At 68.2% G+C, this 57,214-nt stretch carries 53 protein-coding genes (2 of these 53 cut by a window edge); 33 read left to right on the top strand and 20 right to left on the bottom strand.

The window, feature by feature from the left end:
• Positions 1–1,306, bottom strand: the 5' portion of a protein-coding gene (locus HII28_RS12295) for an MATE family efflux transporter (protein ID WP_170025649.1). The gene continues 17 nt to the left of window position 1, outside the view; 1,306 of the gene's 1,323 nt are visible here — the first part of the coding sequence; the start codon lies at positions 1,304–1,306; its stop codon lies off the left edge, out of view.
• Positions 1,307–1,675: 369 nt separating this feature from the next.
• On the opposite strand from HII28_RS12295, the gene HII28_RS12300 reads away from it, so the two are divergent.
• The 10 genes from HII28_RS12300 to HII28_RS12345 all read left to right on the top strand — a co-directional run bounded on the left by HII28_RS12300 (position 1,676) and on the right by HII28_RS12345 (position 14,094).
• Positions 1,676–2,617, top strand: coding sequence for an ABC transporter ATP-binding protein (locus HII28_RS12300; protein ID WP_170025650.1), 942 nt, complete (start codon positions 1,676–1,678; stop codon positions 2,615–2,617).
• Complete coding sequence (locus HII28_RS12305; RefSeq protein ID WP_170025651.1) at positions 2,617–4,233, top strand: hypothetical protein; 1,617 nt, start codon at positions 2,617–2,619, stop codon at positions 4,231–4,233. Before HII28_RS12300 ends, HII28_RS12305 begins: the two co-directional genes overlap by 1 nt.
• 169 nt (positions 4,234–4,402) lie before the next feature.
• Positions 4,403–4,888: a helix-turn-helix domain-containing protein gene (locus HII28_RS12310; RefSeq protein WP_170025652.1), complete on the top strand. Its 486-nt coding sequence runs from the start codon at positions 4,403–4,405 to the stop codon at positions 4,886–4,888.
• A 28-nt stretch (positions 4,889–4,916) separates the two neighbouring features.
• The gene (locus HII28_RS12315; protein WP_170025653.1) at positions 4,917–6,938 is read left to right on the top strand and encodes a M13-type metalloendopeptidase; all 2,022 of its coding nucleotides are present in this window, start codon (positions 4,917–4,919) and stop codon (positions 6,936–6,938) included.
• A 132-nt stretch (positions 6,939–7,070) separates the two neighbouring features.
• Complete coding sequence (locus HII28_RS12320) at positions 7,071–7,979, top strand: serine hydrolase (protein WP_170025654.1); 909 nt, start codon at positions 7,071–7,073, stop codon at positions 7,977–7,979.
• Between the two features lie 678 nt (positions 7,980–8,657).
• On the top strand, positions 8,658–9,878 hold the full coding sequence (locus tag HII28_RS12325; protein ID WP_170025655.1) for a branched-chain amino acid ABC transporter substrate-binding protein: 1,221 nt from the start codon (positions 8,658–8,660) through the stop codon (positions 9,876–9,878).
• A gap of 125 nt (positions 9,879–10,003) precedes the next feature.
• Positions 10,004–11,032, top strand: coding sequence for a branched-chain amino acid ABC transporter permease (locus HII28_RS12330; protein WP_170025656.1), 1,029 nt, complete (start codon positions 10,004–10,006; stop codon positions 11,030–11,032).
• On the top strand, positions 11,029–12,351 hold the full coding sequence (locus tag HII28_RS12335; protein WP_170025657.1) for a branched-chain amino acid ABC transporter permease: 1,323 nt from the start codon (positions 11,029–11,031) through the stop codon (positions 12,349–12,351). The genes HII28_RS12330 and HII28_RS12335 overlap by 4 nt, the downstream gene beginning before the upstream one ends.
• A gap of 191 nt (positions 12,352–12,542) precedes the next feature.
• The gene (locus tag HII28_RS12340; RefSeq protein WP_346769331.1) at positions 12,543–13,394 is read left to right on the top strand and encodes an ABC transporter ATP-binding protein; all 852 of its coding nucleotides are present in this window, start codon (positions 12,543–12,545) and stop codon (positions 13,392–13,394) included.
• The gene (locus HII28_RS12345; RefSeq protein ID WP_170025658.1) at positions 13,378–14,094 is read left to right on the top strand and encodes an ABC transporter ATP-binding protein; all 717 of its coding nucleotides are present in this window, start codon (positions 13,378–13,380) and stop codon (positions 14,092–14,094) included. Before HII28_RS12340 ends, HII28_RS12345 begins: the two co-directional genes overlap by 17 nt.
• A 105-nt stretch (positions 14,095–14,199) precedes the next feature.
• On the opposite strand, the gene HII28_RS12350 is transcribed toward HII28_RS12345, so the two are convergent.
• From HII28_RS12350 to HII28_RS12360, 3 genes are all read right to left on the bottom strand, one after another.
• Entirely contained in the window at positions 14,200–15,255 is a 1,056-nt protein-coding gene (locus HII28_RS12350) for an NAD-dependent epimerase/dehydratase family protein (RefSeq protein ID WP_170025659.1), read from the bottom strand.
• A 142-nt stretch (positions 15,256–15,397) separates the two neighbouring features.
• The gene (locus HII28_RS12355) at positions 15,398–16,132 is read right to left on the bottom strand and encodes a DUF4232 domain-containing protein (RefSeq protein ID WP_170025660.1); all 735 of its coding nucleotides are present in this window, start codon (positions 16,130–16,132) and stop codon (positions 15,398–15,400) included.
• Positions 16,133–16,442: 310 nt separating this feature from the next.
• A complete protein-coding gene (locus tag HII28_RS12360; protein WP_170025661.1) occupies positions 16,443–17,387 on the bottom strand; it encodes an FAD-dependent monooxygenase in 945 nt (314 codons plus the stop codon).
• Positions 17,388–17,452: 65 nt separating this feature from the next.
• Here HII28_RS12360 and HII28_RS12365 point away from each other — a divergent pair, with 65 nt between their 5' ends.
• Positions 17,453–18,022 (top strand): PadR family transcriptional regulator, encoded by a 570-nt coding sequence (locus HII28_RS12365; protein ID WP_170025662.1) that lies wholly within the window; start codon positions 17,453–17,455, stop codon positions 18,020–18,022.
• Between the two features lie 59 nt (positions 18,023–18,081).
• On the opposite strand, the gene HII28_RS12370 is transcribed toward HII28_RS12365, so the two are convergent.
• Together HII28_RS12370 and HII28_RS12375 are read right to left on the bottom strand one after the other, a co-directional pair.
• Positions 18,082–18,705, bottom strand: a complete 624-nt coding sequence (locus HII28_RS12370) for a GNAT family protein (protein ID WP_170025663.1) — start codon at positions 18,703–18,705, stop codon at positions 18,082–18,084.
• An 88-nt stretch (positions 18,706–18,793) separates the two neighbouring features.
• The gene (locus HII28_RS12375) at positions 18,794–20,080 is read right to left on the bottom strand and encodes a glutamyl-tRNA reductase (protein ID WP_170025664.1); all 1,287 of its coding nucleotides are present in this window, start codon (positions 20,078–20,080) and stop codon (positions 18,794–18,796) included.
• Between the two features lie 369 nt (positions 20,081–20,449).
• On the opposite strand from HII28_RS12375, the gene HII28_RS12380 reads away from it, so the two are divergent.
• The 6 genes from HII28_RS12380 to HII28_RS12405 all read left to right on the top strand — a co-directional run bounded on the left by HII28_RS12380 (position 20,450) and on the right by HII28_RS12405 (position 27,153).
• The gene (locus HII28_RS12380; RefSeq protein WP_170025665.1) at positions 20,450–22,957 is read left to right on the top strand and encodes a hypothetical protein; all 2,508 of its coding nucleotides are present in this window, start codon (positions 20,450–20,452) and stop codon (positions 22,955–22,957) included.
• 114 nt (positions 22,958–23,071) lie between these two features.
• The gene (gene hemE, locus HII28_RS12385) at positions 23,072–24,232 is read left to right on the top strand and encodes a uroporphyrinogen decarboxylase (RefSeq protein WP_170026124.1); all 1,161 of its coding nucleotides are present in this window, start codon (positions 23,072–23,074) and stop codon (positions 24,230–24,232) included.
• Positions 24,229–25,890 carry an FAD-dependent oxidoreductase gene (locus HII28_RS12390; RefSeq protein ID WP_170025666.1) on the top strand — a complete coding sequence of 554 codons (1,662 nt, stop codon included), beginning with the start codon at positions 24,229–24,231 and terminating at the stop codon, positions 25,888–25,890. The genes hemE and HII28_RS12390 overlap by 4 nt, the downstream gene beginning before the upstream one ends.
• Before the next feature lie 51 nt (positions 25,891–25,941).
• The gene (locus HII28_RS12395; RefSeq protein WP_170025667.1) at positions 25,942–26,415 is read left to right on the top strand and encodes a YtxH domain-containing protein; all 474 of its coding nucleotides are present in this window, start codon (positions 25,942–25,944) and stop codon (positions 26,413–26,415) included.
• Positions 26,415–26,843: a phage holin family protein gene (locus HII28_RS12400; RefSeq protein ID WP_170025668.1), complete on the top strand. Its 429-nt coding sequence runs from the start codon at positions 26,415–26,417 to the stop codon at positions 26,841–26,843. The genes HII28_RS12395 and HII28_RS12400 overlap by 1 nt, the downstream gene beginning before the upstream one ends.
• A complete protein-coding gene (locus HII28_RS12405) occupies positions 26,833–27,153 on the top strand; it encodes a DUF3618 domain-containing protein (RefSeq protein WP_170025669.1) in 321 nt (106 codons plus the stop codon). Before HII28_RS12400 ends, HII28_RS12405 begins: the two co-directional genes overlap by 11 nt.
• Before the next feature lie 20 nt (positions 27,154–27,173).
• Here the strand turns inward: HII28_RS12405 and HII28_RS12410 are convergent, their stop codons facing one another.
• Entirely contained in the window at positions 27,174–27,743 is a 570-nt protein-coding gene (locus tag HII28_RS12410) for a septum formation family protein (protein ID WP_170025670.1), read from the bottom strand.
• Between the two features lie 185 nt (positions 27,744–27,928).
• Positions 27,929–28,201, bottom strand: a complete 273-nt coding sequence (locus HII28_RS12415) for a hypothetical protein (RefSeq protein ID WP_170025671.1) — start codon at positions 28,199–28,201, stop codon at positions 27,929–27,931.
• A 179-nt stretch (positions 28,202–28,380) separates the two neighbouring features.
• Here HII28_RS12415 and hemQ point away from each other — a divergent pair, with 179 nt between their 5' ends.
• From hemQ to idi, 5 genes are read left to right on the top strand one after another with little or no spacing between them, the layout of a single operon-like run.
• Positions 28,381–29,148 (top strand): hydrogen peroxide-dependent heme synthase, encoded by a 768-nt coding sequence (gene hemQ, locus HII28_RS12420; RefSeq protein ID WP_170025672.1) that lies wholly within the window; start codon positions 28,381–28,383, stop codon positions 29,146–29,148.
• On the top strand, positions 29,145–30,224 hold the full coding sequence (locus tag HII28_RS12425) for a ferrochelatase (protein ID WP_170025673.1): 1,080 nt from the start codon (positions 29,145–29,147) through the stop codon (positions 30,222–30,224). Before hemQ ends, HII28_RS12425 begins: the two co-directional genes overlap by 4 nt.
• Positions 30,221–31,213, top strand: a complete 993-nt coding sequence (gene hemC / locus HII28_RS12430) for a hydroxymethylbilane synthase (RefSeq protein ID WP_170025674.1) — start codon at positions 30,221–30,223, stop codon at positions 31,211–31,213. Before HII28_RS12425 ends, hemC begins: the two co-directional genes overlap by 4 nt.
• Positions 31,210–32,016, top strand: coding sequence for a uroporphyrinogen-III synthase (locus tag HII28_RS12435; RefSeq protein ID WP_170025675.1), 807 nt, complete (start codon positions 31,210–31,212; stop codon positions 32,014–32,016). The genes hemC and HII28_RS12435 overlap by 4 nt, the downstream gene beginning before the upstream one ends.
• Before the next feature lie 43 nt (positions 32,017–32,059).
• Positions 32,060–32,617 carry an isopentenyl-diphosphate Delta-isomerase gene (gene idi, locus HII28_RS12440; protein WP_170025676.1) on the top strand — a complete coding sequence of 186 codons (558 nt, stop codon included), beginning with the start codon at positions 32,060–32,062 and terminating at the stop codon, positions 32,615–32,617.
• Here idi and HII28_RS12445 read toward each other — a convergent pair.
• Both HII28_RS12445 and HII28_RS12450 read right to left on the bottom strand, forming a co-directional pair.
• Positions 32,614–33,654: a DUF4037 domain-containing protein gene (locus HII28_RS12445; protein ID WP_170025677.1), complete on the bottom strand. Its 1,041-nt coding sequence runs from the start codon at positions 33,652–33,654 to the stop codon at positions 32,614–32,616. The genes idi and HII28_RS12445 overlap by 4 nt on opposite strands.
• 89 nt (positions 33,655–33,743) lie before the next feature.
• Positions 33,744–34,292, bottom strand: a complete 549-nt coding sequence (locus HII28_RS12450) for a MarR family transcriptional regulator (protein WP_170025678.1) — start codon at positions 34,290–34,292, stop codon at positions 33,744–33,746.
• 81 nt (positions 34,293–34,373) lie between these two features.
• Between HII28_RS12450 and HII28_RS12455 the strand changes: the two genes are divergently transcribed.
• The 6 genes from HII28_RS12455 to HII28_RS12480 are packed head-to-tail and all read left to right on the top strand — an operon-like array spanning position 34,374 to position 39,747.
• Complete coding sequence (locus tag HII28_RS12455) at positions 34,374–35,396, top strand: polyprenyl synthetase family protein (protein ID WP_170025679.1); 1,023 nt, start codon at positions 34,374–34,376, stop codon at positions 35,394–35,396.
• Positions 35,393–36,406, top strand: coding sequence for a squalene/phytoene synthase family protein (locus HII28_RS12460; protein ID WP_170025680.1), 1,014 nt, complete (start codon positions 35,393–35,395; stop codon positions 36,404–36,406). Before HII28_RS12455 ends, HII28_RS12460 begins: the two co-directional genes overlap by 4 nt.
• Positions 36,403–38,043, top strand: a complete 1,641-nt coding sequence (gene crtI, locus HII28_RS12465; protein ID WP_170025681.1) for a phytoene desaturase family protein — start codon at positions 36,403–36,405, stop codon at positions 38,041–38,043. Before HII28_RS12460 ends, crtI begins: the two co-directional genes overlap by 4 nt.
• Complete coding sequence (locus HII28_RS12470) at positions 38,040–38,378, top strand: lycopene cyclase domain-containing protein (protein WP_170025682.1); 339 nt, start codon at positions 38,040–38,042, stop codon at positions 38,376–38,378. The genes crtI and HII28_RS12470 overlap by 4 nt, the downstream gene beginning before the upstream one ends.
• Positions 38,375–38,857, top strand: a complete 483-nt coding sequence (locus tag HII28_RS12475) for a lycopene cyclase domain-containing protein (protein ID WP_240977343.1) — start codon at positions 38,375–38,377, stop codon at positions 38,855–38,857. Before HII28_RS12470 ends, HII28_RS12475 begins: the two co-directional genes overlap by 4 nt.
• Positions 38,854–39,747 carry a prenyltransferase gene (locus tag HII28_RS12480; protein WP_170025683.1) on the top strand — a complete coding sequence of 298 codons (894 nt, stop codon included), beginning with the start codon at positions 38,854–38,856 and terminating at the stop codon, positions 39,745–39,747. The genes HII28_RS12475 and HII28_RS12480 overlap by 4 nt, the downstream gene beginning before the upstream one ends.
• A 61-nt stretch (positions 39,748–39,808) precedes the next feature.
• Here HII28_RS12480 and rimK read toward each other — a convergent pair whose 3' ends face one another.
• Complete coding sequence (gene rimK, locus HII28_RS12485; protein ID WP_170025684.1) at positions 39,809–41,002, bottom strand: 30S ribosomal protein S6--L-glutamate ligase; 1,194 nt, start codon at positions 41,000–41,002, stop codon at positions 39,809–39,811.
• Positions 41,003–41,126: 124 nt separating this feature from the next.
• On the opposite strand from rimK, the gene HII28_RS12490 reads away from it, so the two are divergent.
• The gene (locus HII28_RS12490) at positions 41,127–41,573 is read left to right on the top strand and encodes a RimK/LysX family protein (RefSeq protein ID WP_346769290.1); all 447 of its coding nucleotides are present in this window, start codon (positions 41,127–41,129) and stop codon (positions 41,571–41,573) included.
• Between the two features lie 13 nt (positions 41,574–41,586).
• Here the strand turns inward: HII28_RS12490 and HII28_RS12495 are convergent, their stop codons facing one another.
• On the bottom strand, positions 41,587–43,026 hold the full coding sequence (locus HII28_RS12495; protein WP_346769291.1) for an MFS transporter: 1,440 nt from the start codon (positions 43,024–43,026) through the stop codon (positions 41,587–41,589).
• A 191-nt stretch (positions 43,027–43,217) separates the two neighbouring features.
• Here HII28_RS12495 and hemB point away from each other — a divergent pair, with 191 nt between their 5' ends.
• The gene (hemB, locus tag HII28_RS12500; protein ID WP_240977895.1) at positions 43,218–44,144 is read left to right on the top strand and encodes a porphobilinogen synthase; all 927 of its coding nucleotides are present in this window, start codon (positions 43,218–43,220) and stop codon (positions 44,142–44,144) included.
• Between the two features lie 5 nt (positions 44,145–44,149).
• Complete coding sequence (locus HII28_RS12505) at positions 44,150–45,547, top strand: glutamate-1-semialdehyde 2,1-aminomutase (RefSeq protein ID WP_170026127.1); 1,398 nt, start codon at positions 44,150–44,152, stop codon at positions 45,545–45,547.
• Positions 45,548–45,748: 201 nt separating this feature from the next.
• Here HII28_RS12505 and HII28_RS12510 read toward each other — a convergent pair whose 3' ends face one another.
• The 7 genes from HII28_RS12510 to HII28_RS12540 form a co-directional block, all read right to left on the bottom strand.
• On the bottom strand, positions 45,749–46,849 hold the full coding sequence (locus tag HII28_RS12510) for a sugar-binding protein (protein ID WP_170025687.1): 1,101 nt from the start codon (positions 46,847–46,849) through the stop codon (positions 45,749–45,751).
• 128 nt (positions 46,850–46,977) lie between these two features.
• A complete protein-coding gene (mmsB, locus tag HII28_RS12515; protein WP_240977345.1) occupies positions 46,978–48,294 on the bottom strand; it encodes a multiple monosaccharide ABC transporter permease in 1,317 nt (438 codons plus the stop codon).
• Positions 48,291–49,814, bottom strand: a complete 1,524-nt coding sequence (gene mmsA, locus HII28_RS12520; protein WP_170026129.1) for a multiple monosaccharide ABC transporter ATP-binding protein — start codon at positions 49,812–49,814, stop codon at positions 48,291–48,293. Before mmsA ends, mmsB begins: the two co-directional genes overlap by 4 nt.
• A 271-nt stretch (positions 49,815–50,085) precedes the next feature.
• Entirely contained in the window at positions 50,086–51,366 is a 1,281-nt protein-coding gene (locus HII28_RS12525; RefSeq protein ID WP_170025688.1) for a sugar ABC transporter permease, read from the bottom strand.
• Positions 51,363–52,250, bottom strand: a complete 888-nt coding sequence (locus HII28_RS12530; protein ID WP_170025689.1) for an ATP-binding cassette domain-containing protein — start codon at positions 52,248–52,250, stop codon at positions 51,363–51,365. The genes HII28_RS12525 and HII28_RS12530 overlap by 4 nt, the downstream gene beginning before the upstream one ends.
• Positions 52,247–53,344, bottom strand: coding sequence for a substrate-binding domain-containing protein (locus HII28_RS12535; RefSeq protein WP_170025690.1), 1,098 nt, complete (start codon positions 53,342–53,344; stop codon positions 52,247–52,249). The genes HII28_RS12530 and HII28_RS12535 overlap by 4 nt, the downstream gene beginning before the upstream one ends.
• Positions 53,341–54,540 carry an ROK family transcriptional regulator gene (locus HII28_RS12540; RefSeq protein WP_170025691.1) on the bottom strand — a complete coding sequence of 400 codons (1,200 nt, stop codon included), beginning with the start codon at positions 54,538–54,540 and terminating at the stop codon, positions 53,341–53,343. Before HII28_RS12540 ends, HII28_RS12535 begins: the two co-directional genes overlap by 4 nt.
• Positions 54,541–54,809: 269 nt before the next feature.
• Between HII28_RS12540 and HII28_RS20270 the strand changes: the two genes are divergently transcribed.
• Positions 54,810–55,475 carry a hypothetical protein gene (locus HII28_RS20270; RefSeq protein ID WP_240977346.1) on the top strand — a complete coding sequence of 222 codons (666 nt, stop codon included), beginning with the start codon at positions 54,810–54,812 and terminating at the stop codon, positions 55,473–55,475.
• Positions 55,476–55,477: 2 nt separating this feature from the next.
• On the top strand, positions 55,478–56,851 hold the full coding sequence (locus HII28_RS12550) for an FAD-dependent oxidoreductase (RefSeq protein ID WP_170025692.1): 1,374 nt from the start codon (positions 55,478–55,480) through the stop codon (positions 56,849–56,851).
• Between the two features lie 42 nt (positions 56,852–56,893).
• Here HII28_RS12550 and HII28_RS12555 read toward each other — a convergent pair whose 3' ends face one another.
• Positions 56,894–57,214: the 3' portion of a DUF1304 domain-containing protein gene (locus HII28_RS12555; protein WP_170025693.1), read on the bottom strand. The gene runs 75 nt beyond the window's last position; the window shows 321 of its 396 coding nt (coding positions 76–396); the start codon falls outside the window, past its right edge; its stop codon occupies positions 56,894–56,896.

A 57,214-nucleotide genomic window follows, 5' to 3' on the forward strand; every position in this document is an offset into this window, starting at 1 on the left:
CCGTGACCACCCAACGGCTGCCATGGGCCCGCACGCCGAGGGTGACGGCGCGAGCCCCGAGGTATCCGAGCGCGAATGCCAGTGTCAGCCACGAAAGCGCGTGGCTACCGCCGAACGCGACCGCCAGCCACGCCAACGGCACGAAGACCGCGAGGTTCGCTAGGCCCGTCGCGGCGAGGTAGCGGGCGTCCCCGGCCCCGATGAGCACGCCGTCGAGCACGAACACGTAGCCGCCCAGCGGCGTCGTGGCGCCGAGGATCGCCAGCGGTACGGGGAGCAGAGCCAGCACGTCCGGGTCGGTCGTGAAGACCCATCCGAACACCGGACTGATGGCGATCAGCAGCACGCCGACGACCGTGCCGCCGCCGACGCCCCACCACAGACACCGTCGGAGCACCGCGCGAACGGACTCGAGATCCCCGCGGCCGAGATCCCGTCCGATGAGAGCCTGAGCAGCGATCGCCAGCGCGTCGAGCGCCAGCGCCACAGCGTTGTAGACGGCCATTGTCACCTGCCAGGCGGCGAGGGCATCAGACGAGATATCCGTCGCGAGGAAGACGGCGAGCACGATCGCGGCCCTCAGGCTCGCGGTGCGCAAGAACAGCCACCAGCCCGTTCCGGAGAGTCCACGGATCCCGGCCATCCGTGCGCGCAGCGACGCGCCGACGCGTCGCGCGTGCCGCACGGCGACGCCGAGGTAAACGGCGGCCATGCCCCACTGCGCGATCACGGTTCCGACCGCCGATCCCTCGACGCCGAGTCCGACTCCGTAGATGAAGACGCCGTTCAGCGCGATGTTCGCCGCGAAGCCGCCGGATGCCACCCACAGCGGTGTGCGCGTGTCCTGCAGTCCGCGCAGCAGACCGGCAGCCGCATACACGATGAGCATCGCCGGCAACCCGGCCATGGACACCGTGAGATAGACGGATGCCGGCTCCGCGACATCCTGCTGCGCCCCGAACAGGCCGACCAGGGTCGGGGCCAGCGCCGCGCCGACGACCGCGAGCACGACTCCGATGCCTGCCGCGAGCCACATCCCGTCGATGCCCGCTTCGACGGCCTCGCGCTCGCTACCCGCGCCGAGACGCCGCGCAACCGTGGGCGTCGTGCCGTAGGCGAGGAACACCATGAGCCCGACGATCGTCTGCAAAATGGCGCCCGCGATGCCCAGGGCTGCCAGCGGAGCGGATCCGAGGTGGCCGACCATGGCGGAGTCGGCCAGCAGGAAGAGGGGCTCCGCCACCAGAGCGCCGAATGCCGGGATCGTCAGCCGCATGATCTCGCGGTCGATGGCGCGGCGGGGCATCCCACGACTGTATCCGCGGCCGGGAGGACGCGAGTCCTACGCACGAGACCAGACGCGGCGAGCAGGGTTTCGCACTTTGGGGCGTAGGTACGGGCACTGTGGGGCGTAGGTACGGGCACTGTGGGGCGTAGGTACGGGCACTTTGGGGCGGAGGGACGCACACCCTGGGGAGGAGAAACGGGCACTTTCGGAAGGAGGAACGGGCACTTTCGGGAGGAGGAACGGGCACTTTGGGGAGGAGGGACGCGCACCCTCGGGAGAGGGCGTTGCGGACGGCGGGGGAGAAGAGGAATATCGGCGTTCGGTACGGCCGTTAGCGTTCCGTTAGGAAGATTCACAATTTTGTGAAACGAGCGTAATGTCACGCTCATGACCTCAGTGATAGAGACCCGGGGACTGCTCAAGCGGTTCGGACGGGTCCACGCTCTCGACGGACTCGACCTCACGGTGGGGGAAGGCGAAGTACACGGCTTCCTCGGGCCGAACGGCGCAGGCAAGTCCACCACCATCCGCGTGCTGCTCGGGCTGATCCGGCCATCGGGCGGTGAGGCGAAGGTCTTCGGCGAAGACCCGTGGGGCAAGGCCAGCCGTCTGCACGAGCGGATCGCCTACGTCCCGGGCGACGTCGCGCTCTGGCCGAACCTGACCGGCGGCGAGACCATCGATTTCATGGCTCGGCTGCGCGGCGCGGACACGCGCTCGTCCGACTACAAGCAGCGTCGCGCCCGCCTCGTGGAGGCATTCCAGTTCGACCCGCGCAAGAAGGCGGGCACGTACTCCAAGGGCAACCGGCAGAAGGTGTCCCTCATCGCGGCATTCGCGGTGCCCGCGAGCCTGTACATCCTCGACGAACCCACCAGCGGCCTCGACCCCGTGATGGAGGCCGTGTTCTCGGAGGAGGTCGAGAGCATCAAGAGGAACGACGGCGCGAGCATCCTGCTCTCCAGCCACATCCTCTCCGAGGTGGAGGCGCTCTGCGATCGGGTGACCATCATCCGCGCGGGAGCCGCCGTCGAGTCCGGCAGCCTCGCAGACCTGCGCCACCTGACCCGCACCGAGGTGTCGTTCCTCGCCGAAGGCGTCGAGCTCGCCTCGGTCGAGGCCATCCCCGGAGCGCACGACGTTACCGTCGAATCCGACCGCATCCACTTCACCGTCGACAGCTCGGAGGTCGCCGCAATGCTCCCGTCGCTCGGCGCACTGCACGTGCAGGCGCTGACCGTGACGCCTCCGTCACTGGAAGAGCTGTTCCTGCGGCACTACGGCGACGAGATCACGGCTGCGGACAACTCGCTGGAACGGGTCTCGTGATGAGTGCGACAGCAGTACTCCTCCGGTTCCGGTTGCGCCGCGACCGAATACTCGTCCCGGTCTGGGTCGTCGTCATGGCGTTCAGCGTGCTGTTCGTCGCAGCGGCGCTCGCCTCCACGTACAACACCGAGTCGTTGCGGGTGGCCGTCATCAGGCTGGCCAGCGTCGATCCGACGCTGCTTGCGCTGCGCGGGGACCCCGACGGGCCGTCGGCCGGCTCGTTCTTCGTGATGGAGATCGGCGCCTACCTCCTCATCCTCGTCGGCTTCATGAACACGTTCCTCGCCGTGCGGCACACGCGTGCCGACGAGCAGGCCGGACGCGCCGAGCTCGTCCTCGCCACGCGGGCGTCGCGTCCGTCGATGACCGCTTCCACGCTCATGCTCGCGGTCATCGCCAACGTGGGCGTCGGACTGTTCGGCGCGCTCGCCGCGATGGCGACCGGATACGACGTCCCTGGCTCCATCGTGCTCGGCTGGGCGCTCGCCACGACGGGCATGGCGTTCTTCGGCATCGGGCTCCTGTTCGGCCAGATCTTCTCCACCTCGCGTGCGGCGAACGGATGGGGCTCAGCGGCCGTCGCGTTCTTCTGGGTCGTTGCCGCAGCCGGGAACGCTGCAGGCAAAGTCTCCAGCGACGGATTGCACGTGACGCCCGGTGCCGCCATCTGGTTCACGCCCATCGGATGGGGTCTGCGCACCCTCCCGTACACGCAGAATCTGTGGTGGCCGGGTCTGCTGAGCCTGGCGCTCGCCGCCGTGCTCATCGTCGTGTCGGTGCTCCTGCAGGGTGTGCGCGACACCGGCGCGGGACTCGTCGCGGCGCGGCTCGGGCGAGGAACGGCATCCGCCGTGCTGCGTGGCCCGATCGGACTGGCATGGCGGCTGCAGCGCGGATCGATCATCGGCTGGGGCATCGGCGCGGTGCTCGGCGGCGCCGCCATCGGAGGCCTTGGCAAGACGCTCAACGACAGCATCAGCCAGAACAAGGACCTGTCGAAGGCGATCGACGAGATGGGCACAGGACACGGCACCGTGTTCGAGGTGTTCATCGGCGTGATGATCGCGCTGATCGGACTGGTGGTGGCCGGTGCCGCCATCCAGACGGCCATGCGGATGCGTCAGGAGGAGGCCGCGACGACCGCGGAGCTCGTGCTGGCCACGCCCGTGTCGCGACTGCGCTGGTTCCTGTCGTACGTGATCGTCGGGCTGGTGGCATCCGCCGTCATCCTCACGGTGGCCGGGATCGTCGCGGGAAGCGCCCTGGCGACCATCGATCAGAGCCTCGTCGGACAGACGATCCTGCTCTCGATCGCCCAGCTGCCTGCCGTTGCCGTGTACATGGGGGTCACCGCCCTCGTGTTCGCCGTGATCCCGAAGCTCACGATCGCCGCCGGATGGATCGTGTTCGGCGTCGGCGTCGTGCTCGGCGAGTTCGGCAGCCTGCTGAACCTGCCTGACTGGGTGCGACAGGTGGCGCCGACCGCACACACGGCCGTTCCGCCGATGTCGTCCGCCGACTGGAGCGGAACCTGGTGGCTCATCGGGATCGCCGTGGTCGCCTTCGCCCTCGCGGCGATCGTGTTCACGAGGCGGGGGTTGGTATCGCAGTCCTGACGCACTGTCGGCGATGAAGGTCGAGCCGCACGGTGATTCCGCATTCCGGCGGAAGACCGTGCGGCGGACCGGCAGAATCTAGGGTGGGCTGCCGAATCCATGGTCGGGTGAGGATGCAAAGGCGCCGCAGCCCAGCAGGAATTCGTAGCAGCCCTGAGGGGGAGGTGTCGTGGCACACGACGATGACAAGTTGCGCGAGTACGCCGAGCACGCCTCGGCGCTTCTGAATGGGGCAGGATTCCCGCGGATGCCCTCGAGAGTCCTGCTCGCACTCACCGTGGCCGACGGCGGTCTCACCGCTGCGGAGATCGCCGATCGACTGGATGTGAGCGCAGCTGCCGTCTCGGGTGCCGTCCGCTATCTGCAGACGCTCACCATGGTGCGCCGCGTCTCGCAGCCTGGCAGCCGGCGGGATGTCTACGAGCTGCCGAACAACTCCTGGTACGCCGCGAGCATGTCGGAGACCCGTATCTTCGACGCGATGATCACGCTGACCGCCGGCGTGCTGCCGTCCGTGGGCGAAGAACACGGCGAGGTGGTGCAGCGCCTCGAGGAGATGCTCGGATTCTTCACCTTCATCCGGGGTCGGCTCCCGGATCTCCTGCAGGAATGGGACACGATGCGCAGGCAGGAGCACGAAGCGCCCGCCACGTAGGGTCCGTTGAATCCGTAGGCTGGAGCGCATGACTGACGCGGCGCAGAAGCCAGCAGAGACCGGTACCGACTCCGTGCTCGATTCGGGCATCCTGCTCGACGAGCTCGACCCGGGCATCCGTCCCCAGGACGATCTCTTCCGGCACGTGAACGGCAAGTGGATCAACCGCACCGACATACCGGCGGACAAGGCCAGGTGGGGGTCGTTCATGATCCTGGCCGAAGAGTCGGAGAAGGCCGTGCGCGAGATCATCGACGCCGCCCAGGATGCGCAGGAGGGCACAGAGGCGCGCAAGTTCGGTGACCTCTACTCAAGTTTCATGGACACGGAGCGCATCGAGCAACTCGGCGTCAGTCCTGTCGAGTCCCGTCTCGCCCTCGCGGGCAATGTCGCCTCGATCGACGACCTGCTCGAGACCATCGGACACCTGGAGAAGAGCGGACTGAGCGGCTTCTACCAGCTCTTCGTCGACAACGATCCCGGCAACCCCGAGCGCTACCTCGTGTTCGTCGAGCAGGGCGGCATCTCGCTTCCCGACGAGAGCTACTACCGCGAGGAGCAGTTCGCGCCCATCCGTGCAGCGTTCGTCGCGCACGTGCAGCGCATGTTCGAGCTCGCCGGATTCCAGGATGCCCCGCGTCGCGCGCAGAACGTCTTCGACCTCGAGACGGCCATCGCGAAGCATCACTGGGACAACGTCGCCAGCCGCGACAGCGAGAAGACCTACAACCTCTTCAGCTGGACGGATGCCGCATCCCTCGCCCCCGAGGTGGCCCTCGGCGTGTGGCGGAACGCGCTCGGCGCCCCCGACGGATCCCTCGACGAACTCGTGCTCCGACAGCCGAGCTTCACGACCGGTCTCGCCTCGCTCCTCACCGCGAACCGTCTCACCCAGTGGACGGACTGGCTGAGCTGGCGGGTGCTGCACGACGCGGCGCCGTACCTCAGCGGCGACTTCGTCGACGCGAACTTCGACTTCTACGGCCGCACCCTCACCGGCACCCCGCAGATCCGCGAGCGGTGGAAGCGCGGCGTCTCGCTCGTCGAGGGTGCGATGGGGGAGGCCGTCGGTCGCGTCTACGTGGAGGAGCACTTCCCGCCTGAGTCGAAGCGGCGCATGGACATCCTCGTCGGCAACCTCATCACCGCGTACGAGAAGTCCATCCGCACGCTGGACTGGATGGGCGAGGACACCCGCAACCGTGCGCTCGACAAGCTCGCCAAGTTCACGCCCAAGATCGGCTACCCGGTGAAGTGGCGCGACTACTCGAGCCTGCTCGTCGATCCGACGGATCTCATCGGCAACGTCCGTCGCTCAGCCGAGTTCGAGTTCCACCGCGAGCTGGGCAAGATCGGCAAGCCGCTCGACCGCGACGAGTGGTTCATGACGCCGCAGACCATCAACGCCTACTACAACCCGGGGTTCAACGAGATCGTGTTCCCTGCGGCCATCCTGCAGTTCCCGTTCTTCGAGCCGAATCGGGATGACGCGGCCAACTACGGCGCGATCGGCGCGGTCATCGGGCACGAGATCGGGCACGGCTTCGACGACCAAGGCTCCAAGTTCGACGGCGACGGCAAGCTCGATGACTGGTGGACCGGAGCGGATCGCGCTGCGTTCGAGAAGCGCACGCACGCGCTGATCGCGCAGTACGACGCGCTCGCCCCGGCCCAGGTGCCGGAGAACCACGTCAACGGAGCCCTCACGATCGGCGAGAACATCGGCGACCTCGGCGGGCTCGGCATCGCCTGGAAGGCGTACCTGCTCTCGTTGAACCCGTCGACGGGCGCTGGACACAAGGCCGAGGAGCCTCCGGTGATCGACGGCCTGACCGGCGCACAGCGGTTCTTCCTCTCGTGGGCCCAGGCGTGGCAGCAGAAGGGTCGCGACGCTGAGGTCGTGCGACTGCTGGCCATCGATCCGCATTCGCCGAACGAGTTCCGCTGCAATCAGATCGTGCGCAACATCGACGCGTTCTACGACGCGTTCGACGTGCAGGGGACGGATGTCGCGTGGCTCGATCCCGAGGCTCGCGTAAGCATCTGGTGATTCGGCTCCGACGGCCGACCGCGGCAGATCCGCCCGGTCGGTCGTCGTGGTTTGATGGAGGGAATCGGGATGCCGCGACGGGGGGAGCAGCATCCGTCTTACGTCCGCACGTCGATGAGGAATGACCAGATCGTGAGCGCTCCCGTCCAGGGTTCTGAACGTCGAGCCAGGCACAACGGGGGCCGCCGCGGCAAGCACCGCGGCCACGAGCCGGGCGAGAGTTTCAGCCGCGGATTCGCAGCGCTCGGCGAACTCGCACTGGCGGGAGTGCAGGTCTCGGCGCGCGCCGTCGACCTCGCCACCGGAGCCGTGCTGTTCTCCGTCGACGACCACGTGGTCATGCCGACGGCGTCGATCGGCAAGGTGCTGCTGCTCATCGAGCTGGCGGCACGTCTGGAGTCCCGCGAGACGAGCTCGCTCAGCCTGGTCGATCGCACCCAGTCGGATGCCGTGGCCGACTCGGGCATCTGGCAGCACCTCGCTGCTCCCTCCCTTCCGCTCGCCGACCTCGCGGCGCTGGTCGGTGCGACCAGCGACAACCTCGCCACCAATGTGCTGCTGCGTCGCATCGGACTCGCCTCCGTGCGCGTTCGCACCGAGCAACTCGGCCTGAAGCACACGGCGATGCTGGATCTCGTGCGCGACCATCGCGGACCGGATGACGCACCGCAGCTCTCGGTAGGAAGCGCCAAGGAGCTCACCTGGCTGTTCTCCGCACTGGCAAGGGGAGAGGTGGTCGACGCCGCAACGAGCAAACGGGTCATCGGCTGGCTCTCGCTCGGTCACGACCTCTCGATGGTGGCCAGCGCGTTCGGACTGGATCCGCTTGCGCACCGCGCACCCGATCACGGATTGCTGCTCGTCAACAAGACCGGCACGGATTCCGGCGTGCGCGGCGAGGTCGGCGTTCTCCGAGGTCCGCGCGCGGGCGTGGCGTACACGGTGTGCACGGCGTTCGACGACACGGATCTGTCCGCGCGGCTCGCTGTGCTGGACGGCATGCGGGCGGTCGGCCGCGACCTGCTCGACTACGTGCACTGACGACTGAGGCGAGAGCCGAGCGAGCTTGCTCGCTCGGCCGAGTCGATGGAGTCAGTCGAGCGCTGTACCGCGACTACTGACGACTGAGGCGAGAGCCGAGCGAGCTTGCTCGCTCGGCCGAGTCGATGGAGTCAGTCGAGCGCTGTACCGCGACTACTGACGACTGAGGTGAGCGTCGAGCGAGCTTGCTTGCTCGGCCGAGTCGATGGAGTCAGTCGAGCGGCGCACCGCGACTACTGACGGGGCTGCGCCGACCGCTTCAGGCCCGATCGGGCGCGGCGGTCCGGTTGGTGTCGATAGTGCAGAGTGCCTTAGCGTCCGGGCATATGCCCGAGCCGGAATACTCGGCGACCCGACCGCCGTCGACCGGCCTCGGACGGACGGACCCGGGGTCCTGGACGATGTTTTCGGCACGCGCTTTTCCGGGTGTCCGACGCGGCCCGACGCTCCCGGATCCCGCTCGCCGTCTACTGACTCGGAGTCAACACGACCCGGACGAAGACGGCCGGATCTGCACGGAACGTGGCCGTGCGACCGTGTAATCACTTTGTAAAGATTTGGCACAATGCCTGCCCGATCCGTTGCGGCGCGTGAGAACACTCGTCTACGGTTCTTGAACATTGCAACCGTGTAATACGGGGCCCGACACCCCGGCACAGACGCGTGAAAGGCATTTTCATGGCATCCAAGAGGATCATCGGGGCGCTCGCCGCAGCAGCAGCGGTGGCGCTCCTGACGGCTGGTTGTGTGAACCAGGCGTCGACCGGAGGCTCGACCTCCGCAACGAGCAAAGTCGACCTTCCGGTCCAGACGACGATCGACGTCCCGAAGGACGCCGTCCTGCCTGCCGGTGATGGCAAGGCGACGTGCGACAGCAACCTGACCCTCGCCTACATCGGTGCGGAGACGGGCCCGAATGCTCAGCTGGGCATCAACATCTACAACGGCGTACAGCTCGCGATCGACCAGCACAACAAGGCAAACCCGGGCTGCCAGGTTCAGTTCAAGAAGTTCGACACAGAGGGCGACCCGACCAAGGCGACCGGCCCTGTGACGCAGGCCGTCAACGAGCCGGACATCATCGGCGTCGTCGGCCTTCCGTTCTCCGGTGAGTCGCAGGCGACCGGTGGCATCTTCGAGCAGGCCGGCCTCGTTCACATCACGGCGTCGGCCACCAACCCTGGCCTGACCAAGAACGGTTGGACGACGTTCTTCCGTGCCCTCGGCAACGACAACGTGCAGGGACCGGCAGCAGCGACCTTCATCACCAAGGAGCTGAAGCTCCCGAAGGTGTACGTCGTTCAGGACGACTCCGACTACGGCATCGGCCTCTCCACCGCCATCCAGAAGGCGCTCGGTTCGAAGGTCGACGGCACCGACAAGGTGACGACCGGCCAGAAGGACTTCTCCGCGACGGTCAGCAAGATCATCAACGCGAAGCCCGACGCGGTGTTCTACTCCGGCTACTACGCGGAGGGCGCGCCGTTCGACCAGCAGCTGGTCAACAAGGGTTACAAGGGCGTGTTCGTCGGTCCCGACGGCGTGAAGGACGACCAGTTCATCAAGCTGGCCGGCAACGCATCCGACAACGCGTACTTCACCTGCCCCTGCATCCCGGGCGAGCTGATCAAGTCGTTCTCCGACCAGTACCAGGCGGCGTTCAACGCGGCTCCTGGCACGTACTCGATCGAGGGCTACGACTCGGCGACCATCCTGCTTGCCGGTATCGACAAGGGGAACACCGACCGGGCCAAGCTCAAGGACTGGGTCAAGAACTACAACGCCGATGGCCTGAGCAAGCACTACCAGTGGGACTCCACAGGTGAGCTCGCGAAGTCGACGGTGTACGGCTACAAGGTCGACAGCGGCAAGATCGTGTCGGTGGGAGCCATCGGATAGCTGAAGCGCGAGATATCGGCCGCGCCGTGGGGCGTCACGATGAAGCCCCACGGCGCGGCCATGCTTGACCCGAACACCCGATCCCGACGACGAAGTCGGGATGGACACGGCACCGGAAGAACCACATGCTCGCAACCCTCCTTTCCCTGCCGGCTGCACTGCCGGCATCCGTCGCCACCGACAACAGCTGGATCAGCTTCGACGTCAACTCACTGATTCAGAACTTCTGGCCCGCCACTTTCGACGGACTGACCTTCGGCGCCATCTATGCATTGATCGCACTGGGTTACACGCTCGTCTACGGCGTGCTCAACCTCATCAACTTCGCGCACTCCGAGGTGTTCATCATGGGGTGCTACGGGGTGGTGGCGACGCTGACCACCCTCGGATTCGGTCCCAGCGCGCCGAACCTCTCCATCTGGGCCATCGTGCTGAACCTGACGCTGGCGATGATCGTCGGCATGGTGTTCTCGGTCGTCACCGCGTTCATCGTCGAGCGGGTCGCCTACCGTCCGCTTCGGCGCCGTGGTGCGTCGCGGCTGGCGTTCCTCATCACTGCCATCGGTGCGTCGTTCACCATCCAGTACACGATCTTCCTGATCAGGGGCGGCAATGCCGAGCCGGCAGTGACGATGTTCATTCCGACCCCGGTGTTCCAGGTGTTCGGTGCGATCATCGACAGTCAGCAGCTGACCATCGTGATCGCGGCGATCGTGTTGATGATCGCGACGGATCAGTACATCCGTCGCACCCGAGTGGGACGAGGCATCCGCGCCGTCGCCCAGGATCCCGACACAGCCACTCTCATGGGCGTGAACAAGGACCGGATCATCGTCACCACCTTCGTCATCGGCGGCATCCTCGCGGGTGCCGCCGCTTTGTTCTACGTGATGAAGGTGCCGAGCGGTGTCATCTACAACGGCGGATTCGTGCTCGGCATCAAGGCGTTCGCGGCAGCCGTGCTCGGCGGTATCGGCAACGTCAGGGGCGCGCTCCTCGGCGGTCTGTTGATCGGCGTCATCGGCAACTACGGGCAGCTGCTGCTCGGCGACTCGCAATGGACCGACGTCGTCGCCTTCATCGTGCTCGTGCTGGTGCTTCTGGTGCGGCCGTCCGGATTGCTCGGACAGACCCTCGGAAGGAGCCGCGCATGAGCGCCATCGGAGGCGGCACCCCGATGCCTACCGCCCGCACCACCCAGTTGCTCGACAAGAACGAGTCGGTCGGAGGTCGCAGGCAGTTCCTCGGCGGATGGCGGCGCCGCTGGAATCGCATGGCGCGCTGGCAGCAGTGGCTGTTCCTGCTCATCGTGCTGGCCGCTGTCTACTACCTGCCGGTCGCCAACCCATGGCTCATCACGACCGAACCTGGCAACGACTTCCCGATCGCGTGCTTCCAGATGGCGGTCTACGCGCTCGTCGCCGTCGGCCTGAACGTGGTGGTCGGCTTCGCGGGCCTGCTCGACTTGGGATACATCGCGTTCTTCGCGATCGGCTCGTACACGGCGGCGTTCTTCACCTCGCCCGACTCGACGCTCATCCACCTGCCCTACCTGTGGACGCTGCCCCTTGCGCTCGGAATCGCGATGGTGTTCGGCGTTGCGCTGGGACTCCCGACGCTCCGTCTGCGCGGCGACTACCTGGCGATCGTGACGCTCGGCTTCGGTGAGATCATCCGCATTCTGGCGACGATCATTCCGGCGGCAAGAGGCCAGGTCGGATTCAAGGAAGTCGGGCATCCGCCGGGGACGGATGCCCAGGGTCACCCGATCTTCTCCGTCTCGAACGGCACCCCGTGGTACTGGCTGGCCGTCACGATCGTCGTGGTGATCCTGCTGCTCGTCGGCAACCTCGAGCGCAGCCGCGTGGGCCGCGCCTGGATAGCGATCCGCGAAGACGAGGACGCCGCGGAGATCATGGGTGTGCCCACCTTCAAGTTCAAGCTGTGGGCCTTCGCGATCGGTGCCGGGATCGGCGGGCTCTCCGGCGCATTGTTCGCCGGTCAGGTCGGCTTCGTGAACAATCAGAAGTTCGACGTCGCCACGTCGATGCTGTTCGTCGCGGCCGTCGTGCTCGGCGGATCGGGCAACAAGGTCGGTGCCATCCTGGGTGGCGCGATCGTGGCGTACATCCCATTGCGGTTCACGGCGATCGCCGACTACAAATACCTGCTCTTCGGCGTGATCCTCATCATCCTGATGATCTTCCGCCCACAGGGGCTCATCGCGGCGAAGGCCCACCTGCTGACGTACTCGAGGGTGATCGGCGACAAGATCAGGGAGTTGAGGGACGCGCGGGCGAAACCAGGCGATCCCGTGCCGGCTGCTGGGACCGCATCCGTCACTGCGACGGACACCGCGGACGCCCGTGCTGACGGCGGTGCCCTTCGCAGCGATGCCGGCTCCGGCGCGGGCAGCGTTGGGAACGGCCCTGTTCAGGACACCGCCGACGGCGCGAAGGGAGGCGCGGAGTGAGCGAGCCACGCGACGGCATCCCAGAGGGCGAACGTCCCGAGCAGGTGCCGGTCGAGAACGACCCGAACATCGGCGCCATTCCGGAGCCGGTCCCGAACCGGGGGCCTGAGGATGCCGACCTGACCGACATCGGGCCGGATCCGTCGCCGGCCGCCGACGCCGACGTGCCCGACGAAGCCGAGAATGCGGCGATACTCGCCGAGGCCGGCGTCGACGAGGAGCTCGCGGAGGCGGCGGCATCCGAACGCGACATCGCCGTCGAAGTGGGAGAGAAACTCGTCGAGGTGAAGGCCGTCACGGTGAAGTTCGGCGGCCTCACGGCCCTCGACGACGTGACGTTCCACATCAACCGCGGCGAGATCCTCGGTTTGATCGGGCCCAATGGCGCGGGCAAAACGACGGCGTTCAACGCGATGACAGGCGTCTACAAGCCGACCAACGGCGACGTGCTCATGGAGGGCGCGTCGATCAAGGGCAAGAAGCAGCACAAGATCACGCGCGCCGGCCTCGCGCGCACGTTCCAGAACATCCGTCTCTTCGGTGAGATGACGGCGCTGGAGAACGTCGTCGTGGGCCTGGACGCCCGTCACAAGACGAGCGTGCCCGGCGCCCTGGTGCGCAGCCCACGTCACTATCGGGAGGAGAAGTCCTCGATCGAGCGCGGCATGGCGCTCCTGGAGTTCGTCGGCATCGCGGACTCCGCCGACACGCTGTCCAGGCACCTGCCGTACGGCAGCCAGCGTCGTCTCGAGATCGCGCGTGCGCTGGCGACGGATCCGAAGGTGCTCTGCCTCGACGAACCGGCGGCCGGATTCAATCCGGCGGAGAAGGATCAGCTGATGGACCTGATCCGCACGATCCGCGCCGACGGATACACCGTGCTGCTCATCGAGCACGACATGCGGCTCGTGATGGGCGTCTGCGACAGGATCGTCGTGCTGGAGTTCGGAAAGAAGATCGCGGACGGATCCCCCACCGAGGTGCGCAACGACCCTCGTGTGATCTCCGCCTACCTGGGAGAGCCCGATGACGACGCTGCTTGAACTGAAGGACGTCGTGGTCGGCTACGGCCGGATCGAGGCGCTGCACGGCCTGTCGTTCACCGTTCAGGAGGGCGAGATCGTCTCTCTGATCGGGGCGAACGGCGCCGGCAAGACCACGACGATGAAGGCGATCTCTGGACTGCTCAACCTGACCAAGGGCTCGATCACCTTCGACGGTCAGGACATCAGCAAGACGAAGGCGCACGTGCGGGTCGTCAGGGGGATATCGCAGGCACCGGAGGGCCGCGGGATCTTCCCAGGCATGACGGTGCTCGAGAACCTCGACATGGGGACGTACGGACGCAAGGATCGCACGGGAGTCAAGGAGGACCTGGACCGGGTGTTCGGCCTGTTCCCGCGACTCATGGAGCGCAAAACGCAGCTCGGCGGCACGATGTCCGGCGGCGAGCAGCAGATGCTCGCGATCGGCAGGGCGCTCATGGGCCGCCCGCGGCTGTTGCTGCTGGACGAGCCGTCGATGGGTCTCGCGCCCCAGTTCATCAAGCAGATCTTCCGCATCATCTCCGAGATCAACGAGCAGGGCACCACGATCCTGCTCGTCGAGCAGAACGCGAACCAGGCGCTGGCTCGCGCGGACCGCGCCTTCGTGCTGGAGACCGGCACGATCACACACAGTGGGACGGGCAAGGAACTGCTGGCGAACACCGCCATCAAGGAGGCGTACCTGGGCGTCGCGTGACGCCGGGCATCCTTCTTCGGGTGTCGTCGGTCGGGCTCGTCGAAACCAGGGCGCAGGCGCTGTGTGTGCCAGCGGGGTTCCGGCAAGCTCGACCGGTGGCGGGGATCAGCGATGCGCGAGGAACTCGTCTTCCGCTTCGTAGTCGAACCAGGCATCCGCACCGTATCGCCGCACGAGATGTGGAAAGAGCGCGCGCCAGGATGTCTGGCGCCGGTTCGCCCCGTTGACGACGTCGACGATCCATTCGACGTCGTCGTGCACCGCCGTACGGTACGGCGCGGGAGCCGTGTACCCGAGCTCGTCCTCGGCGCGGCGCGTGCTCAGCACGATCGGATGCGGCGTCGACCACGGCGTGCTGCCCACGCCGCGCGCCGGAGCGCCTGGAACGGGGACGAGTTCCACGCTGTGTCCCATCGCGTCGAACACGGCATTCGCGATGTCCGCCACCGTCACGTCGTCGTCGGCCACGTTGAGCACGCGTTTGGCGGGAACCTCTGCGCACAGCCGCGCGAGCTCCGCGATCGCGGCCGTCGAGGTCGGGCTGAACCGGCTCGTGCCGTCGTAGGCGAGCACCGCTTGCTCGCGATGGTCGCGTGCCCGCTTCACGAAGTACCACTCGCGCAGCGCGACGCTGAACGGTCCGTGCACCGCGCCCGGCCGCAGGATGCTCACCGGCAGCTCGTCCGCATCGAGGAGCGTCCGTTCCAGCCGCGCCTTGAGCACGCCGTACGTCGGGGCGCCTTCCGTGACGGTGGGCTGCGATTCGTCGATGGGGTCGGGGAAGCGCGGCATGGCATCCTCGCTGGTCGCCGTGTCGAGGCTGCGTCCGTCGGCATCCTGGTAGACGGCGCCGGTAGAGATGACGACGAGGGATCCGACCAGCCCGGCCAGCTGCGCGAGCTGCTGAGCGTGCCGCGGTTCGTAGGCCACGGCATCCAGCACGAGGTCGTGGCCGTCGGCGAGCGGGATGAGCGTCTCCGTGTCATTGCGGTCGAGGCGCACGGTGGTCACGTCGAGGTCGGTCAGCATCGAATCACCCTCGTGAGCGCCGCGATGGGCGATCATCACCGACCAGCCGTGCTCGGCGAGCCGGCGAGCCGTTGCGGCCCCGATCTGTCCGGTGCCGCCGATGATGAAAGCCGTCTTGACCCCGCCCGCCATACGACAACGCTAGTCGTGGCGGGAATGACGGGGGTATGCCGGTTCGTCGGCCGAAATGGTCACCCAGCGGCTTCGTGGACACCGTCGAGCGGCGGTTCCTCGTCGTGGTCGGGCGGCGGTCCGCACGGCTTCCGCGCTACGTCTACTGCGGGGGAGCGACCGGAGAAATGACCGTGAGCAGATGCACGTTCGCGTTCTGGCAGGCGGTCAGGTTCGACGCCTTCACGAACACGGCTTTCGTGGAGTGCGGCGGATAGATGCGCAGCCCGTCGGCCGCGAGGGGCTGGCATTCGCTCGGGTCGTAGTTGCCCGCTTGCGCGATCTTGAGGTTCGACACCACGACGGTTCCCGGCTGGAGCGTGTTCTGCACGATGGTCTGCGACGTGTCCCAGTCGGCCGGCGCGCCGAGCTGCGTGCCGTTCCCGTTGCCGACGAACGAGACGCCGGGGAACCCGTGCAACTCGCACGCCTTCGAGGACGTGTTGGTGAAGTCGATCGGCAGGTACTCGCTGCCGGCCGCGCCGCTCGGGGTTCCGAGCGTAACGGACAGGTCGTCCACCGAGCACGTGGGCGTCGCACCCGAGGTGGCCGTTGAGGTGGGAGTCGCCGTACTCGTCTGCGTCGGGCTCGCGGTGGGCGTGACCGTCGGGCTCGACGTCGGCGATCCCTTGCTCCCGTTCGCGAACGCCATGACGGCGATCAGTACGAGCAGGGCGACCACAACGACCGCCAGGACGATGATCGCGATCGTGCGACCGCGGATGCCCTTGCGCGCCGTGTCCGGATCTTCCGAACCATCCGGTCCGCCTGATCCGTCATCACCGCCGGTTCCGCCCCCGTCGCCGAGCGGTTCGGGGAATCCCTGCTGATCGCTCATTGCCCCATCGTGCACCGGATCCGTGAAGCAGCCCCGGCGAATCGCCCCGCTGGTTCATAGGCGATACCGAAGTCGGTGCCGCCGCGAACATCGCGTCGGATCGTCATCCGCTCGTCATCCCGCCTGACGCGCGCTTCCCTGTGCCACCGATTCTTCGAACTCGATGCGATGGTCGGAGGGATCGAAGGTGACGACCGGTGCCTCCGAGGTCTTGCCGGCCTTGTTTCGGTTCGCTGCTGCGGCCATCTCGGCGACCGCTTCGACGCGAGGACGTCGAAGGTCTTCGTAGGTGCTGATGGCCAGGCCGATGTCAGGCAGGTCCCGAAGACACCTGGCGAGCTCGAGCGCACTCTCCAGCGCCAGCGATGCCCCTTGTCCAGAGGTGGAGGACGGCGCATGAGCGGAATCGCCGACGAGCACCATGCCAGTGCGGAACCGGTGGCATGCGCAGCATGGGACCCGTGGTGACCAGGTCGTCCGGCGTGGACAGGGCGAGCAGGTCCTCTGCCGGGTAGAGGCCGGCGTACTCGGCACGCAGCCGAGCGAGCCACGACGAGCTCGGCGTCCCCTCGATCTGCCGCCAGGAGGTCTCCTCCGCACGGGGAAGTGCCGCATACCAGCAGATGCGTCCGTCCGGCAGTCTCCAGTAGCCGAGGAACCGCCGGCCGAAGGCGAAGTTCATGACCCCTGGGTCGGCAGACGTGGCGCCCGCGTCCGTGATCCCACCGAAACCGAGGACGCCCTCGTAGACGGGATCGGGGGCGTCCGGATCGATGATGCCGCGCACGGTGGAATGGATGCCGTCCGCGCCCACGACGAGGTCCGTCGCGAGCTCGGCGCCGTCCTCGAAATGGGCGACGACCCCGTCGGACGCAGCCTCGGCACCGACGAGCCGACGACCGTATTCGACGCGGGATCCGGCCCGAGCGGCATGGTCGGCGAGTATGCCGGACAGTGCGTCTCGTGCCATGACGAAACCGCTGCTCGGATACCGGGCGAAGGTCTGCCCGCCCGCATCGGACATGTGAACCTCGAAGGTCCGCTGTGCTTCGGCATCCACGGACGAGGCCACCCCGAGGGTTCGCAGTACGTCGTAGCCGTTGGACGCGAGCGTGATGACGGCACCGACGCCGTCGGCGGGCCCTGGATGCGATTCGACGATCGTGGAACGGATGCCGACCTTCGCGAGAGCGAGAGCAGCTGCCGGGCCGGCGACACCGGCGCCGACGATGAGAGCTGACCGAACGGAACTCATGATGCACGCTCCTATAGTTGATTTCAACTAATCGAATTCAACTATAACTCTGATACCCTCGGATGGTGTCCCGACGACAACTGCGCACGCCGCTCGCCGTCGTCGTGCTCGGCATGCTGACCGAGGAGCCGCTCCACGGATACGCCATGCGCCGCCGTATCGAGGAACGTGCGTACGACCGGCTGCCCGGCGTGAAGACGTCGTCGCTGTACGACGCGATCCGTCGCCTCGACGCGGCGGGTCTCATCGACAGCGGCGGGACCGACCGAGACGGCAACCGTCCGGACCGCACGCGCTTCGCGATCACGCCTCAGGGGGCTGCCGCTCTGACCGCGTGGCTGCAGGAAACCCTCTCCGACGACTCCGACGCCGACGGATTGCCCGCGGCACTGAGCTTCATGTATCCGCTGGGCCGGGAGCAGACGATCGAACTCCTCGGCGGTCGTCTCGAACGGATGTCCGCAACCTTGGAAGCGGACGAGACCGCGCTCCGGAACGCGAATGCCGAGGCGACGAACCCGATCTTCCTGTCGGAGCACGAGTACCAGCTGGCGCGGCGCCGCGCCGAGCGCGCATGGCTCGCGGACTTGCTCACGTCGCTGGAGAGCGGCGCGCTCGTCTGGCCCGTCCGCTGAGTTATCTAGCCGGGCGACGGGAGGGCGTGCACCAGGTGCAGGGTCACCGGGCCCTCTCCCTAGCTCTGCTGTGCCGCCGTGAACTCCGACTCGAGAAGGCCGAAGATGGCGACATCGTGCCACTCGCCCTCGATGTTGTCGCGCTCCCGCAGCAGTGCCTCGCGCGTCATGCCGAGGATCTCGCACAGGCGGGCGGACGCCTCGTTCGCGGCATCCAGTTCCGCGTAGACGCGATGTGCCCCGAGCTCGCCGAAGGCGATACCGAGCAGGGCCGTTGTGGCCTCGGTGGCGAAGCCGCGACCGTGGACGGCCGGATGGAACACCCATCCGATCTCCATCTGGGCGTCCTTCGCGCTCTTGACGGAAATGCTGACGTCGCCGATCACGCGGTGGTCGGTCGAGCCGTCGGTCGCGCTGAGCTCGACCGCGAAGATGAGGCCGTCGCCGTCGCGCGACAGGCGCTCCAGCGCGATGCGCTTCTCGAGGTTCTTGGCCGGCTCGTCGTGGTCGTGCGCCTCCCAGCGGAGGTAGCGGACGACATCCGTGCGCTTCTGGTAGTTCTCGCTGCGGTGCTCGAGGTCCGCCTTGGTGAGCGGGCGCAGTCGCAGTCGCTCGGTGGCGATCTCGCGAGTCTCGAAGGGAAGTGCCAGCAATCCGGCCCCGATCGTCGTCTCGGATGTCATGGTCTGGTCCGTCCCCTCGTCGATGCTCCCGACGGGTCGCACAGTCTCGCTCGCACGTCGTCGGGAAGCTTCTACGGCATCCGCCCGATCAGGATGCCGTGCCTTCGTCAGCAACGATACGCAGGGTGGGCCGTGCTTCCGAATCGAGGCCGAACACGGCGTTCACACCGGCGATGAACGCCTCCGCCTCGCCGTCCCTTGCGAGCTCGCGGGCGCGTGATGACGGCGTGTGGAGGAGCACTCCGACGAGGTGGCGCAAGGCGGCCTCTGCCTGGCCTTCCGGATCCCCGCGGCGCTTGGCACGCTCGATCTCCGCGTCGAGAAGCTCGAACACGTGGGACCTCAGCGCGACGACCGCGGGCTCTGCTGTGAACTCGTCGCCCTTCGCGGCGAACTCGGCGGCCGCGTCGCTCACGATCTCGCGCGCGCGGTCGGTGGCGGTGAAGTCTTCGAGCGGTGCGTGAAGGCCGATGGTCTCAAGGTCTAGCAGCTCGGTGCCGGAGACCCAGGCGACCTCGCGGTCGACGTTGCGCGGAAGGCCGAGATCGACGATGAGCCGGTGCACGACGGCATCCGGCAGGTGGCTCGCCTTCTCCACGAGCTCGCGGTCGAGCAGCACGGTCGGGGCCACGCTGCACGTGACGACGAGATCGGATGCCGCGACGGCCTCTACGAGTCCGTCGCGATCCACCGCGGTGATCTCGTGCTTCAGGGCGAATGCCTGCGCTCGTCCGGTGCGCGACCAGACGCGCACGTCCTCTGCACCGCGATCGCGAAGCGCTTTGAGGCTCGCGGCCGCGTAGTTGCCTGTGCCGACGAGCAGGATGCGGGCGGTGGACCAGTCGGCGATGCGGCTTTCGGCGAGTTCCAGGGCGAGGCGGACGATCGAACGTCCGGCCGACCCGACCTTCGTGCCGTTCTTGACGTCGCGCGAGACACGCGATGCGTTCTGGAACAGGCGCTCGAGTTCACGGGTCGAGCTGCCATGGTGTCGCGCATTCTCGAGGGCGCGCCGCACCTGTCCGGCGATCTCGCCCTCACCCACGACGAGAGACTCGAGACCGCTGGCCACGGAGAAGAGATGGTCGGCGACGGCGCGGTGGTGAACCACGGCTGTGGATGCGCGCAGCTCATCGGACGCGACGCCGGTGGCGTCGCTGACGGCGGCGAGGGCGAGGTCGGCGGCATTCGCTGCGGTGGCATCCGTCACCTCGAGGTAGGCCTCGAAGCGGTTGCAGGTGGCCAGCACGACGGAGCCCGCGAAGGCATCCGTGCGCGCTCGCAGTGCAGCGTCGACGTCACCCGCGTGCCGTTCGAGCCGCTCGAGGAGTTCGAAGTCAGCCGTGCGGTGGCTCGCGGTGAAGCAGAGAAGCACGGGTTAGATGGTACGCCGCGAAAACTGTGCGTTTCACCGTCATGACGCTGATGGTCGGGTGGGTCCGGGGCGGATCCCGGCGTGCGGTATCCGATCGGCCACCCCCGGACGGGTGATATCCGACAGGTGTCCCCGATCTTAAAATGCGAGGAACTCTCACGTTTGGGTGCCTTTCGGCGATCGGAGGATGCCGTGGCCCGGCTCCCTGCCCAACGGCGCCGCCCGTCCCCGGATGCGGAACGCCACGTCCTGACCTCGCCCGGGCAGCTCGCGCCGGATGTGACGCCTCCGACTCCGACCGGCTTGCGGCCGACGCACGGCACGAACCCGGCGCGCATGAGGGGGCGAACGGGAAGAGGTCGGATCCTCGTGGCCGCGCTGATCGGAGCGCTGCTCTGCGCTCCTGCTCTCCTCGCGGGCATCGCCCCCGCTTCGGCCCACGACGGATCCGGAGACGGAGATCACCTGGTTCCCGTCGTCATCACCTCGCCGGCGGACGGATCGACGGTGCCTGGACCCGTTTCCACCATCGCCGGACAGGGCGGACCGGCCACCGCACTGGTGGTCTTCGTCGACTGGCGTCCCTGGTGCGCGACGCCGACCGCCGGGCGTTCCTGGTCGTGCTCCGGATCCGCGATCACCGCGCCGGGCCTCCACCACGTCGAGGTCTTCCGCCGCGCCGACGACGATCACCGCGACGGTGGGAACGAAGGCGACGACAACGACTGGTGGAACCACGACGGTGGCCGGCTGGGATTCTCCACCTTCACCATCGCGACGCCGCCTCCGGCCCCCCTGGCACCCGGCATCCGCTCCATCGCGAACGTGTCGGGCGGGGTGATGCGCGTTGCGGCGTCGGCCGCGGCGTCAGGGATCACGATCAGCGGAACGGCCGTGTACGACCCGCACTATGCGGCATCCGTCGCTGTCTCGGGCGCCGGCAGTTGTTCGGCCGGCGTCGCCGCCAATGGAACGTTCTCGTGCACGCTGCCCGGGACGGGCCCCGGCTCGTATCCGGTCACGGTGCGCGAGACGATCGCGGGGGCATGCGCCTCCGCAGGCTTCACCCTGAGCGTGCGCGACGACACGCCTGCACCGACGCCCGAAAAGCCCGATGTGCTGAGCGTCACGGGTGCGCACGCCGGGGTGGAGTCCATTTCCGCGTCGTCGGAGGCGACTGGTCTGGTCGTTTCCGGCAGCGCGGTGTACGACCCGCATTACCCGGCGACCGTCACTGTCGCGCTCACGGATGCCGGCACCGGCTGCACCGCGTCCGTCGCGCCCAACGGCACCTTCTCGTGCACCCTGCCGCCGGCCGCTGTCGGAGTGCACACCCTGACCGTGACGGAGACGATCGCCGGAGTCTCGGACACCGAGTCCGTTTCGCTCACGGTCAGCGATGACTCGGCGCACCCTGCCGGGCTGCTGACGTTCGGATCCTGGAGCCTCACCGTCACGGATCGCTTCGGCGCGGCGCTCGGATCCCGCACCGTCGCACCGGGCGGCACCATCATCGTGAACGGATACGGCGTGGCAGCCTCCGCGTCCATCACCATCGAGCTGCACTCGACGCCGGTCGTGCTCGCCCGCCTGCAGTCGGGATCCGCAGGCACATTCCGGCAGACGAGCATCGTCCCGGCCGACACGCCCGCCGGCGACCACACCGTGGTCGTACGGCTGAGCGCTCCCGGATACGCCGACGACGAACGCGACTTCCCGCTCACGGTGACCTCGCCGGCTGCGGCGGTTGCCCCGATCGCGCCAGCGGAGACGGCCAAGCAGGTGGCGGCGGCACCTCCGAGCGAGCCGTCGCCGTCGGCATCCCCGCAGGCGGATGCCCCGAAGACGTACGAGGTGCACAACACGGCGAAGCACGATCCGGGGGAGCGCACGATCCTCTCGCAGCTGCCGACGCTGAGCCAGATCCAGCTCGGGCCTCCACAGGCCGCGGCCGCTGGCGGGATCGTCGTCGGGCTGATCTTCCTCATCGCCCTTCCCGCCGTGCTGCTGGAAGCGACCCTCCGTGAGAACTACGAGCGCATTTTCCGGTTCGCCGAACCGGTGCGCCGCGTCATGCGGCCGCTCGGCACGCGCATCACAGGGCACCGCAGCGGATTCTGGGCCTGGGTCGCGCTCTACACCGTGATCGTGGGATTCATCCTGTCGTTCGCGGATCCCAACGCCGGGATCGACGCCGTCGGACTCCGGCTCGTGCTGGCGCTCGTGACGGCGCAGGTCGTGCACGACCTCGTGCTGGTGCTGATCACGAGCAGGCTGGCGCGATCCTCGCTGCGTGTGACGGTGACGCCGGTGCTGCGGCCGGGCGGGATCCTGTTCGTCGTCGGAGGCGTCATCCTGACCCGCGCGCTCGGCCTCGAGCCCGGCGTGCTGTTCGGCGCGTGGCTGGTGCTGATGGCGCTCAGCAGCACCGGGCGCGAACGCGGACATCTGGCCCTGACCAGGTGCATCGTGCTCCTCACCGTGGGTGTCGCAGCGTGGATCTGGTACAGCATCCTCTCCGCACCGTACGAGACGTACTGGCAGCTGCTGGGAACCGAGTCGCTCTCCGCGGTGATGGTCGGGGCGATGAGCGAGCTCGTTGTGGTCATGCTCCCGATGCACTTCCTGGAGGGTCACGAGATCTGGGAGTGGTCGAAGAAGGCGTGGTTCGCCATCTACGCGGTCGTTGCGGTGATCTTCGCTGTCGTCGTGCTGCCGCAGCCCGAGTCGTGGATCGATCTCACCGGCCCGGCCATCGCCCTCGGCGCCGTGTTCGGCTCGTTCGGCGTGCTCTGCATCGGGGTGTGGGCGTACTTCCGATTCACGACGTCGAAGGACGCGATGGAACGCGAAGAGGAGCGCGACGTCGCCGGCTGATCCGCGTTCCTCGTACGCAGACATGAAGGCTGTGCCGGATTCCGGCCGCGCGACGGCCGTCCAGGTGCGGGTGTGAGAATCGAGTACGTGACTTTCGCCGATGCGCAGCCCGGGATCGACCGCACCACAGCCCAGCGCGGGCCGTCAGGAGGTCTCGGCGCCGAGCATCCGCTCGTGAAGGGGCTCACCTCGCGGTCCCGCCTGATCACCGCGTACTCCGGCCGTCGGCCCGACGTGCTGCCCGTGTGGTTCATGCGCCAGGCGGGGCGGTCGCTGCCCGAGTACCGCGAACTGCGCATCAGCACCGGCATGCTGAACGCCTGCCTCGATCCAGCGCTGGCCAGCGAGATCACGATGCAGCCGGTGCGCAGGCATGGCGTTGACGCCGGAATCTTCTTCAGCGACATCGTGGTGCCGCTGAAGCTCGCGGGGGTCGACGTCGACATCGTTCCCGGCAAGGGGCCCGTGCTCGGCAAGCCAGTGCGGACGGCGGCGGATGTCGCAGCCCTGCCTCCTGTCCTCCCCGAGGCCCTCGCCCCCGTCGCTGACGGCGTGCGCGCGACGGTCGCCGAGCTGACCGAGCGGGGGGACACCCCGTTGATCGGATTCGCGGGAGCGCCGTTCACTCTCGCCGCATATCTGGTCGAGGGTGGACCGTCGAAGGATCACATCCGCGCCCGCACCCTGATGCACGCGGATCCGGAGACCTGGCACGCCCTCATGGCGTGGGCCGCCGATGTCACGGGAACGTTCCTGCGCGCCCAGGTATTGGCCGGCGCGAGCGCCGCGCAGCTGTTCGACTCGTGGGCCGGCGCTCTGTCGCTGGAGGATTACACACGGCATGTGGCGCCGGCATCCGCTCGCGCGCTGTCGTTCGTGCGCGACCTGTCGTATCCCGACCCGGAACACGCCGCGGATGCCGTGTCGGCGCGCGCTGTGGAGCGGAACGTGCCGATCGTGCACTTCGGAGTCGGCACGAGCGAGCTGCTGCGCGCCATGCACGACATCGGCACCGACGTGATCGGCGTCGACTACCGGGTGCCGCTCGACGAGGCGAGTCGCAGACTCGGCAACATCGTTCCGCTGCAGGGCAACATCGACCCCGCCTATCTGGATGCCCCGTGGCCGGTTCTCGAGGCGCACGTGCGCGACGTCGTGGAGCGCGGTCGAAGCGCGCCGTCGCACGTGCTGAACCTGGGTCACGGTGTTCCGCCCGAGACGGATCCGACGGTGCTCACCCGCATCGTCGAGCTCGTGCACGGACTCGGGGAATGAGCGACACCGCAGGAGGTGCCGCGCACGAAGCGGCACGCGACGCCTTCGAGCACGCCATCACGGATCCGCCGACGCGCGTCGTCGTCATCGGCGGCGGAGCTGCGGGGCTCGTCGCCGCGCGGGAGATCGCGCGTCCCGGATTCGACGTCACCGTTCTGGAAGAGCGGCCGACGCTCGGCGGCAGCGTCGCTCGCCACGAGGTCGCAGGCATCACCCTCGACGCCGGAGCAGAGAGCTTCGCCACCCGCGGCGGACATGTCGCGGCCCTCATCGACGACCTAGGCCTGACCGAGGCTGTGGTGACCCCGCTCGCAGCGGGCGCCTGGCTGCAACTGCCGGGGCGCGCCGTCCCGACGCCCAAGGCGGGAATGCTCGGCATACCGAGCTCGCCGCTCGCGTCCGACGTGATCGCCGCGATCGGCTGGGGCGGAGCCTTGCGCGCGTATCTCGATCGGCTCATGCCCGTGCTGAAGATCGGCGAAGAGCGCAATCTCGGCCGGCTCGTACGTCGCCGCATGGGCGCCGCAGTGCTCGACGAGCTCGTCGCCCCGGTCACGACGGGCGTCTACTCCGCGTCGCCGTACGACCTCGACGTCGCTGTCGCCGCCCCCGGCCTGAACCAAGCGCTGACACGCACGGGCTCGCTGTCCGGCGCAGTGGCCGCGCTGCGCGAGTCGGCCAAGGCCGGCTCAGCCGTCGGCGGACTGATCGGCGGCATGGCCCGCCTCATCGACGTGCTCGCCGCGGATGCCACCGCTCGCGGTGCCCTGCTCCGCACCGGTGTCGACGTGGTCGGGTTGGCGCCGTCGGATACCGCGGGCGATGTGCTCGCCGCATCGGTCGACCAGGTCTTCGGCGACCCAGCGCCGGATGACGCGGCGCCCGACGGCGGCGAGAAGCCGGCTCGATCTGAGGTGGAATCCGCCCGTCCCGCCCCCTGGCGCGTGACGCTCGCCGACGGCGAGTCGATCGACGCGGATGCGGTGCTGCTCGCCGTGCCGTCGGATGCCGCTCTGCGTCTGCTGGGACAGGCATCCGCAACACTCGAACCGCTCGCCGGCCTCGGCTGGCCCGCTGCCTCGACGGTGGACATCGTCACTCTCGTGATCGACGATGCACGGCTCGACACTGCCCCGCGCGGCACAGGGATGCTCGTGGCCGAGACCGTGCCGGCCTCGGAGGTCTCAGCGAAAGCGATGACGCACGTCACCGCGAAATGGCCGTGGGTCGCGCAGCAGCTCCCCGCCGGCCGGCACGTGCTCCGGCTCTCGTACGGACGAGCAGGATCGCCCAGCCCGCTGGAAGGCCTCGACGGCCCGGCCGTCCGCTTGCGCGCCGTGGCCGATGCGTCAACCCTCTTGAATATTCCGCTAGCGGAATCTAATGTCGTCGCATCGGACGTGGTGCGCTGGACCAACGCACTCCCGGTCGCCGCAGAGGGGGAGCGGGAGCGCATCGGTGCGGTGCGCGACGCGGTCGACCGCGTGGACGGACTCGAGGTGACCGGCTCCTGGCTGACCGGGACGGGACTCGCCTCGGTGGTGCCGGACGCGCGCAAGGCGGCCGAACGCGTCCGCGCACTACGCTGGAAGACGCTGACCGACACAGCCGGGACCGACGCAGACGGGCCCGGTGAAGACGCAACCGACAAGAACTGACCGCGCGGCCCGGTCCGACACAGGGCCGAACGCGGCAAGGGTGGGGGCACCATGAAGGGCAAGGTTCTCTTCGTCGTCGGGCTGGGGGTCGGGTACGTTCTCGGCACCCGCGCCGGACGAGAGCGGTACGAGCAGATCAAGTCAGCTGCGCAGCGGGTGTGGGAATCTCCGACCGTGCAGAAGCAGGTGCACACGGTTCAGAACTACGCGGCCGATCGCATCGGCGACCTGGGCACGGTCGTGACGGACGGCCTCAAGCGGGTCGTGACCAATTCGGACGGATCGCGGAGCAGCGCTGCCAGGTCGTCCGCATCCGGCACGCGGTCCGGGTCGGCACGGTCCGGGTCGTCCAGGTCCGGTTCTTCCGCCTCGAAGTCGGGTAGCGCCAAGGCGAGCGGATCGGGCTCGAGCGGATCCAAGAGCTCGGGCGGAAAGTCGTCGGGCGCCAAGTCGGGCGGAGGCTCCGCGTCGAAGTCGAGTGGATCCGGGAGCGGTTCGAGCGGATCGGACGGGCAGGCGTCCTGATGTCAGAGAGCACTCGGCCGTTCGGCTCGGGAACGCGCGACAAGCGCTCGCTCATCCAGCTGATCAAGGAGCTGCCCGGCCTGGTGGTGGCGCTGCTCAAGGCGGAGCTGGCGCAACTGAAGGCGGAGCTCGTCCGCAAGGCGATCAGCGCCGGTATCGGAATCGGGCTGTTCCTCGTCGCGGGCGCCGTGCTGTTCTTCATGCTCGGCACGCTCGTGGCAGCTGCCATCCTCGGCATCGCCGTTGCACTGCCCCCATGGCTGGCGGCGCTCATCGTGGCGGGTGGCCTGCTCGTGATCGCGGCGGTGCTGATCCTCATCGGAGTCGCCGTGCTGAAACGGGGCATGCCGCCCGCGCCGACCGAGACGATCGAGAGCGTGAAGCAAGACGTCAACGCGGTGAAGGGGCTGGGCGACTATGACCGCTGAACCGAGGAGCACGGGCCCGGGGACGACCGGGCAGGGGTCTAGCCCTCAGAACGCGTCCCGCGGTGTCCGGCGAGATGCCGCCGCGGGTGCCGCGAAGGGCAAGGGATCCGATCCAGCAGCCGACGTCGCGGCAGCGAGGGCCGAGCTCGCCGCCACGCTGGATGCGCTCCAGGACAAGCTCAATGTGCCCAAGCGCGTCCGCATCGCCGCTGAGGAGAACCCGATCGGCCTCGGAGCTGTCGCACTCGGCGTCGTTGCTGCGATCGCGGGAGCGGTGTGGCTGGCGATCTGGATGTCGCGGCGCACGTAGCCAGACCTCCCTGGATCACCTCATCCGGCAACCGGCGGCATCCCACTGCCGATGCCCTTGACGCTGCCCGTCGTGTCACCCTGCGTGGAGAACACGACGCAGGTGGCGTGGGTCATGCCTGCTGCCCAGTCGGCCTGGCTCGGGGTGAAGGTGCTGAAGTTGAGCTGCGTGTCGTAGACGTCGACACCGACGTATCCGGCGAAGGCGTTCTGGCAGGCGTCGTCGGACTGCGCCGTCACGGTGTCGTCGCCGGGGAATGCGGGGTCGGGCAGGCCGGGCAGCGCGTACACCTCAGAGGTGTGGGCTTGCGCGCACGGCACGACGGGTGCGGTCGCGGGAGCCTGCTGGTCGGATCCGGCTGGCAGCGTGAGACAGGCGCCGACGGCGAGCGATGCGAACGCCACCGTCGAAGGGCCGGCCGTCGCAGTAGCGCTGGGGGTCGGTGTCGTCGTCGCCGGCGTCGTCGAGACGGATGTCGGCCCCTCGGTGGGTGCGGATCCCGCGGCCGAGCATCCGGCGACCGCACCGAGCACCGCGATACCGACCAGTAGCGACGTTCCGATCCGGACGGCTGCCCTGGCGAGTCCCATGGAACCGCACGCTAGCGTGCGGCGGCATCAGTCGACTGGGAATCGTCTCAGGCGCACGGGAGCGGAACGCCGCGAGCCACGCGCCGCATCCGTCACATGAAAAGGCCGCCCGTCGCCGCGCTCGTGAGCGTCGACGTCGGTCGGCCTGGTGGTGGTTTGTTCGGTTGGTGTGGCCGGGCGGGTTCCTATGCCGCTCGGCGGGCGCGCTGCTTCCACGACACGATCAAGGCCTCGAGCTGGCCGTTCGGGAGGTCGCGCGGATGGTGCGCGAGCTCCTCGGCGAACTGCTGCTGCTCGAGATACGACAGGTTCTGCGCCCACGGGAAGGCAGAGATCACCTTCGCACGGGCATCCATGATCGGCTTGGCCTTGGCGCGGCTCGGGCGTTTGCGCCGCGTGGTCGTGCTCGCAGAGGACTGCTCCGCGACACGGCTGGAGTTCTTCAACGATTCAGACATTTGCATCTATCAACACCACGAAGCCCGGATTTATTCGGTTCATCGCAGGGGATTCCTGCCATTTGTTCAGCATGCGTCCAAAAACGGGGCCCGCCAAGGGGTTGACGGTGCTCACTGAGCAGTCCATAACCGTGCGGCCGCTTTTGCCCGACCGGGGCGAACGGGGGAGACTGGATGCCATGACTCACCCGGCGGCCGCCGTTGCGGCATCCGTTTCCCCCGATTCTCACCCGTTACCCGAGGCATCCGGCGAGTCCGGATCAGCAGTCGACCAGCCCGATGGCTTCACGCTGTGGGCCGTGCTGCGCCGGGATCCGTCCCGACCCCTTTCTCTTGACTCCTCCGAGCTCGAGGCCGCAACCGCCGAACTCTCCTCGGCCGTCTCCGACGTGGAGGCGACCGGTGTCACGATCCGCGGCTTCTACGACGTTTCGGGGCTGAAGTCCGACGCCGACCTGATGGTCTGGCTGCACGGTCCTGTGCCAGAAGACCTGCAGAGCGCATTGCGTCGCATCCGTCGCACCGCGCTGCTGCGCGAGCTGCTGCCCACCTGGAACGCGATGGGCGTTCACCGCGGCGCCGAGTTCAACAAGGCCCACATTCCCGCGTTCCTGCGCGGCAAGGAGCCGCGGGGGTGGCTCACCGTCTACCCGTTCGTGCGCAGTTACGAGTGGTATCTTCTCCCCGACGCCGAGCGCAGCCGCATGCTCGCCGACCACGGGCGAAAGGGTGCGGCATTCCGTTCGGTGCTGGCCAACACCGTCGCCGCGTTCGCCCTCGGCGACTACGAGTGGCTTCTGCCGATGGAGTCAGACAATCTCGTCGATCTCGTCGACATGATGCGCGATCTTCGCGCCACGGATGCCCGCAGGCACGTGCGCGAGGAGGTCCCCTTCTACACGGGTCGGCGCATTCCTGTGACAGACATACCCGAGGTCTTGCAATGACGACATACGACGCGATCCTGCTCTCCAGCTTCGGCGGGCCGGAAGGCCAGGACGACGTCATCCCCTTTCTGCGCAACGTGACGCGGGGGAGGGGAATCCCCGACGAGCGGCTCGAAGAGGTTGCTCACCACTACCGCGCGCACGGTGGCGTGAGCCCGATCAACGAGCAGAACCGCCGGCTGAAGTCAGCGCTCGAGGCGGAACTGGCGCGCCGCGACATCCGCCTGCCCATCTACTGGGGCAATCGAAACTGGGACCCCTACTTCGCGGATGCCGTGCGCGAAGCCCACGACGCCGGTCACGACCGGCTGCTCGCACTCGTCACCAGCGCGTACACGTCTTACTCCGGCGTCGGTCAGTACCGGGAGGACTTCGAGAAGGCGCTCGCCGACACCGGCCTCGCCGACGAGGTCTCGATCGACCGCATCCGCGAGTACTTCGACCATCCCGGATTCGTCACCCCGCTGATCGAGGGCGTCGAGGCAGCGGTCGTCGAGCTGACGTCCGATTCGGCCGAGGGAGCTGCGGATGCCGTCGCTCGCGACGACATCCACGTGATGTTCGTGACCCACTCGATCCCGAGTGCTGCTGCAGAGGCATCCGGTCCGCAGTTCGGCACCGGCGGGGCGTACGTCGCCCAGCACTGCGCTGTGGCTCACGCGATCTCGGAGACGGCGGCAGCCGGCATCCCATGGTCGCTCGTCTACCAGTCGCGCTCCGGTGATCCGCGCACTCCGTGGCTGGAGCCCGACATCAACGACGCGATCGCGGACCTTGCCGCCGCAGGCCTCACGAAGGCCGTGATCATCGTGCCGTTCGGCTTCGTGAGCGACCACATGGAGGTCCTCTGGGACCTCGACAACGAGGCGACCGCGACCGCGATCGAGAACGGACTGCGTTCCGTGCGGGTGCCCACGCCCGGCACGCACCCGGCATTCGTCGCTGGACTCGTCGACCTGATCGAGGAGCGCCTGAACGACGTGCCTCTTCAGCAGCGTCCGCACCTGACCGATCTCGGCCCGTGGCCCGACCATGAGCCGGTCGGTGCGCGCGCGGAGAAGGTCGTCGCGCGATGACCGCGGCGCGGGTCGGGGTGGTTCGGGTCGGAACGCGGGGCAGTGCCCTCGCGCTGGCTCAGACGCGTCAGGTCGCCGACCTGTTGGGGAAGGCATCCGGGCTCGAGATCGAGCTGAAGACCATCACCACTCACGGCGACACGGCGACCGAGTCGCTCTCGCAGCTCGGCGGAACCGGTGTGTTCACGTCGGCGCTGCGTGACGCTCTGCTGAACGGCGAGATCGACGTGGCGGTGCACTCGCTGAAGGACCTGCCGACGGCGCAGCATCCGCAGATCGCGCTCGCCGCGGTGCCGAAGCGCGCCGACGCGCGCGACGTGCTGTGCGCGCGAGACGGCCTGACGCTGGAGACGCTGCCGGAGGGAGCGCGGATCGGCACGGGATCGCCTCGTCGCATCGCGCAGCTGAAGGCGGCGCGTCCCGACGTGGAGGTCGTCGACATCCGCGGCAACATCGACACCCGACTGGGCCGAGTGTTCGGCGAGGGCGATGACGACCGGAGGCTCGACGCGATCATCCTCGCCGCCGCCGGACTAGCACGCCTGGGCCGCGCGGATGCCGCCACCCAGCACTTCGACCTCTCCGACTGGCCGACCGCACCCGGCCAGGGAGCGCTCGCCCTCGAGACCCGAGCCGAGAAGGACACCTCGGCCGACGGACGGGCACTGGCGAAGGCGCTCGGCGTCGTGAACCACGTGACGACGCACGGCAACGTCGCGGCCGAGCGAGCCGTGCTCGCCGGACTCGAAGCCGGCTGCGCCGCTCCACTGGCGGCGACCGCTCTCGTCGAGGACGGCCTGCTGTTCCTCACCGCGACGGTCTACAAGCCTGACGGATCCGAGCGCCTCACGTCGTCTCACGCCGCAAGCCTCGAGGGTAACGGCCAGGCCGCACTGCTCGAGGCCGCCGAGGATGCCGCGAAGCGCGTCGTCGACGAACTCCTCGCGGCAGGCGCCGCCGACCTCGCACCGCTCGGAGGATCCCGATGACCGCCGGTTCGACGGGTCCGATCCCCACACAAGGTCCGAAACCTTTGGCCGGGTGGCGCGTGCTCGTGCCGCGCGGCGGTCCGTGGGGCGACTCGGTGGCCGCCGACATCCGCGCCTACGGCGGGACCCCGGTCGTGGCGCCCATGATCAACTTCGCGCCGACCTCCGATGAGGAGGCTCTGGTGCAGGCGCTGCGGGCGCTCGCCGCAGGCGAGTTCGACTGGGTGACGATCACCAGCGCCACGACGGTCGACGTGCTGGCCGCGCATCAGGCGAGGATCCCTGCCAACACGCGCATCGCTGCCGTCGGGGAGACGACAGCTGCCGCGCTCCTGGCCGCCGGCTTCCGCGCGGACTTCGTTCCTGCCGACGACAGCTCGGCGACGGGCCTGCTCGAGGAGTGGCCGCAGGCGACGAGGGGACTCGTTCCGCTGCGGGTACTCACGCTGCGCAGCGAGATCGCGAAGACCACGCTGACCGACGGGCTCTCCGCGCTCGGCCACGACGTTCAGTCCGTCGTCGCCTATCGCACGATCGGCATCCCGGTGGCGGAGAACGTGGTCGCCGATGTCGCCTCCGGACGCATCAGCGTCATCCTCGTCACCTCGGGCAGTGTCGCCGAACAGGTGCAGGAGCAGCTCGGACCTGTGCCGGATGCGACGCTCGTCGCCGCTATCGGACCTCGCACCGCACGTGACGCCCGTGCCATCGGCCTCCGTGTGGACGCCGTCGCCGCCGACCGCACCGCGGAGTCGCTGGTGGACACGGTCGCGCGAGCCGCGGAGCGGCGCGCCGCCTCATGAGCTCAGCCTCGGCGTTCGGGATCATGCAGCGAGACGAGCGCCGATGAGCGATCATCGCGCCGACCCGTCGACGCCCGCCGTCGACCCGACCCGCGTCGTGCTGATCGATGACGCGGGAACGCCGATCGGAACCGCTGAGAAGGCGTCGGTCCACGGTGCCGATACTCCTCTTCACCTGGGCTTCTCGTGCCACGTTCTGCTCGAGGACGGTCGCCTGCTCGTCACGCGACGGGCGCTGTCGAAGCGCACGTTCGCCGGCGTGTGGACCAACGCGTTCTGCGGGCATCCGGCGCCAGGCGAGGAGTTCGCGGCCGCCGCGCGACGGCACGCGCAGCACGAGCTGGGCATCGGTCTCGGGCAGCTCGAGCTCGCGCTGCCCGACTTCCGCTATCAGGCGACGGATTCGACCGGCATCGTGGAGTACGAGCTCTGTCCGGTTTTCGTCGCGCGAGCCGTCGGCGATCCGATGCCGAACCCGGAGGAGGTCGCCGAGTTCGCGGCGGTGACCCCGCGCGACCTCGCCGCGGCGCTGCGCAGCACGCCGTGGGCGTTCAGCCCGTGGCTGGTGGAGCAGGCGAAGCTGCTGCCGCTCTACGCCTAGAGCTCTCGCACCAGCGCGCGGCGGGCGACGAGGTCGACGAGGACGTCCACGTTGTCGGTGCGCTGCTCGACGGACCCGCGCCCCCTGGGCAGCGCGCGAACCTTCGGATCCCGGATGCCGGCGAGCAGCTGGCGCTCGATGTCCGGATCCGGATGCACGTACGGCCGGTCCCAGAACGGTATGGCCGCCTGTTGCACATCGGTCAGACCGAGCCCGTTCTGCACGGTCGCCAGGGCGCGCATCGCGTCGCCGAGGGCGAGCTGGCGGTCTTGCCAGGCATCCGCTTGCAGCGCTCGGTCCACGGATGCGCCGACCTCTGCCGAGCAGGACAGCTGTCGGAACATCGTGCCGAACCACTTCGCGTACGGCGGCCAGCGGCGTTCGAGCAGGAAGGCGAGGTGCATGACGACGTGGGCGAGGCGGCCGGCGATGATGCGTGATCCGCGGTCGTCGCCGACGTCGCCTGCACGACTCATCAAGGGGAGTTCCTGCGCCAGTCGTGCCCAGTCGCAGGCGAGCACGTAGCGCCACACGTCATCCGGATACCACTCCAGCACGGCGCGCGCGGCGGCGAAGTCGCCGCTGTCGTCGGCGAACACCGGGCCGGCGACCACCTCGAGCACGGCCTGCCCGGAGAGTGACAGCCACTGGTCGACGGAGAGGCTGGCGCGAGGGTCGAAGCCGAGGTGGGCGTCCAGGAAACCGGCAACGGTGGTGACATCGACGTGATGACGGTCGACGGTCTGGCCGGTGAATGCGAAGCGAGTCGGCAGGCCGTGGAATAGGGCTGGGAGCTCCTCGGAAAGCGCATCGTCGACGGCCCTCACGTCTTCCTGCGGCACGAAGAGCGACAACCGGAGGCCCCAGTCGTGATCGCGCGATGTGGCGTCGTCGAGGCCGAGCACGTCGGAGCCTGCGCCGACGCGCCCTGCCGTGTGCGGCATGCGGGGAAAGCGCTCGGCGAGCAGCGGGGCGACGACCTCGTCGTAGTAGGCGCTGGAGAGGTCGACGCCGCTCGAGGCTGATGACGTGGGCATCCGGCCATTCTGCCCGGAGCGACGAGCCTGTCGATACCGGCTCGTTCTCCCCGTCTCGTCCCCGTCGGTCCGCGGCGGACGGCTTTGTCTCAGGTCTCGCTGAGCCTGTTCAGAAAGCGGATGACCGTCTCGCGCTCGTCGGGCCGCAAGTCCTTCGCGAGCTCGAAGCGTCGTCCGTGTCGTCGGCCGATCACCTCGCGGACGCGCAGGTGCGAGTCGGCGGCGAGCGTGATCACGATGCCTCGCCGATCGGTCGGATGCCGCTGTCGCTGGATGTGCCCCGCCGCCTCCAGTCGATCGAGGAGCTTCGTGACCGACGCCGTCGAGATGCCGAGGTGGGTCGCCAGCCCGCTCGGCGTTGCCAGGTCTCCCCGGCCCTTCAGGACCACCAGGTAGCGCATGGCCCGCATGTCGGTCGGACCCAGTTGCATCGTCCGTCTGGATTCGTCGAGCGACGCTTCCTCCGACTCGCGCCAGCGCCGGAGCGCGGCAAGAACCCTCACAATCTGGTCGACCTCGTCATCGGCCAGACCGGAGGTGTCGACAACGGCGCGTTCCGGATCCAGTGTCCGCGGGTCGATGAACGGATCAGGGCGGCCTCCATCGTCGCCGGTGGTCGGTGCATCCTGAGCATTCATCCTGGAGAGCCTTGCTGAATATCGCTAGCCTTACTAGTGTCTAGACAGACTAACTATTGAGTATGGGGACGGGCTGACGAAATGAGCGTACTGACTCCACTCGCCGCCAGTTCGCCGGCGACCCTGAGCGAGGTCGAGGATCGCTTGAAGCGCTACTTCGACGAGCAGGAAGCTAGGGCCTCGCGGCTCGGCGGTCGTTACGTCGAGCTCTGGCGTGCCATGCGGCAGAGCGCTCGCGGTGGAAAGAAGCTGCGGCCGGCACTCGTCGTCGAGACGTTCACTGCGCTTCACGGCGAAGCGACCGAGGTTCTCCCCGCCGCAGTGGCCGACGTCGCTGCGGCTTTCGAGCTGTTGCACACGGCGTTCCTGCTGCACGACGACGTGCTGGACGGCGACACGATGCGGCGCGGTCGCGCCAACCTGATCGGTGCGCTGGCCGCGGATGCCGAACGCCGTGGCGTCGACGCCGATCGCGCACGGGGCTGGGGTGAGGCATCCGCGATTCTTGCGGGGGACCTGCTCATCCACGGCGCGCACACGCTCATCTACGATGCGAACCTGCCGGATGCGTTGCGGCGGCGCATCCAGGACGTGCTCGATGACGCCATCTTCCGCACGGCTGCGGGGGAGCAGAGCGACATGGCGTTCGCCTGCTCGATCACGACCCCCAGCCTGGCCGGCGTGCTGGCGATGACCGAGGACAAGACCGCTCACTACTCGTTCGGCGATCCGCTCCGGGCCGGCGCACTGCTCGCCGGCGCGAGCGACGACCTGGTGTCCTTGCTCGGCGAGTTCGGCAGCGCGGTCGGCGTGGCGTTCCAGCTTCGCGACGATGTGCTCGGCACGTTCGGCGACGAACGCGTGCTCGGCAAGAGCGTGGCGAGCGACCGGCGCAACGGCAAGGTCACGGTGCTGACGGCAATGGACCACGGAGCGATCGATGCCCGTGACGCGGTCGGCGGGCATCCTCGCGACATGGCCGAGCGGCTGATCGTGCGCAACCGGGATGCTGCTCTACGACTGGCGACCGAATCGATCGTTCCCGACCGGCTGCGCTCGGTGCTCGAGGAGTGCGCAGCCCGCGCGACGGAGCGCCGCTCATGACGGTGTCCCTCGGCGGGGCCGGACCGTCCGGCGCATCGGAGGATGCTGCTGATCCCGTGGTCGGCGAGACCGACGCCCGTCACGACGGTCGAACGGCGACCGATCTCGAGCTGTACACCCGTACCGCGGAAGACAGCGCGGCCATGGTCATCCGGCGGTACTCCACGTCCTTCGGCGCAGCGGTGCGACTCCTCGCACCCGAGTACCGAACGGGGATCACATCCGTCTATGCTCTGGTGCGCGTCGCGGACGAGCTCGTCGATGGGGCGGCGGAACAGGCCGGGCTCCTGCTGGAGGCGCAACGTTCAGCCCTCGACGAGCTGGAGACGGAGACCGAACACGCGATGAGCTGCGGATTCAGCGCGAATCTCGTCGTGCACGCGTTCGCCCGCACCGCGAAGAGGGCAGGCATCGGACGCGACCTCACCGCGCCGTTCTTCGCCTCGATGCGCGCGGATCTCGGGAGCACGCGCTACACGAGCGCGGAGCTCGACGAATACGTCTACGGCTCTGCGGAGGTGGTGGGCCTGATGTGCCTTCGGGTGTTCCTCGCCGAGACGCCGACGGGAGAACGACCTGATGCCGCGACCTGCGCGCGGTTGGCCTACGGCGCTCGACGCCTCGGATCCGCGTTTCAGAAGGTCAACTTCCTGCGCGACCTCGGCAGCGATGTCGGCGATCGCGGCCGCGACTACTTCGGTGAGGTGGCGGGCGGTGTGCTCCCCGACGAGCTCAAGCATGCGCTCATCGAAGAGATCGACGACGACCTGAGGGCCGCTGCGAGGGTCATCCCCGACCTGCCGGCCGGATGCCGCACGGCTGTCGGCGTCGCTCACGACCTGTTCGCCGCGCTAGGCCGTCGCATCGACCGCACGCCGGCGGACGAGTTGATGCGCACACGGGTGAGAGTGCCCGACGTGCAGAAGCTGGCCATCCTGCTCCGGGCGATCAGCACCCGCCCCGGCCGCGGTTCGGCCTCATGGCGACCGACGGCAAAAGTCGCACCATGAAGGCCCGGAGCGGGCGGCAGCGGCACGACGAGCGTGGCGCAGCCACGCGCACGATCGTCATCGGCGGCGGCATAGCGGGGATCGCAACGGCGGCGTTGCTGGCACGCGATGGCCATTCTGTGACGCTGCTGGAGGCATCCTCGACCCTCGGCGGTCGTGTCGGAACGTGGTCGAGCGGTGGCTTCCGATTCGACACCGGACCATCGTGGTATCTGATGCCCGAGGTGTTCGAGCACTTCTACCGCATGCTCGGGACCGAAGCGCGCGCAGAGCTCGATCTCGTCGAACTCGATCCCGGGTACCGCGTCTTCTACGAAGGACAGCCCGAGCCGGTCGACGTGCCGAAGGGGAGAGCGCGCGTCCGCGAACTGTTCGAGGAGTTCGAGGCGGGCAGCGGACCGGCGCTGGATGCCTTCCTCGACTCCGCGGCTGACACCTACGACCTCGCGCTTCGCCGCTTTCTCTACACCTCGTTCGAGTCGAAGCGCTCGCTTCTCTCGTCGGACCTGCTCGCGCGCTCGCCCCGTCTCACTCGGATGCTGCTGCGATCCCTCGAAGAGCACACGGCGCGCTCGTTCACCGATCCCCGCCTTCGGCAGCTGCTCGAGTATCCAGCCGTGTTCCTCGGCTCGTCCCCTGCCATGACACCGGCGCTCTACCACCTGATGAGTCACCTCGACCTGGATGCAGGTGTGCTCTACCCTCGTGGGGGCTTCCGGTCGATCATCGACGGGCTGGAGCGGCTCGCCGAGTCGGCAGGCGTCGCGATCATCCGCGGTGCCAGAGCCACGCGCATCCTCACTCGTGAGGATGGAACGGCCACGCTCGGCCAGCGAGCGGTCGTGAGAGGCGTGCTCTATCGGCACGACGGGGTGGATCGGATCATGCCTGCCGATGTGGTGGTGAGCGCCGCCGACCTGCATCACAGCGAGACATCGTTGCTTCCGGAAAGGTTGCAGACCTACCCGGAGCCGTGGTGGCAGCGCCGCACGGCCGGCCCAGGCGCTGTGCTGCTCATGGCCGGCGTGCGCGGGCAGCTGCCCAGGCTCGCGCACCACACCCTGTTCTTCACGCGGGAGTGGCAGGCGAACTTCAACGCGATCTTCCACGAGCCGACGCACGTGCCCGACCCCGCGTCCATCTACGTCTGCCGGCCGAGCGCCACCGACCCGTCCGTCGCGCCGGAGGGCCACGACAATCTCTTCGTTCTGGTGCCGGTACCTGCCGACCCTTCGATCGGGATCGGCGGGATCGACGGCACCGGCTCGCCGGCGGTGGAGGCCGTTGCCGATGCCGCGATCAGGCAGATCGCGACCTGGGCGGGCATCCCGGATCTCGCCGATCGCATCGTCGTGCGCCGCACGCTCGGGCCAGGCGACTTCGAGCTCGACCTGCACGCGTGGAGGGGAACGGCTCTCGGGCCGGCGCACACCCTTCGGCAAAGTGCATTCCTTCGTGCCGGAAACATCTCGAAGCGGGTCGCAGGCTTGTACTACGCGGGCGGGTCGACGCTGCCGGGCATCGGCCTGCCGATGTGCCTGATCAGCGCGGAGCTCGTGCTCAAGCGGCTGCGCGGCGATCGGAGCACGTCGCCGTCTCCCGAGCCGGTGGCGGCGGGGGAGATGGTGCGCGAGTGAGGTTCGTCTATCTCGCGGCGCTGCTCGGCGCATCCGGATGCCTGTGCCTGCTCGACGCGCGCTGGCGACTCTACTTCTGGCGTGCTCCGGTGCGGGCCGCAGTGGTCACCGCCGCGGTGACGGCCTTCCTCCTGCTCTGGGATGCCGCCGGTATCGCGGCCGGGATCTTCCTTCGCGGGTTCTCGCCGCTCACGACGGGCGTGAAGCTCGCTCCACAGCTGCCGCTCGAGGAGCCTGTCTTCCTCGCCTTTCTGGTCTACCTCGTCGCGGTTCTGCTGTTCGGCGCGCGCCGCATGCTCGACGCTCGGCGCTCGCCGGGAGGACGACGAGCATGAGGGGAGCCGGTGGTCCGGTCTCCGGTATGGTGCTGGTCGGAGCGAGCGTCGTGCGATCGGATGCCTATCCGCTCCTGGCCCTGGCCTTCCTGCTCGCCGCAGCGGCCATCGCTGCCATGGCCATCGCGCTGCGCCGTCGAGAACGCCGGGAGGCGCTGCGACAGTGGTGGGCACCTGCTCTGATTGCGGCGGTCGTCGTCATCGTGCTCACCGCGGTGTTCGACTCGCTGCTGATCATCGCGGATGTGATCCGATACGACGAGCGCCTCCTCTCGGGCATCCGAGTCTGGATGGCGCCCGTCGAGGACTTCGCCTACCCCTTGGCGGCCATTCTGCTCGTGCCGTCGCTGTGGTCCATCGCCGGTGCGATGCTCAGACCGAGGCGGCCGATCGATGAGCCGCCGGTGACCGGCTCAGTCCCCGCCGAGGAGGCTCCGGAACGAGCAGTGCCCATGGGCGAGGGAGGACACGGCCGATGACGACCGTGACCGCGCCGAGAGGAACGGTGCGCCGCCTGTTCGTGGCATCTCGCCCGGTGAGTTGGATCAACACGGCCTATCCGTTCGCCGCCGCATACCTCCTCGTGGCCGGCGAGCTCGACGCGGCATTCGTGGCGGGTACGCTCTTCTTCCTCGTGCCGTACAACCTCGCGATGTACGGCATCAACGACGTCTTCGACTACGAATCGGATGCCGCCAATCCGCGCAAGGGCGGCGTCGAGGGCGCGCTGCTCGATCGGCGGCTGCACGGCACCACGCTCGTCGCATCCGTCGCGCTCTGCCTGCCGTTCATCGTGGTTCTGGTGGCGATCGGCAACCCCGTGTCATGGATCGTGCTCGCCGTCAGCGTCTTCGCGGTCGCCGCTTACTCGGTGCCCGGGCTGCGCTTCAAGGAGGTGCCGTTCCTCGACTCGGCCACTTCGAGCATCCATTTCGTCTCGCCGGCGGTCTACGGGCTGGTTCTGGCGGGCGCGGTGTTCACTCCGCGGCTCGTGGTGCTGCTTCTCGCATTCTTCCTCTGGGGGGTGGCGTCGCATGCGTTCGGAGCTGTGCAGGACATCGAACCTGATCGCGCAGGAGGGATCTCGTCCGTCGCCACGGTGATGGGTGCGGCGTGGACCGTGCGCTTCGCCATCGGCTGCTGGGCAGCGGCCGGAGTGCTGATGCTGTTCACCGCGTGGCCCGGCCAGCTCGCCTCGGCGCTGGTGATTCCGTACATCGGTTTGAGCGTTCCGTACGTGGCGATCTCTGACGCCGACTCGGCGCGCGCGCACCACGGATGGCGGTGGTTCTTGGCCGCGAACTACCTCTGCGGCTTCCTGGCCACCGTCTTGCTCATCGTCTACTGGTGGGAAGGGGCGAGACCCTGACTGCCGAAGCCTGAGGCTGACCGCGCCGCCGCTGTTGTGCTCGTGCGATTGGCGTCGTTGGTCACGCCTCGGCCCACATGGCGTCCTTCGGGAGCTTGCGCACCTTGGCCCGTCGCAGGCGACGCGCGGGAATCATCGACCGCATCTCCTCGAGCCTTCCGAAGCAGAGCAGCCGGTCGCCGGCCTCGAGCTCCGTGTTGCCGCGAGGATTCGGGATGACGGCCGCCCCGCGATGCAGCGTGAGCACCGTGATATCGCGGTCGCCGAGACCCGAGTCGCGCAGCGGCTTTCCAACGAGGTCCGCGCCCACGCCGACAGTCAACTCGGCGACGCCGTAGCCCGTGGAGACGCTGAGGCGCTGCCGCACGTCGATCTCGGGGAACGCCACCTGGTTGTCGATGTGGTCGACGATGGCACCGGCGACATCGAGGCCGGTCGCGGCCTCGATACCCTGCAGACCAGGCGACGAGTTGACCTCCATCACCAGCGGTCCGTCATTGCCTTCCAGCATGTCCACACCGGCGACGCGCAGTCCCATGATCTGGGCCGAGCGCACCGCGGCCTGCTCGTACGCGGGCTCCAGCGTCACGCGCTCGACGGACCCGCCGCGGTGCACGTTGGAGCGGAACTCGTCTCCGCTCGCCACCCGGCGCATCGCGGCGACGACGCGGTCGCCGACGACGAGTGCACGGATGTCCCGTCCCCTGCTCTCCGAGATGAACGACTGCACGAGCACGTTCTGCTTCGTCGAGTGCAGGGTCTCGATGATCGCCTCCGCGATCTTCGCCTCGGGAGCGAGGATGACGCCGATCCCCTGGGTGCCCTCCAGGAGTTTGATCACCACCGGCGCACCGCCGACGGATTCGATCGCCGTTCGCACATCCGCTCGGCTGTGCACGAAGGCCGTTGCAGGCATGCCGATGTTGTGGCGGGACAAAATCTGGTTCGCACGCAGCTTGTCGCGCGAATTCGTGATGCCGTTCGCGGTGTTGGGGGTGTACACGTCCATCTGCTCGAACTGGCGCACGACGGCCGTGCCGAAGTACGTGATCGAGTTGCCGATTCGCGGCAGCACGGCGTCGTAGTCGGAGAGCAGGCGTCCTCGGTACTGCAGGTCGGGCTCGTCGCCGGAGAGGTCGATCGAGAACCGCAGCGTGTCCAGCACCTTCACCCGGTGCCCGCGATCCGCCGCAGCATTGCGGAGGCGCTGGGTCGAGTACGACTGCGGTGCACGCGAGAGAATCGCCAACTTCAACGTGGGCTCCTGGAAAGATGGGGGAATGGGACAAACGGGTGAATCGACGGCGCGTGCGGCGACTCACCGTGCACGCCAGACGAGTGCGGGGGGTTCGACGGGATCAGTCCATTCAAGCACCGTCGTGGGCTGGCGCGAATGGGTCACTCTTCCGCGCATCGACGTTCCCTGGGTCAAGGCCAAGATCGACACCGGCGCGCGCAGCTCCGCGTTGCACGCCTTCGACATCGAGGAGCTCGACGGTGGTGCGCGCGTGCGTTTCCGGGTGCGGCCGTGGCAGGACTCGAACCGCGACGCGGTCGTCGTGGAGTGTCCCGTGCACGACCGACGGATGGTGCGCAGCTCGTCCGGCCACACCCAGCGTCGCTATGTCGTGGTGCTCGAGCTCGAGCTGTTCGGACGCACCGTGAAGGCGGAGACGACGCTCACCAATCGGGACCAGATGGGCTTCCGCATGCTCGTCGGCCGACAGGCGCTCCGCCAGGGCGGATTCGTCGTGGACCCCGGCCGCTCCTTCGTCGGCGGACGCGCGCCTCGCCCGGTCAGGCGCCGCAACCGCGGCCGCGCGTGAGCGCGTCGTAGCCTCAGCGCGCCGTCGGGTTGCCTGCGGTGTCGCGCTCCTCGTACTCGCGCGGATGCCATGACGCGAGAAGCACCGCATGCACGATGGCCAGCCCGGTCGCGATGCCGATCACGACGATCCATTGCGTCGGCGCCTCCGGACCAGTGCCTGACGTGAAAACGACGCCGAGCACGGTGGTTGCGGCGATGGCACCCACGTAGCGGGAGGTCTGGAAGATGCCGGCGGCGACGCCGGCGTCCTGCGGTCGCGCCGAGGCGTAGAGCGCCTGGCTCATGGCGATGCTCACGATGCAGTACGGCGCGCCCATCGCCGCGGTGATGAGCAGGATAGCGATCGGGTTCACGGTCACCGCGGCCAGGGTGAGGAGAGCTGCTCCGACGATGAGTCCCAGACCGCCGACGATCAGGGTGAAGCGCAGCCCGCGGCGCTCGATCAGGCGAGCACCCAGCGGCGTGAGGCCGATCGTCACTGCGGCCAGCGGGAACATCAGCAGGCCGGTGACGCCTGCGTTGTATCCGCCGTGCTCCTGCAGCAACTGCGGCAGGCCGAAGAACGCCGTGTAGTACACGAGGTTGAACACCGCGAAGCACAGGTACACCATCATCAGCGACCGGTTGGCGGCGAGCAGGCGCAGGTCGATGAACGGGACGGATGCCGTCAGCTCCCGCCACACGAACAGGCCGCCGGCCACCACCGCGGTCGCGAGCAACCACCACATGGGAGTCGATTCCAGGCCGAGCACGAAGATCAGCAGGGCGACGAGCGTGCCGACGAACAGCGCGATGCCTGGGATGTCGGATTGCACCACGAGTGTGCGCATCCGCTCGGCGCGACGCGGGGCGTCCTTGGGGGCGAACAAGCCGACGCCGATCATCGCCAGAATGGCCAGCGGCAGGTTGATCGCGAAGATGGCCGGCCAGCCGAGCGTGCTCACCAGCAGACCGCCCACCACGGGGCCGACGGCGGCGCCCGCAGTATTGGCGATCTGGATGCGCCCCAGCAGCCGCGGCGTCGACACGCTGCCTGCCTTGCTCAGCGGTCGCACCATCGCGACGGCGGACGGGAACGCCGTCGCCGTGCCGATCGCGAGCACCACGCGTCCGACGCAGACCCACGCGAACGACGGAGCGAACGGCGTCAGCACCGCGACGACGATCACGACGACCATGCCGAACATGAACAGGCGCCGCGGACCGAACCGGTCGCCGAGGCGACCCATGAGGGGCTGCCCGGCAGCGGACGCCAGGTAGAAGGCGGTGATCACCCAGGTCGCTTCGGCGATGCCGAGCGCGAAGGTCTTCTGCAGATCGACGAGCGCCACGGCGATCATCGAGGAGTTCAGCGGGTTGAGCGCCGTGCCGAGGCTGAGACTGGCGACCGCGAGCCCGGTGCGAGAGTGTTGCTGACCGGATGCCGATTGTGCGGGAGTTCCGTCGCTCACGATCCGTCGGCTTCCACGGTTTCGATCGTAGCGATGCGTCGTCTCCTGGCGTGCTCGCGTCGGCTGCGCACCATCTCACCTGCGCCGACCGCGCACGCGGACATCGCTCAGGGCGCGCCGATTACGCTGGACGGGTGAACGACGCCCTGCACCCGACTGTTCGCCCCCGCCGCCTCCGCACCACCCCCGCGATGCGACGACTCACGGCGGAGACCCGCCTGCATCCGGCGGAGCTGATCCTGCCGGTGTTCGTGCGCGAGGGCATCAGCGAGCCGAAGCCGATCGCCTCGATGCCCGGGGTCGTGCAGCACACGCTCGACAGCCTCAAGGCGGCCGTGAACGAGGCAGCAGCTGCCGGCATCGGGGGCATCATGCTCTTCGGCGTGCCAGAGGTGCGGGATGCCATCGGCAGCGGTGCGACCGATCCCGACGGCATCCTCAACGTCGCCACAAGGGCAACGGTCGCCGAGGCCGGCGATGCGCTGGTGGTGCAGACCGACCTCTGCCTCGACGAGTTCACGGATCACGGACATTGCGGGGTCCTGGATGCCGCCGGCCGCGTTGACAACGACGCCACCTTGGTGCGCTACCGCGACATGGCGCTGGCCCAGGCGGAGGCGGGATCCGCGATCCTCGGCCTCAGCGGCATGATGGACGGCCAGGTGGCCGCGGTGCGCGACGTGCTCGACGACGAGGGGTTCGCCGACACCGCCGTGCTCGCATACGCGGCGAAGTATGCATCCGGTTTCTACGGTCCGTTCCGCGAGGCCGTCGACTCGCAGCTGCAGGGCGACCGCCGCAGCTACCAGCAGGATCCGGCGAACAGACGCGAGGGCCTGCGCGAGGCGCGGCTCGATCTCGAAGAGGGCGCGGACATCCTCATGGTGAAGCCCGCCATGTCCTACCTCGATGTGCTGAGCGATGTGGCCGAGATCAGTGATATTCCGGTGTGGGCATATCAGGTCAGTGGCGAGTACTCGATGATCGAGGCCGCCGCCGCGAACGGGTGGATCGACCGCGATCGCGCCGTGCTCGAGACGCTGACGAGCATCCGCCGCGCGGGTGCTGACGCGGTGCTCACCTACTGGGCGACCGAGGTCGCGGGGTGGCTGAAGTGACCGCGATCGGCTCGACGAACGACGGGGCCTTCGACCGCGCGCGACGGGTCATCCCCGGCGGTGTGAACTCGCCTGTGCGGGCGTTCCGCTCAGTCGGCGGGACCCCGCGTTTCCTCGTCTCCGCGCACGGACCGTATGTCACCGACGTCGAGGGACGCGAGTACGTCGACCTCGTGGCGTCGTGGGGTCCGGCGATTCTGGGGCACGCGCATCCGGAGGTCGTCGCGGCCGTGCAGGATGCCGCCTCCAGCGGCCTGAGCTTCGGCGCATCGACTCCCGCGGAGACCGAGCTCGCCGAGCTCGTCGTCGACCGCCTCGCCGTGACGCCGGGCGCGCATCACCTGCCTGGTGCGTCGCTCGTGACCACCCGTCTCATCGACGAGCTGCGCCTGGTCTCCACCGGCACCGAGGCGACGATGACGGCCATCCGCCTGGCGCGCGGCGCCACCGGCCGTGACCTCATCGTGAAGTTCTCCGGCCTCTACCACGGACATTCCGATGGCCTGCTCGCGGATGCCGGCAGCGGCCTCGCCACCCTCGCGCTGCCCGCATCGGCCGGCGTCCCTGCGGCGATCGCGGGTCAGACGATCGTCATCCCCTACAACGATCGCGATGCGGTGCGTGCGGTCTTCGCTGAGCACGGCGCGAATATCGCGGCGATCATCACCGAGGCCGCCCCGGCGAACATGGGCGTCGTGCCGCCGGCTCCCGGATTCAACGCGTTCCTTGCCGACGCCGCGCACGACAACGACGCGCTGCTCATCCTCGACGAGGTGCTCACCGGATTCCGCGTCGGACCCGCAGGATTCTGGCAACTCGACGCCTTCGCCATCCGCGAGGAGGACGACGGATCGCGTCACCTCGTCTCGCCCACGTACGTTCCCGACCTCGTCACGTACGGCAAGGTCATCGGCGGCGGAATGCCGCTGGCAGCCCTCGGCGGGCGCCGCGAACTCATGGAGCAGCTCGCGCCAGTCGGACCGGTGTACCAGGCGGGCACGCTGTCCGGGAACCCGGTAGCCGTCGCCGCGGGGCTGGCCACGCTGAGGCTGGCGGACGCTGACGTCTACCACCGGCTCGATGTCGTCGCTGAGACCATCTCCGAAGCAGCGGATGCCGCACTCACGGCATCCGGAGTCCCCCACGTCATCTCGCGTGCCGGCAACCTGTTCAGCGTGCAGTTCCGCGAGACGCCAGCCGTCGACTACGCCGGCGTGCAGGATCAGGATGCCTTCCGCTACGGCGCCTTCTTCCACTCGATGCTCGAGCAGGGTGTCTCCCTGCCGCCGAGCGTGTTCGAGGCGTGGTTCGCCACCGCGGCGCACGACGACGCGGCGGTGAACCGGATCCTGGACGCGCTGCCCGCTGCGGCTCGCGCCGCGGCGTCCGCTCGTCCCGCCTAGACCCCTGGAGGTCTGACTCGTCGCCCTTCGTGCGGCAGAAACGTGGTGGGTCGTCACTGGCCTGCCCGCCGGATGCGACGGCCGGGTCGTCATCCGCTCCGGCGCACCGCACCTGATCAACGCCGCCGCCCGGGTCCGGCGCCAGGAGCAGAGAAAGAGGGCCGCCCGCTCGCGCGGACGGCCCTCTTCGATGGAGCTGGACTACTTGGCGCCCTTGGCGAGTGCCTCGAGCGTCGGGTTGTTGGAGTACGCGTCGACGGCGTTGTCCTTGGTGACCAGGACCGGCGTCAGCGCCTTGTACGGAACGGTGATCTGGCCGTTGTAGGCGTTGGTCTTGTCGTTGAAGTCGACGCCCGCCGGCTTCTTGTCGCCCTTGGACAGGTCGGTGATCAGCTCGACGGCGGCCTTGGCCTCATCGTCGGTGTTCTTGTAGATCGTCGAGTACTGCGTGCCGTTCATGATGAGCGGGATCGACGCGGTCTCGGAGTCCTGACCGGTGACGATCGGAACGGCGAGGCCCGCCTGCTGCGCGGCGGTGATGATCGAGCGACCCAGGGTGTCGTTCGGGGACAGCACGCCATCGAGCACGGTGCCGTTCGAGTACGTCTTGGTGATGATGTTGGTCATGCGGGTCTGGGAGTTCTTCGGGTCCCAGTTGTCCGTCTGCACCTGCTGGAAGGTGGTCTGGCCGGACGGCACCTTCAGCTCACCCTTGTCGATCAGCGGCTTGAGAACGCTCATCGCGCCGTTGAAGAACACCGAGGCGTTCGCGTCGGTGTTCGCACCCGCAAAGAGCTCGATGTTGTACGGGCCGCTGGCCTTCTTGGCCTTCATGCCGTCCAGCAGAGCCTGAGCCTGCAGCTGGCCGACCTTGTAGTTGTTGAAGGCCGCGTAGTAGTCGACGTTCTTCGTGTTCATGATGTTGCGGTCCCAGGCGATGACCGTCGCGCCGGCCTTCTTCGCCTGCGCGACCTGCGTGCCGAGCTGGCTGCCGTCCTGGGCGGCGATCACGATGACCTTGTCGCCCTTGGTGACCATCGACTGGATCACGTTCTGCTGGTCGGAGACGCTGGCCGAGTACTGCACGTCCGACTTGAAGCCGGCGCCCTTGAGGGCCTTCTCGAACGACGCCTTGGCGAGCACCCAGTTCTGGGAGGTCTTCGCGGGCAGCGCTACGCCGATCGTGTCGCCCTTCTTAACCGTGGAGTCGGCGGACTCGGAGGCGGCGCGGGACGAGCATCCGGTCAGCGCCAGGCCGGCGATGGCCACGGCGGTGAGGCCGATGAGCAACTTCTTGCGCATGGTGTTCCTTACTTATCAGTGGATTGCAGGGCGGCCCTGCTGAGGGCCGCTCCTTCTTCGAAGCTGTCCGGTGGTGCGACTGGGCAGCGGGTCGGAGAGCCGGCGGCGACAGCCCGTCGGCGGCGGGATCAGGACAGCGAGCCGACCTTCTCGTCGACGGGCTTGTCGATCCCCTGGGGCTGGGCTTCGATCGAGGCCTCGGTGTCTGCGGGCTTCTTGCGTCCGATGCCGAGACCGCGCAGCAGCAGGCCGGTGATCGACGGCCGCCCCTGGGTCTTGTTGTAGACGTCGAACGCGACGGCGACGACGAGCACCAGTCCGCGGATGATCGACACCCACGAGCTGTCGATTCCGAGCAGCGACAGGCCGTTGGAGAGGAACGCCATCACGAAGGCACCGATGATCGAGCCCGCAACGGTTCCGACGCCACCGAAGATCGCCGCTCCGCCGACGAAGACCGCGGCGATGGCATCCAGCTCCCAGCCGGTGCCGTCGAACGGACCGGATGCCTGGGCGTTGCCCACGAAGACCATGCCGGCGACAGCGGCGAGGATCGACATGTTCATCATCAGCAGGAAGTTCACGCGACGCGACTTCACGCCGGAGAGCACCGCGGCGCTGGCGTTGCCGCCGACCGCGTAGATGTGGCGGCCGAAGACGGTGCTCGAGGTGAGGAAGCTGTAGAGCAGGATGAGCAGCCCGGCGATGATGCCCACCACGGGGAAGCTCGTGCCGACGCGACCGGTGGAGAACAGGTAGGTGGCGAACACCGTGACGCCGCACAGCAGCACCAGCTTGACGACGCTGACCCACATCGGCTTCAGGGTGGCGCCCATCCTGACACGCTTGCGACGGTCGTGGACCTCCATCCATATGAGCGCGATGACGACGATCAGGCCGAGGATCAGGGTCGGGTTGCTGTAGCCGAAGTCCGGTCCGAAGTCGGGCAGGAAGCCGTTCCCGATCCAGTTGAAGGAGTCGGGGGTCGGAACGGCCGTCGAGTTGCCGACGACCTGGTTGGCGCCGCGGAAGATCAGCTGTCCGGCCAGCGTGACGATGAAGGCGGGAACGCGAACGTAGGCGACCCAGAATCCCTGCCAGGCGCCGACGACCGCGCCGGTGGCCAGGCCGAGGAGCATGGCCACGCCGGCAGGCAGGTGCCAGACCGCCATCGACTGGGCGACGACGATGCCGACGAAGGCCGCGACGGATCCGACCGAGAGGTCGATGTGTCCGGCGATGATGAGCATCACCATCCCGATCGCGAGGATCAGGATGTACGAGTACTGCTGCACCATGTTGATGACGTTGGTCGGGTCCAGCGTCAGTCCGCTGGTGAGGATCTCGAAGACGAGGATGATCACGACCAGCGCGATGATCATGCTGTACTGGCTGATGCCGCGCCCTCCGGTGAGGGTGCGCATGCCCTGGGTGAACTTACTCATGCGGCGGATCCGGTCTTTCTCGTGGAGGTCATGCTGACCATCAGGGATTCGGGGTTGGCGTCTTCGGCGGGCAGCACGTTGGTGATCTGGCCCTCGAAGATCGTGTAGATGCGGTCGGACATGCCGAGCAGTTCTGGCAGCTCGGACGAGATCAGCACGATCCCCTTACCCTGGGCGGCCAGCTGGTTGATGATGTTGTAGATCTCGTACTTCGCGCCGACGTCGATGCCTCTGGTGGGCTCGTCGAGGATGAGGAGGTCGGGGTCGGAGAACATCCATTTCGCCAGCACGACCTTCTGCTGGTTGCCGCCGGAGAGCTTGCTCACGCCCTCGTCGACCGAAGGAGCCTTGGTGCGCAGCGCCTGGCGGTATTCCTCCGCGATCTTGTACTCGGCGAGGTCGTTGACGACGCCGCCCCGCGAGATCTTGTCGAGCCGGGCCGAGACGGTCGCGCGCTTGATGGTGTCGAGCAGATTGAGCCCGAGCGTCTTGCGGTCCTCGCTCACGTAGCCGATGCCGTTGTGGATGGCGTCGCTGACGTTGCCGACCTTGATGCGGTTCCCGTCCTTGTAGATCTCACCGCTGAGGTAGGTGCCGTAGCTGCGGCCGAACACGCTCATCGCGAGCTCGGTCCGTCCGGCGCCCATCAGCCCGGCGAAGCCGACGACCTCGCCGCGGCGCACCGTGAAGCTCTCGTTCTTGCACACGAGGCGGTCCGGATCGGTCGGATGTTGCACCGTCCAGTTCCGCACCTCGAAGAACGTCTCGCCGATGTTCGGCGTGCGCTCGGGGAAGCGGCTCTCCAGCGATCGGCCGACCATGCCGCGGATGATGCGGTCCTCGTCGACGCCTCCGGCGGCGACATCGAGCGTCTCGATCGTCTTGCCGTCGCGGATGATCGTGATCGAGTCGGCGACGCGCTCGATCTCGTTCAGCTTGTGGGAGATCATGATCGACGTCATGCCGGATTCCTTGAATCCGAGGATGAGGTCGAGCAGGTGCTGCGACTCCGTCTCGTTCAGGGCGGCTGTCGGCTCGTCGAGGATGAGCAGCTTGACGTCCTTGTGCAGAGCCTTCGCGATCTCCACCAGCTGCTGCTTGCCGACGCCGAGGGTCTTGATCGCGCTGTCGGGGTCTTCGTTCAGGCCGACGAGGTCGAGGAGTTCGCGCGCCCGCTTCTGGGAGGCGACCCAGTCGATGCGGCCGAAGCGGGTGATCTCGTTGCCGAGGAAGAGGTTCTCGGTGATCGAGAGCTCGGGGATGAGCGCGAGCTCCTGGTGGATGATCGCGATGCCGGCGGTCTCGCTCTGCTTGGTGTCCGAGAAGCGCACCTCGTCGCCCTCGAAGATGATGTCGCCCTCGTACGTGCCGTACGGATAGACGCCGGAGAGCACCTTCATGAGGGTGGACTTGCCTGCGCCGTTCTCGCCGCAGATCGCGTGGATCTCGCCACGCGCCACGGTCATCGTCACGTCGGAGAGTGCGACCACACCGGGGAAGCGCTTGGTGATGTCGCGCATTTCCAGAATGGGGGCGTTCGCCACGGATGATCCTCTCGCTGTGCGGGGCGAGGCATCCGTTCGGCCAGGACCAGAGGCCCTGCGGGTGGTGCGTGACGACGCCTTCGTCCCGTGGAAAGCGGCGCTGTGGCCGCTCGTAGTGCGTCCTTTTCGGACAACGGACGAAACGGTAACACACTTGTGTTCAGGTGTTGAATTCAAGCGCGCGAATGAGCGACGGCAGGCGCGCTGAAGTGAACGCACTCGATCGGTGCGCCGCGAAATTACGGGACTAAGCCCGCCCGTGGCTCGCGCGGGACCGTCTGGAAAGTGAATCCACGATCACGGCGAGCAAGAGGACGGCGCCGGTGATCATGTACCGCACCGACGCGTCGAGGTTGAGCAGCGTGAGGCCGCTCGAGATGGCGGAGATGACCAGCACGCCGAGCACGGCCGACCACGCGCTTCCGCGCCCGCCGAACAGGCTCGTGCCGCCGATGATCGCAGCGGCGATGGCGTTGAGGTTCGTGTCGGCGGATCCGGTGAGCGTGGTCGCCGATCCCAGGCGGGCAGCGGCGAGCACACCGCCGATGGCGGCGAACGACGAGCAGACGACGAACGCGGTGACCAGGGTGCGGGTGACGGGGAGACCGGCGCGGCGCGCGGCATCCACGTTGCCACCGACGGCGAAAACCGACCGGCCCCAGCGCGTGCGGCGCAGCAGGTACGACATGAGCACGACGAGCAGCAGGAAGAGCACCGGCATCACGGCGGTCCCGCGGTCGAGCGAGAGGTACCAGACCGCAAGGCCGAGTCCGACGGCCAGCACGAGCGCGCGCACGACCGGAACCGACGGATGCTCCGCCGGAAGCTGCGCGCGCATTCGCCGCCGCCTGCGGGCCAGCCCGGTGCCCAGCACGGCGAGTGCCGCGAGTCCGGCGATCACGTACGCCACCCACGGCGGAAGGAACCACGTGTTGGCGAACTGCACGAGCGGATCCGAGAACGGGATGTTGATCGATCCGGTCGGCCCCAGCAGCGCCAGCTGCACGCCGAGGAACGCCAGGAGCCCGGCGAGCGTGATCAGGAAGCTGGGCACGCCGAAGCGGGTCTGCAGGAATCCGTAGAACACGCCGATGACGGCGCCGACGGCGATCGCGGCGATCACGCCGATGAGCATCGGCCACTGCAGCCGCATGGCGCACACGCCGACCACGGCACTCGCCAGCCCGCTCACGGAACCCACGGACAGGTCGATCTGCGCCACGAGCAGCACGACGACCGTTCCCAGTGCGATGACGCCCAGCGGCGCGGCCTGCAGCGTGAGGTTGACGAGGTTGCCCGGCGCGAGGAACCGCGGATTCAGCGACTGGAAAAGCACCGCGATCACGATGAGCCCGACGGCGATCGGTGCCGATCCCAGCTCGCCGTCACGCACGCGGGAGACGAATCCGGCGGAGACGTCGCGCAGCGTGCGCACGCCGCCCGTGTCGAGCCGCGAGGACGGGGAGCCACCGCTGGACGCCGTGCCCTTCCGTGCTCGCTGCACGGGACGATCGCGATCCGCGGTCATCGTCGACCTCCAGGCGGAAGCCCGTCGTCCGGACCGGATGCCCCCGGCCAGTATCCGTTCCGTTCCTCGCGGCGCTCGCGCGGATCGTCCTCCGGCGTGCCCTCCTCGAGGTTCAGCACCCCGGTGATGGAGGCGATGATGTTCTCGTAGCTCAGGTTGGGCGCGCGGAAGCGGCCGTTCACGCGGCCGAGCCGCAGCACGATGACTCGGTCGGCCACGGCCTGCACGTCGGCCATGTTGTGGCTGATCAGCACGACGCAGTGGCCGCGATCCCGCAGCAGTTCAATGAGGTTGAGCACCTCGGCCGTCTGGGCGACGCCGAGCGCGGCCGTCGGCTCGTCGAGGATGACGACATCCGGTTCGCCGATCAGCGAGCGAGCGATGGCGACGGTCTGCCTCTGGCCACCGGAGAGCGTGGCGACGGGCATCCGCACGGACGGGATGCGCGCAGAGAGCTGCCGCAGCAGCTCCCAGGACCGCTGCTCCATCGCCTCCTCGTCGAGCGGACCTCGGCCGAGCTCTCGTCCCAGGAACAGGTTCGCGACGACGTCGAGGTTGTCGCAGAGCGCGAGGTCCTGGAAGACGGTCGCGATGCCGAGCTCGCGGGAGGCCGCCGGCGACGGGATCGAGACGGTCTTGCCCGCGTAGGCGATGGTCCCGGCATCCGCGGGGTGAACGCCGGCCAGGATCTTCACCAGCGTCGATTTGCCCGCGCCGTTGTCGCCGACGAGCGCGACGACCTCACCGCGGTAGAGGTCGAGATCCACGTTGCGCAGTGCCTGGATGTGGCCGAACGACTTGGAGATGCCGCGCATGCTGACGATGGGGCTCAGCCCTGCATCCGCCGTTCCGCCCTCGCCGAGTCCCGTCTCGAAGCCCGTCATGAGATGCCGTGCTCCTTGCAGTAGGAGGCGTATGCGGGCGTGCAGATCTGGTCGACAGTGTGGAAGCCGCTGTCGATGACCACCTTCTTGACGTTCTTCACCGTCACGGCCACCGGCGTGAGCGTCACACTCGGCACCGTCTTGCCCGCGACCTTCGTCGTGCCCGTTCCGGCCGGCGTGCCGCCGTTCACGAGGGTGAGCGCGGCATCCGCGGCGATCGTCGCCTGGCGGCGGATCGGCTTATAGACGGTCATGTACTGGGTTCCCGCGAGGATGCGCTGCACGGCGGCCACCTCGGCATCCTGCCCCGTCGTCGGCGGCACCGGGCTCATCCCGGCCGCCTGGAGCGCGGCGATCGCGCCCTCGGCGAGCCCGTCGTTCGCGGCGTACACCCCGGCGATCCGGTTGCCGAACTGCGTGATCTGTCCGGCGACCCAGGTCTGCGCCTCGGATCCTGCCCAGTCGGGGGTGTCGTACTTGGCCAGCACCGTGTATCCGGACTCGTCGAGCACCGACAGCGCAGCCTTCTTGTACAGCACGGCGTTGTTGTCGGTGGGCGATCCGTTGACCATGAGGATGCCGCCCCCCTTCGGCACGCCCAATTCGTGCAGCCTCGCAACGAGGGACTGCGCCTGGAGCACGCCCACCTGATCGTTGTCGGCCGAGACGAAGAACGAGAGGTCAGGGCTGTTGATGATGCGGTCGTACGCGATCACCGGCACGCCCTTGGCAGCCGCCTCGTTGACGATGGATGCCGCTGCCTGCCCGTCGACGGCATCCAGCACCAGCACGGCGACACCCTGCGCGAGCATGGACTCCGCCTGCTGCTGTTGCCGCGCGGCGTCGGCCGACGCGTTCTGATAGGCGACGGTGCAGCCGGGGCACTTCGCGTGGATGCGGCTCTCGAAGGCAGGACGATCCGCGGATTCGTACCGCGTGTTGGTGGAGTCCGGCAGCAGGAGCCCGATGGTGGCGTGCTGAGGATCCACGGCCGGATGCGACGTGTCACCGGGCGCCACCGCGTTCGCACACCCGACGAGGGCCAGCACGCAGGCGACGGCGGCGAGCAGGGCACCCGCTCGGATCGCCTTCATTCCGCGGCTTCCTCCGTCTGCCCGGATTCGTCGGGCTTGATCGAGACACGATCGACGGCCATTGCCACAGCGCCCATCGGCGCCGCGTTCACTCCGAGCTGGCTCTGCACGATCTCGGGAGCGAACTGCGTTCCGGCGAGCACGGCACGCTCGACCTCGCGGCGCATCGGTCCGAGCAGCAACTCGCCAGCTCGGCCGAGATCGCCGCCGACGACGATGCGCTCCGGATCGAGCAGGTTGCAGAGATTCGCCGTTGCCACACCGATCGCGGTTCCGGCGTCGGCGATCGCGCGGATGGCCTCCGACTCGCCCGACATCGCACGCACGATCACGTCCTGCAGCTTGACGCCCCTGTGACCGGACTGCAGTCGTTCGATCAGGGCGTCCCCGCCCGCGATAGCCTGCACGCATCCGCGGTTTCCGCACTCGCAGAGGGGTCCGTCCTCCTGGATCACCGTGTGCCCGAGCTCACCCGCCATGCCCGCGTGTCCGGCGTAGACCCGTCCGCCCAGCACGAGGCCGGCGCCGATCCGGTCGCCGGCATCGACGAAGATCGCGTCCTCCTTGCCACGCGCGGCGCCCAGCCGCAGCTCGCCGAGGGCCGCGGCGTTCGCATCCGTGTCGACGAACACAGGGCGCTGGAGCCTCTGCTGCAGCACGTCGGCGACCTCGACGCCGTCCCATCCGCGAAGGATCCCGCGCCGCGCGATCCGCCCGGTGCGCTTGTCGATCGGAGCGGGAAGGGCAACGCCGACGGCCAGCAGGTCGAGCATCCCCGCGCCGGCGGACTCGAGCATGTCGGCCAGCAACAGCATGATGCGGTCGAGCTCGTTGTCGGCACGGTGGTCCTTGGCCAGCGGCATGTGCGTGTCAGCGACGACCGTGTACGCGACGTCGGAGATGGCGATGCGCAGGTGGCGCGTTGAGACGTGAACGCCGGCCACCAGGCCGAGTGCGTGGGCGAGCGTGACGTGCTGCGCGCGGCGCCCGCTGCGCGTACCGGGCGCGGTGTTCAGCACGCCGGCCCCGGTGAGCTCCTTGACGATGTTGGAGACGGTCGCGGGGGAAAGCCCGGTGAGGCCTGCAAGCTCGATCTGACTCAGCCCGCCGTACTTCTTGACGGCGTCAACGATCCGGCCGCGGTTGGCTTCACGTAGTGAAGTCTGCGACCCAGGCGTCCGACGTTGGGCTTGCACGCCTACACGATACGCGATCGCGGCTGTGGGACTAAGAGGTGACGACGCTGAATTCGCCGGGGAAGACGGTCGTGTTCCGTGCCGGTGGATTCGAGTGTCGTACGCGGGTGTCGGCGGTATCGATCCGGCCGAAGGATTCGCTGCACCGAGTCGGGCGATTCTCGGCTCCTGTGGCGACACGCCGCACCTCGAGGCGTCAGTTCCATAACGTCTCGCCGTCGTCCGGCCGCATGCCTGACCGGGTGAAGGCGACCCGGCAGACTAGGCCTATGGCCGACTTCCACGTGTACCGCGATCGTCTCGAGATCCGCCTCACCCGTGCGGAGAAGATGCTGTCGCTGCGGCGGGACGATCTCGTGGTGCCGCGGGAGAGCATCCGCTCGGTGGCCATCACGGCCGACCCGTGGATCTGGATCCGCGGGGTCCGCGCGCCAGGCAACAGCATTCCTTTGACACTCGCGGTCGGCACGTGGAAGTTCCACGGCGGCAAGGATTTCCTGGTGCTCAAGGGCAAGCAGCGCTCGGCAGTCGTCATCGACATCGAGCAGCCCGACCCCGACCAGACGGATGCCGATCAGACGGATGCCGCGCAGCCGGACGCCCCCGAGGCGGCCGACCAGTCGGCCGGCGGCACCGACGCGGCGACTGGTCCCGACGCGGGTGCCGCGACGGCGGCGGCACCCAGCGCGGCGAAGAAGGCCAAGAAGGCCGAGAAGGCCAAGAAGGGCTCATCCAAGGGCGCGTCCAAGGCCGGAACTGCAACGGACGACGACGCACTTCCCGACGACGGGGATCTCGCTGCGAACGCACGCGTCGTGGTCGCTGACGGCTTCGCGCGGGTCATCGTCTCCACTCAGCACGCATCGAAGCTGGTCGAGGCGCTGCGGGACATCCGTCCCGGCTCCGACTCTCCCGTCGACAAGGTCATCGGCTGACGATGGCCGAGCCGCGCGGTGAGGGATCGGGTGCTACCCGTGGCCGTCGCGGGCGTTCGACCCGCGCCAGGGGTCGCGAGGCTGAGCCGCGGGTCATCGGGGCCGACTGCTGCGTGGTGGGCGGCGGGCCGGCCGGCATCATGCTCGGAATGCTGTTGGCGCGGGCCGGAGTGAACGTCGCGGTGCTCGAGAAGCACGGCGACTTCCTGCGGGACTTCAGGGGCGACACGATCCATCCGTCGACCATCCAGGTGCTGGATGAGCTGGGGCTGAGGGATGCCTTCCTCACCCTTCCGCACACCACGGTGTCGTCATTCGACGCGGTGGTCGACGGCACGCGTCTCACACCCATCGATTTCGACACGCTGCGTGGCCGCAACGACTTCTTGGTGCTCATGCCGCAGTGGGACTTCCTCGACTTCCTGGTCGAGCATGCTGCCTCGTATCCGGGGTTCCGGCTGCACCTGAACACCGAGGCGACCGAGCTGGTCACGGAGGGCGACACCGACGGAGTGCCGGGCAGCGGCCGCGTCGTCGGGGTGCGCGCGACGGGACCGGACGGACCAGTCGAGGTGCGGGCCGCCATCACGGTCGCTGCCGATGGCAGGGATTCGGTGGTGCGCGCGGCATCCGGTCTGCCGTCCACGGACTTCGGGGCGCCGATCGACGTGGTCTGGTTCCGGCTGCCGTACCCGGAGAACCGGCCGCCGGACACTCTCGGGTACCTCGACCAGCACCGGCTCATCATCACGATCCCGCGCGAGGGCTACTACCAGGTGGGCCTCATCATCCCGAAGGGGAGCTTCGAGAGCCTGCGCAAGGAGGGCCTGGACGCCGTGCGCTCAGCCGTCACGGAGACGGCCGACTTCCTCGAACCGGTGATCGGCGAGCTGACGTCGTTCAAGAAGCTCAAGCTGCTGTCGGTGCAGATAAACCGGCTGGACAGGTGGTCCCGTCCCGGGCTGCTGTGCATCGGCGACGCTGCGCACGCTATGTCACCGGCGTTCGGTGTTGGCGTGAACTACGCCATTCAGGATGCCGTCGCCTCCGCGAACAGACTGGCGCCGCTCCTGCGCGGGGTGGGGCCGGTGGCCGGGGCACGGGCATCCGCCCTGGACGCAGCAGCCGAGTGGGTGCAACGCAGACGGATGCCTCCCGTGCGCGCGATGCAGGCGGTGCAGCTCGTCGCGCACCAGGTCATCAACGGGACGGGTGCGACGCTGCTGCCGAATCCGATCGATGAGCCGCAGCGCATCGTGCTGTCGGCGGTGATGCCGATCGTGCAACGGGTGGCGGCGCGGGTCATCGGGCGCGGCATCCGTCCGGAGCACGTCTCACCGCGGGTGCGCGGCGCGACGACGCGCCCTTTGCGCTGACGCGCGTTACGGCGACCCGACCGCGAAGACGTCCTGGAGACGTCAGGTGGTGATCGGGTCGCTCAGGAAGATCAGCACGAGGCCTGCAAGCGGCAGGATGCCCTGGATGATCGCCGCGCGGATGTACCGCGCCCCCGTTGTGACCAGCACCACTGCCGCCAGCACCATGCACGTCAGGGTGAAGAACACGAGCGTCAGCCCGACGACGTGCTGCCCGACGCCGTACGCGATGATGCCCACCAGCGCGCCGATCGCGAGGAAGAGGTTGTAGAAGCCCTGGTTGTAGGCCATCGGCCTTGTGGCTTCGGCGGTCGCCTGGTCGGGCACCGAGAACCTCTTCCACACGCTCGGCCTTGCCCAGAA

The sequence above is a fragment of the Planctomonas sp. JC2975 genome (genome assembly GCF_012985205.1).
Classification (GTDB): domain Bacteria; phylum Actinomycetota; class Actinomycetes; order Actinomycetales; family Microbacteriaceae; genus Humibacter.

Coding starts and splice junctions, on each gene's coding strand:
- HII28_RS12525 (WP_170025688.1), bottom strand. CDS start 51,366: ATGACCGCGGATCGCGATCGTCCCGTGCAGCGAGCACGGAAGGGCACG.
- HII28_RS12315 (WP_170025653.1), top strand. CDS start 4,917: ATGACTGACGCGGCGCAGAAGCCAGCAGAGACCGGTACCGACTCCGTG.
- HII28_RS12350 (WP_170025659.1), bottom strand. CDS start 15,255: ATGGCGGGCGGGGTCAAGACGGCTTTCATCATCGGCGGCACCGGACAG.
- crtI (WP_170025681.1), top strand. CDS start 36,403: ATGAAGGCCCGGAGCGGGCGGCAGCGGCACGACGAGCGTGGCGCAGCC.
- mmsA (WP_170026129.1), bottom strand. CDS start 49,814: ATGCGCGACATCACCAAGCGCTTCCCCGGTGTGGTCGCACTCTCCGAC.
- HII28_RS12395 (WP_170025667.1), top strand. CDS start 25,942: ATGAAGGGCAAGGTTCTCTTCGTCGTCGGGCTGGGGGTCGGGTACGTT.
- HII28_RS12330 (WP_170025656.1), top strand. CDS start 10,004: ATGCTCGCAACCCTCCTTTCCCTGCCGGCTGCACTGCCGGCATCCGTC.
- hemQ (WP_170025672.1), top strand. CDS start 28,381: ATGACTCACCCGGCGGCCGCCGTTGCGGCATCCGTTTCCCCCGATTCT.
- HII28_RS12510 (WP_170025687.1), bottom strand. CDS start 46,849: ATGCGCAAGAAGTTGCTCATCGGCCTCACCGCCGTGGCCATCGCCGGC.
- HII28_RS12450 (WP_170025678.1), bottom strand. CDS start 34,292: ATGAATGCTCAGGATGCACCGACCACCGGCGACGATGGAGGCCGCCCT.
- mmsB (WP_240977345.1), bottom strand. CDS start 48,294: ATGAGTAAGTTCACCCAGGGCATGCGCACCCTCACCGGAGGGCGCGGC.
- idi (WP_170025676.1), top strand. CDS start 32,060: ATGAGCGATCATCGCGCCGACCCGTCGACGCCCGCCGTCGACCCGACC.
- HII28_RS12480 (WP_170025683.1), top strand. CDS start 38,854: ATGACGACCGTGACCGCGCCGAGAGGAACGGTGCGCCGCCTGTTCGTG.
- HII28_RS12550 (WP_170025692.1), top strand. CDS start 55,478: ATGGCCGAGCCGCGCGGTGAGGGATCGGGTGCTACCCGTGGCCGTCGC.
- HII28_RS12305 (WP_170025651.1), top strand. CDS start 2,617: ATGAGTGCGACAGCAGTACTCCTCCGGTTCCGGTTGCGCCGCGACCGA.
- HII28_RS12325 (WP_170025655.1), top strand. CDS start 8,658: ATGGCATCCAAGAGGATCATCGGGGCGCTCGCCGCAGCAGCAGCGGTG.
- HII28_RS12300 (WP_170025650.1), top strand. CDS start 1,676: ATGACCTCAGTGATAGAGACCCGGGGACTGCTCAAGCGGTTCGGACGG.
- HII28_RS12400 (WP_170025668.1), top strand. CDS start 26,415: ATGTCAGAGAGCACTCGGCCGTTCGGCTCGGGAACGCGCGACAAGCGC.
- HII28_RS12475 (WP_240977343.1), top strand. CDS start 38,375: ATGAGGGGAGCCGGTGGTCCGGTCTCCGGTATGGTGCTGGTCGGAGCG.
- HII28_RS12530 (WP_170025689.1), bottom strand. CDS start 52,250: ATGACGGGCTTCGAGACGGGACTCGGCGAGGGCGGAACGGCGGATGCA.
- HII28_RS12535 (WP_170025690.1), bottom strand. CDS start 53,344: ATGAAGGCGATCCGAGCGGGTGCCCTGCTCGCCGCCGTCGCCTGCGTG.
- HII28_RS12460 (WP_170025680.1), top strand. CDS start 35,393: ATGACGGTGTCCCTCGGCGGGGCCGGACCGTCCGGCGCATCGGAGGAT.
- HII28_RS12355 (WP_170025660.1), bottom strand. CDS start 16,132: ATGAGCGATCAGCAGGGATTCCCCGAACCGCTCGGCGACGGGGGCGGA.
- hemC (WP_170025674.1), top strand. CDS start 30,221: ATGACCGCGGCGCGGGTCGGGGTGGTTCGGGTCGGAACGCGGGGCAGT.
- HII28_RS12360 (WP_170025661.1), bottom strand. CDS start 17,387: ATGAGTTCCGTTCGGTCAGCTCTCATCGTCGGCGCCGGTGTCGCCGGC.
- hemB (WP_240977895.1), top strand. CDS start 43,218: ATGCGACGACTCACGGCGGAGACCCGCCTGCATCCGGCGGAGCTGATC.
- HII28_RS20270 (WP_240977346.1), top strand. CDS start 54,810: ATGGCCGACTTCCACGTGTACCGCGATCGTCTCGAGATCCGCCTCACC.
- HII28_RS12455 (WP_170025679.1), top strand. CDS start 34,374: ATGAGCGTACTGACTCCACTCGCCGCCAGTTCGCCGGCGACCCTGAGC.
- HII28_RS12390 (WP_170025666.1), top strand. CDS start 24,229: ATGAGCGACACCGCAGGAGGTGCCGCGCACGAAGCGGCACGCGACGCC.
- HII28_RS12345 (WP_170025658.1), top strand. CDS start 13,378: ATGACGACGCTGCTTGAACTGAAGGACGTCGTGGTCGGCTACGGCCGG.
- HII28_RS12415 (WP_170025671.1), bottom strand. CDS start 28,201: ATGTCTGAATCGTTGAAGAACTCCAGCCGTGTCGCGGAGCAGTCCTCT.
- HII28_RS12370 (WP_170025663.1), bottom strand. CDS start 18,705: ATGACATCCGAGACGACGATCGGGGCCGGATTGCTGGCACTTCCCTTC.
- HII28_RS12445 (WP_170025677.1), bottom strand. CDS start 33,654: ATGCCCACGTCATCAGCCTCGAGCGGCGTCGACCTCTCCAGCGCCTAC.
- HII28_RS12425 (WP_170025673.1), top strand. CDS start 29,145: ATGACGACATACGACGCGATCCTGCTCTCCAGCTTCGGCGGGCCGGAA.
- HII28_RS12410 (WP_170025670.1), bottom strand. CDS start 27,743: ATGGGACTCGCCAGGGCAGCCGTCCGGATCGGAACGTCGCTACTGGTC.
- HII28_RS12435 (WP_170025675.1), top strand. CDS start 31,210: ATGACCGCCGGTTCGACGGGTCCGATCCCCACACAAGGTCCGAAACCT.
- HII28_RS12335 (WP_170025657.1), top strand. CDS start 11,029: ATGAGCGCCATCGGAGGCGGCACCCCGATGCCTACCGCCCGCACCACC.
- HII28_RS12405 (WP_170025669.1), top strand. CDS start 26,833: ATGACCGCTGAACCGAGGAGCACGGGCCCGGGGACGACCGGGCAGGGG.